Raw genomic sequence first — 57,671 nt, 5'->3', positions numbered from 1 at the left:
AAAGCATGAAAACGAAGATTACATGCTCTATGCACTTATTAACGGAGGTGCACCATATTTTGACAGAAATGGTGCTTACGATGGAACAGACGGTGCATTTGGAGTAGGCAGCGATTTCACAGAAGAAGAACAAAAGAAACGCTGCGATCAGGTAGCATCACTTCATGAACACGTAGCCTATAGTGAGTTAGTCAGCCACCGCATTCTCGACAAAACAGGTCTTCGCCAGCAGAGTACATTCGCAGATGGTACATGCGTAGAAGTCGATTTCTCAAAGGGAACGTATAAAATTACAGTTAACGGATAAACCAATACTTAAATCTAAGTTACAGTTAACGGGGTATTTTACGAAAGCTCTCCGGTGCAATGGTTTTCAAGTGTGAATATTGAATTTGACAGAAAATCATGGTATTATGGTAACTATTCAGAGCCATGCAAAATTGCTTTCTGTGAATGCTTGCATTCAGACAGAATAGCAATTTTATATGGCGAGGTAACCACATGAGCAAAATAGAAGCATCGAAGATGCGATTTTGCGAATGGGGTTCTGAATAGTTACGTATTATGATTTGTGTGACAGTCTGTATATCCTTTTTGCTGCTGCATACAATGCAACATGTAAAAATAAAATGATGCAGAATGCGTATAAAAATGTTGAAAGGAGCAGGTATGGGGGCAAAAAGGAAAATTGAGATACGAAAAGTGAGCCGCTTTGGGATTTGGATTACACTGTTTTTGGCACTGGCATTTGTCTTTCTTATAATACAGGGCGAGAATGAGTTTTTTGCAATGAATGAGTCAACAGAGCAGTACATTCAAGGCGAAAAAGCAGCGCAGCAGCTTGAAAAAGGCGCTGATTATCTTACCGAACAGGTAAGAATGTATGTCATGACAGGCGACACATCATATATGGACGCATATTTTGTTGAGGCCAATCAGGTTAAGAGCCGGGAAAATGCACTTGATACATTTAAAACATATTTTGACAAAACTGCATCCTTTTCATCATTAAAAGCTGCGCTTGACACTTCACTAGAACTCATGACGACAGAGTACTATGCCATGCGTCTTGTCTGTGAGGCAAATGATGTCTTGCAAAGCAGCTGGCCGGACGAAATCAAGGCAGTAGAACTTTCCAAAGAGGATGAAGAATTGTCTGACGATGAGAAAATAAAAAAGGCACAGTATCTTGTCACTGAGGAATCGTATCAGGAAATGAAAGATATAATCGCCGAGGAAGTGACAAACTGTGAAGCAAAATTGATTCGCCAGACAAGACATTATCAGGGAAAAACTATGACGATTTTTTCCAGCATGTATTCAAAATTACAAATCGGAATTGTTTTAATGGTGATTCTTATGATAGGCTCATATGTAATGACTCACCTGCTGATTGTAAAGCCGCTTATCAGTTACGATGAAAGCATCAAGCTTGGTGAAATCTTGCCGGTAATAGGGGCTGTTGAACTGCAAAATCTTGCTGTCACGTATAATGAAATTTATGTAGCGAATAAGGAGACAGAAAAGCTGATTCGCCATGAGGCAGAGCATGATCCGCTGACAGATCTGTTAAACAGAGGTTCCTTTGACAAGCTTATTCATATTTACGAAACAGGTGAGAGTCCATTTGCGCTGATTCTTGTAGATGTGGATGTATTCAAAGAGGTAAATGATACTTTTGGTCATGGAATAGGTGACCAGATTTTAAGAAAGGTAGCATCTATCTTAAAAAAACAATTTCGAAATATTGATTACGTATGCAGAATCGGCGGAGATGAATTTGCAGTAATCATGGTCAATTCAGCAAGTGATAAACGCTGCACGATCCAAAAGAAGATTGAGGAAGCAAACGAGGAATTGAGCAATCCAACAGATAGTCTTCCAGCAGTGTCTTTAAGTGTTGGTGTGGCATTCTCAGACAGAAAAAATCCAAAGGGTTCAATTTCTAATGATGCAGATGCGGCACTGTACTACATAAAAGAACACGGAAGACATAACTGCGGTTTTTACTGATAGCTTAAACTAGCATCAGATGGTGATGGAAAAGACATTTGAGGTATTGCTGTACAAAAAAAGGTTAGATGAGGAGAACACAATAAGATGGAACTTTGGGATATCTACGATTCAGACAAAAAACAAACCGGACGCACAATGAAGAGAAATGACTGGAATTTAAAAAACGGTGAGTATCATCTGACCGTGCTCGGTGTCATTCATCGCCCAGACGGACGCTTTTTAATTACAAGAAGAGTCATGACAAAGGCTTGGGCCCCAGGCTGGTGGGAGGTTTCAGGCGGTGCTGTACAGGCAGGCGAGGATTCCAAAGTGGCAGTTGCAAGAGAAATCCGTGAAGAGACAGGTCTTGATGTGTCCAATTGCCCTGATGGCTATCGTTTTACATATCGCCGTGACAACCCGGACGAAGGCGATAATTATTTTGTCGATGTGTACCGTTTTGAACTTGATTTTAACGAGAGCGATTTAAAGCTTCAGGAAGAAGAGACAATGGGGTACCGCTTAGCGACACTAGATGAGATCAAGGAACTAGACAAACAGGGAATTTTTTTGCATTATAGCAGTATAAAGAAAGTGTTTGAATAAGTGTTTGAATAATCAAGAGCTTGAAATATAATTGATCTTGCAGACGAAATTAAGTTTTAATAGTTAACCTAAACAAATAAAAGGCGGCAGTTAGCAAGAAACTGCTGCTTTTTATTTGTTTAAGAGTAAGTGATGAACAAGGCTACGTTCACGAATTTTCCTGTTGTTTTTTTGAGGAGAGTAAGATAAGATTAAGAAAAGAATATAAGATAAGCAGCAGGCTTGCAAAAATGAAGAAAGAGGAGATCATGAGAGAGGAAGAAACCGTTAGTTCGATAAATCAAAAGATTACGAATCAAATATTTGATATGCAGGAAACTGAAATTCCACATAATCCATATGATCATGAACAGAGGAAGCTATCTAGTATTGAAAAGGGAGATATCGGTAAACTGCGTAACTGTCAGAAGGAAAAGTTTGAAGGGCAACTTGGGCGAGTAGCAAGCGATGATCTTAGGAATGCAAAGAATATGGCAATCATTGTAATTACATTGGCTTCAAGGGCGGCAATTCGTGGTGGATTAAATCCAGAATTAGCGTTTACTATGGCGGATAATTATATTTGTGAAATTGAAAATTATGTTGATGAAAGGATTATTCGGAAAAAAATTGGTGAATATGAAGAAGAATTTGCACGACAAGTATCTTTATTGAAAAAAACACTTCATAAGAATCGTTACGTAGAAAATGCGAAGGACTATATTTATAAGCATCTTCATAATGTAAAAATGTTCGAAGTATATGAGGCTGTAGGTGTAAATGGAGATTATCTTTGCAGGTTATTTAAACAATATGAGGGGTGTTCTTTAGAGATTTATATTCGCAGGGAGAGAATACGGCAGGCAAAAGAACTTTTGCAGTATTCAAATTATAAATTGCAGGAAATATCAGAATATCTATCATTTTCAAACCAAAGTTTTTTTACTAAATGTTTCAAAGAAGAAACAGGAATGACGCCAAAAGAATTTCGTGAGAGTCACTTTGGCTGACAAGATTGTATTAGAGCAAATGTGGCAGCTAAAGTGACTCTTTCTATGTTTAAAATTTAAAATCAATTACATTGATAGAATGTGCAGGCAATACTGCTTCATAGGTTCCTTGAATTTCTTTTGCAGGAAGTGTTTCAATCATGACTTCATTGTGATTGATATCGTTATAGGAGTCTACATCTGTTCCGGTAATTCGATGTTCCTGTACTTGGCAGAACGACAGATTCATTTCATCGAAACAGATTGAGAGTGTTTGGGCATGTTCAGGATCTTTGTTTACAATAGAGACTGAGATCATTCCATTTTCAGAATGCTGTGTAGCGACAATATCAAGAAGCTCGGTTGTCACTTGTTTTCCGTTTTTTGCGGTTACGGTAAGCTTTGGGTGTTCGCCTTCTTGCCAGTCATCTAAAACAAGATCTCCCATATAGTTTACATATAAGTCGAATACATGGTAAGTGCTTCTTAGCACAATGCCGTCTTTGTAGCTGTAAATGCAGCCTCTGGTGTTTAAAATGGGAGCAAAATTTGCCATACCGACAATATCGCAATTTCGGTTCATCGCATTTAAAAAGCATGCTGTGAAAACTGCATCTGCCATGGTATAAGAGGAATTATCGTCATTTTTATTTCTAGGTGTTACATAGCTGTCTTTGTCGATTCCTTGCTGAATTGTATGCACATTTGGATGATGCCAGCTTCGCAAGTTCCACTCATCGAATGCAATTTTAATATTTTTTTCTAGATGAAGAGCGGTGAGCAGTCCTCGAACATCTTTTACAGCACGGTCTACCTGATCTGTGTAAGCCATACATTGAGTATAATTTGCCAGTTCATTTTTTTCAGGAACCATATCCCAATAGCCATGGAGTGATACCCATTTTAAGTAAGAACCACAGTTTTTGAGTAAATTTAGTGTCCAATCAATATCAGAAAGTGCTGCTGCTGATAATTCGACAGTCGGAGATACATGAAGAATCATTTTTGCTGCTTCTTTGACCAAACGCCACCATTCATCGGAACTTTTAGCACCAATTTCCCAATTTCCATAGTTTTCGTTTCCGATACTCCAATATTTGACGTTATAAGGTTTTTCATGACCATTTGCGATTCGCCATTTTGCGTATTTTCCTTCTGTTTCCAGATTGCAGTATTCTACCCAGTCGCTCATCTCCTCCGCTGTTCCAGTGCCTGCATTTGTGCAAATATATGGTTCGCAACCAATCTTTCTGCACATTTTAATATATTCATCTGTCCCAAAAGTGTTGGGATCTTCGACACGCCATGCTTTATCGAAAAATGGCTGTCTGTTTTTTCCTACAGCGTCCTTCCAATGATATGAAGATACAAAACAGCCACCTGGCCATCGAAGAATCGGAACTTTGATCTTTTTCATTGCGTCGATAATATCAGTTCGAAAGCCATCCTCATCGGATAATGAATTTTCTGGATCATAAATACCATCGTAAATTTGACGATGAAAATGCTCAATAAAATGACCATACAGCATTGGATTGCGTTGTCCTACAAGTCTCTTTGGATTTACGTGAAGTTTCAAATTTGAGTACCTCCTAATTTCAATTATTGTGATTGCCTAAAAGCTTTTATTGCTTTTGAGTATACGCAAGTTTGAATTGTTTTTATACTATTTTAACGATATTTTTGATACTGTGCCGTCAGATTAGAAAGTATATATCACTTGACAAAGAATTAACAATTTGCTATACTACGATACAAGTAAAGGGGAGTAGCTGGTACCCGGGTATAATATCAGGCGTCAGGACGATCAGAAGATCCGCAGATATGAATAGCAAGACTTTTACTGCATGTGTGTATTTGCCATGCAGTAAGGGTCTTTTTTTATTACCAAACCCTTTATGTCATACATACCAAGGTCCAGAAGAAAAGGAGAAAACAATATGAGCAAAAAGAAAAAAGGAGCGATTGCAGGGGTGGCAGCGGCAGTTGTCATTGTCTGTGCAGCTGGTGCAGGAAATGCGACTTATACGATTAATGAACAGGAGCAGGCAGTTGTGACGACATTTGGTGTCAGCCATGCAGTTACTGATCCGGGACTTCATTTTAAGATTCCATTTGTGCAGCATGTAACGAAGGTGAACACGACGATTCAGAGTCTGCGTATCGGTTACGACAATAACAATGATGTGGTTGCAGATGAATCTATTATGATTACATCTGATTTTAATTTCGTTGATGTGGACTTTTATCTTGAGTATCGTGTATCTGATCCGGTAAAGGCCGTATATGCATCGAAAGATCCAGATCTTATTTTGCAGAACATTGCGCAAAGCTGTATTCGCGCCGCAATCAGCAATTATGATGTAGATTCTGTTTTGACAACAGGAAAGGGCGAGATTCAGTCAAGAATTAAGGAAATGATTACTGAGCAGCTTGACCTTTATAATGTTGGTCTGCAGCTTGTGAATATTTCCATTCAGGATTCAGAGCCGCCGACAGCAGAAGTCATGGAGGCATTTAAGGCAGTTGAGACGGCAAAGCAGGGAAAAGAAACAAGCATAAACAATGCAAATAAGTATCGAAATGAAAAGCTGCCAATAGCGGAGGCCGATGCCGATCAGATTTTACAGGAAGCAGAAGCAACAAAGCAGGAGCGAATCAATGAGGCAAATGCGCAGGTAGCTATGTTTAATGCTAAGTTTGAGGAATATGAGAAAAATCCAGAAGTTACTAAAAAGAGAATGTTCTACGAGGCAATGGAGGGTATCCTGCCGCAGCTTCGCGTGATTATTGATGGAACAGATTCCACGACAACAATGCTTCATGAGCAATTAAATTCTGTGAGCGAACAAAACGTACAGAGCAGTGCGTCTCCAGCAGACAGCAGCTCAACAAGTAAGTAAAAAAGAGAGGAAACGTTACATGAAAAAGACAACAAAACGAATTGTAATAGGAGTCGCAGCTTTTGTGGCAGTCATTTGCGGGCTGTCATCACTTGTAGTGACAAAGGAAAATGAATATACATTAATTATGAGATTTGGAAAAATTAACAGTATTAAAACAGAGGCTGGATTAAGCTTCAAGGTTCCGTTTTTAGACAGCGAACAGACACTTCCAAAGGAAATTCTTTTGTATGATATGGCAGCGTCGGATGTCATCACAAAGGATAAGAAAACAATGATTGCAGACAGCTATGTATTATGGCAGATCAGTGATCCTATATTGTTTTCAAAGACATTAAATCGTTCTGTAAGTAACGCTGAAGGCCGTATTGATGCTGCTGTATTTAACGCAACAAAAAATGCAATCAGCACCCTGACGCAAAATGAAGTCATTGCTGCAAGAGACGGCGAATTAAAGGAACTTATTATGAGCAAGGTCGGAAATTCAATGGACTCCTATGGCGTAAAGATTTTAATGGCAGAGATCAAACAGCTTGATCTGCCAGAGGACAACAAGGCAGCCGTATACGAGCGTATGATTTCAGAGCGTAATCAGATCGCTGCAAGCTATCAGGCAGAAGGTGATTCAGAGGCAAAGAAAATCAGAAACAGCACAGACAAAGAGATTTCAATTATGCTTTCAGATGCAAAGGCAGAGGCAGCAAACACAATAGCAGAGGGCGAAAGCGAGTACATGCGTATTTTAGGAGATGCGTATAACACGCCAGAGCGAGCAGAGTTTTATGAATTTGACCGTGCATTAGAGGCAGCAAAGACAGCCATGAGCGGAAGCGATAAGACATTGATTCTTCCAAAGGATTCACCACTTGCATCAATCTTTATGGGAGAGGAAAATTAAAATTGAGAAAGTAAAAAGATAAAATTCGGGCGGCGTAAAGCTGCCCGTTTTTGTATTGCCGAGTTATTCAAAATTTGATAAAATAAAATTACATGGCAAAATATGATAAAAAAACAAAAGAGCATAGCTGTAAGATCGAGCTTTACAGTAAGTGGAGAAATCAATGAAAACAACAACTAAGGATTTAACAAAAGGAACAATATGGAAGCAGCTAATTGCATTTGCAATACCGCTGATATGGGGAAATTTATTTCAGCTGACATACAACATGGTAGATTCGATTGTGGTGGGGCAGTTTGCCGGGCAGGATGCTCTTGCGGCGGTAGGTACCTCAGACCCAGTCATGAATTTACTGATTCTTGGTGTCACAGGACTATGTATTGGTGCATCCGTAATTATGAGTAATTGCTTTGGTGCAGGAAAAACGGAAGAATTAAAGCACGAGGTAGGAATGACACTTCTTCTTGTGATGGGGTTGTCAGCAATCATTCTTTTGGGAGGCTTGATTGCCTCAGAGGGAATCTTAAAACTGATGCAGACACCGACTGATATATTACCGCTTGCAGAAAGTTATCTTCATATTATCTTTATTGGAATGCCATTTACTTGTCTTTATAATATTTATGCGGCATCGCTTCGAAGTGTCGGAGATGCAAAAACGCCAGTCTATTTTCTGGTACTTGCCTCTGTCTTAAACGGTGCTTTAGATGTGCTGTTTGTAGCAGGGCTTCATATGGGTGTGGCTGGTGCAGGTATGGCAACGGTGATTGCAGAGGCAGTGTCAGCTGTGCTTTGCGTAGTTTATGTTTATTTTCGCGTACCGATTCTTCATCTAAAGAGAGAACATTTTAAGCCAAACAAACGATTGATATGGATGACAGTACAATATGGTGGTATGTCATCACTTCAGCAGTGCAGTCAGCCACTTGGAAAGCTTTTGATTCAGGGCGCGATCAATACGCTTGGTGTTGGTGCAATGGCAGCATTTAATGCAGTCGGCAAGATAGAAGATTTTGCACTTGTACCAGGAAGAAGTATTTCAAATGCAATGATGACATTTACAGCACAAAATGATGGCGCAAAAAAGCCAAAGCGAATTAAGGATGGTTTTCGAAGCGGTATTATGCTAGAGATTTGTTATGCTGTATTTATATGTGCAGTGCTTCTTTTATTTGACAAGCAACTGATTGGATTGTTTGGAGATTCTAAACAGATGCTTTTAGAGGGAAGCCGCTACTTCGCAGTAATGGCATTTTTCTATTGGCTGCCAGGTGTTACAAACGCCCATCAGGGATTTTTGCGCGGTGTCGGAAAAATGAAGATGACGCTTTATGGAACACTCACACAGATTACATTTCGCGTCATTTTTACATTTTTACTTGTACCGAGAATTGGTCTTGTAGGTGTCGGCTTTGCGTGTGTTGCAGGATGGATTGTTATGCTTGGATGGCAGGCACCGTATTGTATTTATATTAGAAAGAAAATGATACATACAGTCAACAAAATGAATGCAAATCAATGAGATTCTGCTTTTTGTGATACACGATATTCTCTTGGCGACTGCATACAATATCGCCTAAAGATTTTTTCAAAATAGCTGACATTTTCAAACCCAACCATTAATGCAATTTCGGTGATGGGAAGCAGGCTAGAGCGAAGAAATTCCTGTGCCTTTTGGACTCGCTGAATATGCAAGTATTCACGGATTGTAAAGCCTGTAACCTGCTTAAAAATGCGCGTTAAATAAAATTTATTTGTAAAAAAGCGTGATGCAAGCTCATCAAGTGAGCTGCTTTCTTGATAATGATCCGCCAGATAACCGGCAACACGGTTGACTGTGCGGATCTTTTCAGTTTCTGAACCGATTAGGTTTTTGGCAGAAATATGTGCAGCATTGCCTTCAGATTTAATGCGGAAAGAAAATAATAAAATTTCACGAAGCAGATATTCAATCATTTCCTCGAAGGCTTCCCTTTTTTGGAAAGCTTCCTGTTTTATTGCGTCGAGCTTTGCGTTTAAGAAAACTTGTTGTGTAGCAGTTAGTGTAATAATACTCATCTCATCTGTAAAGAGTGAGCATAGGCGTCCGCCTGCCATTTCTGTAAACCATTGCTCCATGACTGTCTCTTCAATCTCAATTAAGAAACGGCGATGGAAATGCTGTTCTGCAGGAGAGGTTTTGTGAATCCTGTTTTTGGCAATGAAGACAAGACTTCCAGGCTGAACAAAGAAAATATTGCGGTCAATGAAATGATAGCGGTTGCCTTCTAAAAGATAGTAAATTTCATAAGTGGAATGGTAGTGGCGGTATTTCATATCGAAAGAGCCGCTGCGCGTTGCCTCCTCAAGCTGAAAACGGTCTGTTTTTAAGTCAAAGCAAATTCCGTAGGGAGATGGAGGAAGGACAGTAACGGTATCAGATGCATTCTGTTTTTCAGACATAATAAAAGATCCTTTCTGATTCTATTTGTTGTAAGTTACGTATTAGGTCAATATTGTTGTATTTTGACAATAAAAAGCCAAAAAACAGCAAGAAAAAAATCAAAGATATTCTTATAATAGCAAGTACAACAAGAGTTGACAAGAGAAAAAAAGAAAGGCAGGAAAAACTATGACTTACAAGGATAATGCGGTAAAGGATCTGCGCATCGCCTATATTGGAGGCGGCTCACGAGGATGGGCATGGACATTTATGCGCGATTTGGCATTAGAACCAGCACTTGGCGGAACAATCGTTTTGTACGATATTGACAAGGAAGCGGCAAAGGCAAATGAGATTATCGGAAATGGCATATCCGAAAGAGAAGAGGCAGTAGGCAAGTGGAAGTATATTGTGGCGGATACACTAAAAGAGGCACTGACAGGCAGTGATTTTGTTGTGATTTCAATTCTTCCAGGTACATTTGATGAGATGGAGTCTGATGTGCATGAGCCAGAAAAATATGGTATCTATCAGTCTGTCGGTGATACAGCAGGTCCTGGCGGAATGGTACGTGCACTGCGAACAATACCTATGTTTGTTACAATCGCAGAGGCAATTCGCGATTATGCGCCACAGGCATGGGTTATCAATTATACTAACCCGATGTCATTATGTGTAAAGACATTATACCACGTATTTCCGCAGATCAAAGCATTTGGTTGCTGCCATGAAGTATTTGGAACACAAAAACTTCTGGCACAAATTGCAGAGCGTGAGCTTGGCATTGCTGATATCAAACGAGATGAAGTTATAGTAAATGTACTTGGCCTTAATCATTTTACATGGTTTGATAGTGCATCCTATAAAGGAATTGATTTGTTCCCAGTATATCGCAGCTTTATAGAAAAGCACTTTGAGGAAGGTTTTGAGGAGAAAGATAAAAATTGGATGAACTCAACATTTTCCTGTGCACATCGCGTAAAATTTGATTTGTTCAAGAAATATGGCTGGATTGCAGCAGCAGGAGATCGTCATCTGGCAGAGTTTGTGCCTCCGATTTATTTAAAAGATCCAGAAACTGTCGCTTCATGGAAGTTTGGTTTGACAACTGTTGCATGGAGAAAAGAAGATTTAAAGAAGCGTCTTGAAAAAAGTAAAAAGCTTGTATCTGGTGAGGAAAAGGTTGAATTAATTCCATCAGGCGAGGAAGGTATTTTATTAATCAAGGCACTGTGCGGACTGACACGCATGATCAGCAATGTCAATATTCCAAATACTGCAGGTCAAATTCCAAATCTTCCAGCATCTGCAGTAGTAGAGACAAATGCCGTATTTTCAAGAGATAGCATCGCACCTATATTTGCAGGAAATCTGACAGAAGATATCAGACAGCTGATGCTTCCGCACGTTATGAACCACGAGGATGTCTTAAAGGCTGCACTTACATGTGATTACGATATTATGCTTCGTGCATTTCGCCGTGATCCGCTTGTTACCTGCAGCAAAGATGATGCTGACAAGCTGCTTCGCACGATGATTGCAAACACAAAGAAATATCTGCCGGATGGCTGGAATTAACGTTACAGTTTACGGATAAGCCAATATTGAGGCAAGCCCGAAGGTGAATGGCTAAAATTTGTGATTGACTTTCCTTCGGTGTATATGGTATAGTATTCTGCGTTAACAAATTAGTTAGCAAAAAAACAAAATAATATTCCGTGAGGGAGTAGTTCGCGATAATCGTGGTTTGTCAACAACCCCGGCTTTTGCCTGGCAAATCTTAAAGAATGAGACTCATGTATGCGTTTTTTTAGTGTACGCATACATGGGTCTTTTTTAATTGTTAATAGTGGATCCTGCGGAATAAAAAAGGAGGAAATGATGGGTGATTTCATCAACAGTGCACCGCTTTTCGTTGTAATTCTGCTTCTTGTAGTAGGATTTGCACTTTTGGTAAAAGGAGCGGATTTTTTTGTGGAGGGAAGCTCAAGCGTAGCAAAGAAGCTAGCAGTGCCGTCCATTATTATCGGATTAACAATTGTAGCAATGGGAACATCACTTCCTGAAACAGCTGTCAGTGTAACTGCATCTTTAGTAGATAACAATACACTTGCCATCAGTAATGTAGTCGGATCAAATATTTTCAATTTGATGTTTGTTATCGGTGTCTGTTCTATTCTTTCTACAATTTATGTGCAAAGAGAGACAGTAACGCGCGATATTCCGTTTTCAATTATCTGTGCATTATTGCTGCTTGGTCTTGGAATGATTGCAGTCGGTGATGCATCTGGCATGACACTTGGCCATTTTGATGGAATCCTTTTTCTTATCCTTTTCGCAGGCTATATTGGACTGATGATAAAAAGTGCGATGAAGGCAAGAGCAGAGGGAAAAGAAGTCGAAGCAAATGACGAATTTGACGCAGAAGAGTTAAAGGTAATGTCATATCCTAAGAGCATCATTTATATCGTTGGCGGTGCAATTGCAATTGCAATTGGCGGAGATTTGACTGTAGATACGGCAAGCCGCATTGCAATTGATCTTGGAATGAGTCAGACGCTTGTAGGACTTACTATTGTTTCTATTGGAACATCACTTCCAGAGCTGGTTACATCTGTTGTAGCAGCGCGCAAAAACGAGGTTGATATGGCAGTAGGAAATGCAGTCGGATCAAATATATTTAATATTTTAATGGTCCTTGGAATTGCATCGGCAATCAATCCAGTCAGCCTGATTCGCGAAAATGTGATTGATATTATCATTTTAGTAGTATTCTCAGTTGTTGTATGGATTTTTGCAGCGACAAAGAAAAAGATCAGCAGAAAAGAAGGAATCGCAATGGTAGCAATGTATTTAGTTTATGCGGTTTATATCATTCTTCGATAAATGTAAAAGACAGAGCCGGTATCAATCTATGATTGTCGGTTCTGTCTTTTTCTTGTGCAATAGGTAAAAAAAGAAATGAATCATGAACAGTATCGGAAAGTGCGGTCAGTAAAAATTCTTGCAAAAATTAATCCGAGAGGAAGAGCAATTATAATCATAATCGCTGCAGCACCCCATGAAAATGCATCGACTAGAGACATGGTTCCCAAATTGTAAAAAGCACGATATAAGTAAAGCCCAGGAACCATGATGACAATGGAAGGAACGGTCAGTGATATACGAGGATAACCATTGTAGTTTTTGATAAGAGAAGCAAGCAGCCCGGCTGTTAAAGCACCTATGAAAGCGGCAGCGGTAGTTGGCATGCCAGTCAGATCAACAAGTTCAAGACGAAGAGTGTTAGAGAGTGCACCCATTACAGCAGCGATAGCAGCCATTTTAACGGGGCTGTTAAACATTATGGAAAACCCAAAAACACCGCAAAAGCTTGTGAGTAATCGTAAAATTAAAAGAAGTATTGGGTCAAGATTAAGAGATGTAAAATTTAACGGCTGCAGGTGCAGCAGCAATGCCATAATCCATGCAGTCATCGTAGCAACTAGTACAATGATAATCGAATAGCTTAGTCGTTCAAGACCAGAGCGCAAATCTAATTTTGAAAGGTCAATTCCACTTGTAATAAACGGAAAACCTGGAATGATAAATAAAATTGAGCAAATATAACCGGCTTCATGGAGTGCAGAGACGTGGAAAAGAATCTCCGCAAGCTTTAACAGTATACTGTAAAGCAGACAAGAGCAGGAAATGGATACAGCTATATTTAAGAAAAGTGTGAAGTTATGTTTAATCAACTTTGTTCGGATCACATTTCCAATGCCTGCACAGAGAAAGGCGAGAATCATTTCCACAGGTCCACCGCCAAGAAGAAAAGTGAATGCGCAGCATGCAAGAGCTGCTGCCAGTCCGAGCTTAACTGGAGAGTAGATTGCATGAATTCGTTCAATTTCATCAAGACGCTTGTGAATTTCTTCGCCAGTTAAGTGAACCTCTTCTTTTGGAAAGCTGTCAACGAATTGTTCCATTCGATAAAGCTTTGAAGTATTGACACCTGTGTTGGCAATGCTTAAAGACTGCGATACACAATCCTTTCCATCAAAGCAGTTAAATTCAATCGACATTAATCCGACATCGACCGTACAAGTTACACCAAGACTTTTTGAAAGCCTGTTCATGGAAGTACGAACGCGCCAAGCACCAGTTCCGCAGGATAGCATAATTAGTCCAACGCGGCCAATGACAGATGCCTTTTCAATAAGTCCGGCTTGGTTGATCAAAATATTGCCATTATTTTGCGTGTAATCATGCCATGGAATTTCCATGTGGTTTTTTTCCATGATATCAGTAAAATTAGTTTGCTGCATAAATGATTTCCTCGGCTCTTTGAACGTGTTTTTCCAGATGCTTTAAGAAGTGTGAATTTGGAAGGAAAATACCAAGTTCATCATAGCGTTTGTCATGTTCAGTAAGCGTGTCCTGTCCATAAAAGACAAATGCCATTGGGAGTTCTTTTTCCAGATCAGTCATTAAATCCCAGACAGCACAGTAAGCCTGAGCTTCTGTTTCCTGCTGCTTTACAGTGTCAGGAAGCTCACGAATTAAAAGAATGCCTGTATGCTCTTGAAGAACAATCTGCGTTGATGCGCTTATTTCCGGGTCATACGAATGTGTGTAGCAGTAAGCTTTTGCCAGATAGAGATTTTTCTTATTTGGGAGAGTGTTATAAACTTCACGAAAATGTTCATATTCTTTTTGGTGGAATGCTTTTTTATATTCAGGGAGCAGGTTGCCATTGTCATCTGTCATTATTACTGGATTTTGTTTGCCATCTGCGTTAAAGCGAAATGGGATTAAATAGGAATTCCTTAAAAGGTCAAACAGTGAATGCTGACAAATTGCCATTAGAAAAGCTGACAGATCTCTGTTGTCATATGCGTTGAATAATGCTTGCGTAAAATCGTGTGCAGAGAGTGGTGTAGCCTCATCTTCACTGCAAAAAAGGTATTTACAGAAAGTTTCCTGAAGCTTTTCACAGGCCCAGGGATCTGATAAAATCTTTTTAAATAATGCTTCTGATTTTTCTTCTCTTGGAAAAATTGTTTTTTCTGCCATTTCTGATACAGTCCTTTCTTTTTTATTTCGGCTACATTATACTCTTAGAAAAATAGAAAGTAAAGATTAAAAACTGTACAATATTTATAATTAAAAAGTATAAAAATAATGTTAAATAATGAGAAAAGTCAAAAAAGAACCATGATAAAATTGCCTTGATCAATCATGGTTCTTTCAAAAAATTAATAAACAACTGTTCCAAATGGCATCAGAGCAAGCTTTGCCATTTTAAAATGCTGCAGACCAAACGGAATACCGATTATGGTGATACACATGATGCAGCCCCATAACAGAGAGTGCAGTGCAATCGGGATACCAAAGAAAATGGCCCAGATGATATTTAGTAAAAAGCTTCCAAGTCCACCACCGTATGTAACATCCTTTCCAAACGGAAAAAGTGCCAGTCCAGCTAACTTAAAGCATTGCATGCCAACCGGGATTCCCACAATGGTGATGCACCAGATACATCCGGCAATTAAATATCCTAGTGCACTGACAAGACCTCCGCAGAGCATCCATATAATATTTCCAAGGCAACCCATAAAATTTTCCTTCCTTTCTTACACTAATTTAAGAAGAGAATACACATTTTTTGTGAGAAAGTCAAGATTATCTGCTGTTAGAGGCACCACTTACAATATGATAATATGCATTTGATGTGATGCGGTACACAATTGTGTAGAAGAGCGCAAATGCTCCAAAGCTGATTAACGTAACGATTGTATATAGATGCAGATTTGTTAAATTAAACAGCAGCAGTATTTTTCTAATCATCGGGAAGGCAAAAATCAGATGAATGCCGGCACCGACAAGTGGAAGGAAAAATACAGTCAAAAGCTGGGAGTTGATACTCTTTTTAATTTCGCGCTTTGTCATGCCTACTTTTTGCATAATATCAAAACGTGCCTGATCTTCATAGCCTTCTGAAATCTGCTTGTAATAGATAATCAAAACAGCGGCAATTAAGAAAACAATGCTTAAAACGATTGCCAGATAAAATAAGCTTCCAAAGTCTGCTAAAAACTCTTCATAATTAGCAGCACGGCTTTCAAACTGGCAGCGCATAATTCCTGTGTTTTGTTTATAGCTTTGTGTGAAAAAATCAGAGATAGTGGATGAAAGATCATTTGCCAGCAAAATCTGATCATCACGATTTAAGTTGGTATCAAAGTTATAGTGCCAATAAAAGTAAACAGACTTTTCATTACCAGGCAATGCTGCAATGGCATCAACTGCCGCATGAATGTCTGGAACGATTAAGACAAATATAGTAGAAATATTTGCCATTGAGTTGCCGTCAGGTCTAAATTTGTCAATTTGCTTTTTGATTGTGTATGTCATGCCATGCTCAAAGGAAATAGTGCTTTCATTATAAGCAGAGTCCCGAGTTGAAAAAAGCAGCGCTTCATCAGATGCAAGAGTTTCATTTGTGCCCATCATTTTGTTGTAATCCGAAAGAGGAACGAAGTAAAACATTGTGCCTTCAAGGTAATTTGCTGTTTCAGAATGGCTGTCAAACTTGGCATCGCATACAAAGTCATTATCAATTAAATAGCCGTAAAAACAGGCAGACCGATAATCGGAAACATTGGATTGTGTGCATTCATATTTATCCATCGCATCAGATGCAAGCTTGAGAATTGATGCTGTATTTTCATCAGACATCATATCGAAGGAATCATAAGAAACAGTCGTATTAAATTGATACGGATAGCGATTAGATAATACATCATCCATACCAAAGTATAAGCTTACAGTAGTGGACAGCATAACAAGAACCATTGTAGCAAGGATACAGATGGAAGCCAGTCCAGCGCCATTTCTTTTCATTCTGTAAGCCATAGAAGAAATTGACACAAAATGATTTGCCTTGTAATAGTAGCGCTTATTTTTTTGAAGCAGCCTGCAGAATAAAACAGAGCTAGCGATCATGATAAGGTAGGTGCCAACGATTACGAGAATAACTGCTATAAAAAACATGCCAAGTGCTGATACAGGATCTGCAACTGTTACAGCAAGATAATAGGCAGCAGCTAAACAAATCATACCTAGAAGACCTAAAAGGATATTTCCCTTTGGCGGTTTTTCACCGACAGATTCACTTTTGACAAGTGTAATAGCATTTGAAAAATGAACCTGACGAAGTGTATTAAAAAACAGTAAAATAAAAATGCAGCCAAATACAGTTAGTGTAAATAAAATGGAGTCTGGTGAAATATGCATGGAATAAATAATCTGAGCGTGTGTCAGACGAGCCATGGCAAGTTCAGCGAGCTTCGAAAATAAAATGCCAAAACCTATGCCGAGAACAAGAGAAATCACTGCTGTCAAAAGTGTTTCCCAAAATAAAATGCGTGCAATATTTAGTTTTCCCATGCCAAGAATGTGATACAGACCAAATTCCTTTTTTCGTCTTCGGATTAAAAAGGAGTTTGTGTAAAACAGAAAAATACAGGAAAAAATACCTACTACAATGCTGCCCAAATTAAGCGTAGAGCGCATGATCTGGCCGCCATTCATAGATGCAATTGTATCACTGTAGTGCAGATAAGAAATGATATAAAACATCATCACCATTCCAATACAGGTGCAAATAAATGGAACATACATCCTGCGATTTTTCCGGATGCCATCGAAGGCAAGCTTCGGATAAAATCCTGTTTTCATCGGCGATCACCTCCTGTTGCAAGAAGTGTCAGTGTATCAGAAATTTTTTGATACAGCTGTTCATCAGTATCATTTCCACGGTAAATTTGGTGGAAAACCTCACCGTCTCGGATAAATAAAACACGTCCGGCAGTGCTGGCTGCCTTGACAGAATGCGTTACCATTACAATTGTTTGCCCGGTGCGGTTAATCTCTGAAAATAAACTAAGCAGCTCATCAGATGCCTTTGAATCGAGTGCACCAGTTGGTTCATCAGCCAAAATAAGCTTAGGATTTGTAATTAATGCGCGAGCAGCTGCGGCACGCTGTTTTTGCCCGCCTGAAACCTCATATGGATATTTTTTAAGTAATGCGCTGATACCAAGACGCTCTGCGATTGGCACCAAACGATCATGCATTTTTTTGTAAGGCATTCCGGCAAGTACAAGTGGAAGATAAATATTGTCCTCAAGTGTGAAGGTGTCTAACAGATTAAAATCCTGAAATACAAAGCCGAGATTGTCACGGCGAAATGCTGAGATTTGAGATTCCTTCAATTTTGACAGATTATTGCCATCTAAAATTACATTGCCTTCAGTTGGTTTATCTAAAGCAGCAAGGATATTTAAAAGTGTTGTTTTGCCTGAACCAGATTCGCCCATAATAGCAACATACTCGCCCTGCTCTACACTGAAATTTACATTCTTCAGTGCCTCAACCTTATTGCCGCCGAAGCGGGTGGAATATATTTTTTTCAATCCATTTACTTCAAGTATTGTCATGGTATTAAGTACCTCCTGTAATTCTTTCTTACAAGGCATAGTATAACAAAACGGAAAATGCATTGCCATTGAATTGGCTTACATTTTCCGCCCCAAAACTTACAGTAGTGTAAGAAATAAAGATTTTTGCTTTATTCAGCTTTTAGTGGATACTGATCAAGAGAAAGATATACGCAGGTTCCATTGTCTACCTCAGAGGTGATAGAAATGCCGATACCAAGATTTTTACAAATTCGTTTGCATAAGTAGAGTCCCAGACCACTTGCCTTTTTGTCAGTGCGTCCATTGCAGCCCGTATATCCTTTTTCAAAAACGCGTGGAAGATCCTGAGGTGCAATGCCGATACCAGTATCTTTTATGCACAGCACCTTTGGCTGCGAAAAGAAGATCGAAATCGTTCCAGCTCGTGTGTATTTGAGCGCATTTGAAAGAAGTTGTTCAATGACAAAACAAAACCATTTGTCATCAGTAATCATTTGTAGTGTTCCGTTTTCATCACTTGGAGGTGTGTACGAAAGGCTAAGCTTTCTATTAATAAATTCAGATGAAAAGCGTCGAATTGATTGACGAAGCAGTGGATCAAGCTCGTGCATCTTAAATACATAATCACTTGAATCCGAATCAAGACGAAGAAATGCTAACACCATCTCTACATACTGTTCAATGTGCGACAAGTCACAGGAAAGCTTGCGCGCTAGCGGTGAATCCTCATTTTGAAGCGTCAGGCGCATGGAAGAGATTGGTGTCTTGATCTGATGAACCCACACCGTGTAATAATCAATCATATCGGTAAGGCGAGTGGACTGTGCTGTTTTCAGCTCCAATATTTGCTCGGCAAGACCAGATAGCAAGAGCTGATAATCTGTGTTTTCAATCGAGTCTGATAGTGGAAGCGCACGAATCATATCAACTGAAAGCTCCGTTAGATTGGAAAGTTCCATCAGCCTTGTGTGTAATGTCTTTGTCTTTGAAAAATCCCATATGAAAAAGAAAAGCCCAAAACAGACACACAGAAGTGTTGGATAAGTCAACGCTTCCAATGGAAAGTTATAAAAGAAAAAGGTGATGGCAAAGGTAATGGAAAACAGCAAAAATAGCAGAATGTATTTAAGTTGCTGCTTTAAATAAGAAAAAAATAGTGACATCGTAAATTCCTCAACTTTCAATCAGGTATCCGACACCAAATTTTGTAGTGATAAAATGTGTCAGTCCTGCACTATCTAGCTTTTTTCGAAGACGATTTATATTAACTGTCAGCGTATTTTCATCCACAAATTGATCTGTCTCCCAGAGGCGTTCCATTAACTTTTCACGGCTGATAACTTTTCCTTTTTGTTCCATCAGACAGGACAAAATGCGATATTCATTTTTAGTTAAAGGGATATCTTCGCCGTTAAAACTTAGCGTGTGATCATTTAAATCTAACAGTGCGCCGCGGTGTGCAAGCACATTGGAGGTTGGCGCAAAATCATAGCTTCTGCGAAGAAGTGCCTGTATTTTTGCAAGTAAAACATTTAAATCAAATGGCTTTGCAACAAAATCATCGGCACCGAGATTCATAGCCATAATGATATTCATGTTGTCGGCGGCAGAAGAGATAAAAATAATTGGCACACGTGAAAATTTTCTAATCTCGCTGCACCAGTGGTAGCCATTAAAAAATGGAAGTGTGATGTCGAGCAAAATGATATGCGGAGAAAATGAAGTAACTTCACCAGTGACATCACGAAAATTTTCAACGATGCGAACATCAAAATTCCACATAGATGCCTGAGTCTGAATAGCCTGTGCGATGCCTAAATCATCCTCGACAATTAATAGCTTGTATACTGGATTATCCATTGAATTATTTTGTCCTTTCTTAGTTTTATTTTAATTTTTATTCTATCATTCGCTTTAAGCTTTGGCAAGAACCTTGCCAGAACCTTAAAAATTTGCTATGATGACACTACACAAAGTGGGAAAAAGAACGACAAATGTTAGCAAAAAGTCTGTTTAAAATAAAGAAAGAGAGGCATTAAAATATGGAAGCAGCAATGAGAAGCGAGGAAGAGATGATGCATCTGATTTTGCAGGTTGCTAAAGATGATGAGCGTGTGCGTGCCGTTTATCTGAATGGTTCAAGAACTAATCCTAATGCACCGAAGGATCGTTTTCAGGATTATGATGTGGTATATGTTGTGACTGATACGAAGCCCTATTATGAAAATCATGATTGGATCAATCATTTTGGAAATGTTCTTTATATGCAAATGCCAGAATACATGGATTTGCTGTTAGAAAAAGAGTATACACCGCAGGATACATTCGGCTGGCTTGCTATCTTTACAGATGGAAATCGTCTTGACATTCATGTGAGTTCATTTGACTATGCTGATAAGGATATTCGTGCTGACAGGTTGTGTCGTGTGCTGTTAGATAAGGATGGACGATATTGTGATATTCCAGAGGAGACGGATGCTGATCATTACGTAAAAAAGCCAACCGCAGATAAATATAGCTGTGAATGCAATGAGTTTTATTGGTGCTTAAATAATATCGGAAAAGGTCTTGCTCGCGGTGAGCTAACTTATGCGATGGACATGCTTTATGATGTTGTGCGTCCGTGCCTTAGTGTAATGCTTGGCTGGAAGATTGGTGCAGAGAACGATTGGTCTGTCAGCGTAGGAAAATCAGATAAATATATGAATCGTTACTTGACACCTGAAATTTGGCATCGCTATTTGGAAACAGTACCATCCTGCGAGTACGAGGCAATAAAGCAAGCAACAGAAACGATGATTGATTTATTCGAGGAGACAGCAAAGGTAGTTGCCGAATATTTGGGAACAACATATAATCAAACAGAAGCCGATGCCGCAAAGGAATATTTTACGTGGGTGTTGGCACAACAAAATTAAGTAAGGATAAAGCAGAATATAATGGAACCATTTTACTATCAACATTTAGAAAAGTCGGAACAGACTGTGTATCATGCAATCAAAACAGGATTAACGGCACTTGAGGATCATTTCCTCGTGCCGTACGCCGATCCTGCGCGAATTAGCATGATCTTCTTTCTGGTACGTCTCGACTGTCCGGAGATTTTTTATGCCGTCACAGTTAAGCTGCGTAAGTGGCCGCAGTCCGACAATCTTGAAATTTTGCCAGAGTATTTATTTGACAAAAAGACAATTCGCCAGCAGCAAAAGGCGATGAGTGCGCGAGTAGAAAAGCTTGCGAGAGCCGTAAGTACAAAGACAGAACTCGAAAAAGAATTATATATTCACGATTTTATCTGTGAAAATATACACTACGATAAACTAAAAAAGCCATATTCGCATGAAATTATTGGTCCACTCGGTCACGGTGTGGGTGTTTGCGAGGGCATTGCAAAGTCGGTTAAAGTTTTGTGCGATGCGCTTGGCGTTTGGTGCATTATCGTAATTTCCGAGGCCAATCCGGAAAAGAAAATTAAATATCGTCATGCGTGGAATATCGTAAAGATCGGAAAGACGTACTATCATCTGGATGCAACCTTTGATTTATCTTTGAGCAAAACGCTGACTCGCCATGATTATTTTAATTTGAGTGATGATGCCATTTTCCGTGATCATGAGCCAATCATGACAGATTATGTTCCATGCACGGATGGCAGTCACTTCTATTACTTAGAAAAGAAACTTTCTTTTACCAAACAGGAAGAAGTCAAAAAGAGAGCAGCGCAGGCCGCCAAAAAGAAAAAGCCATTTTTATTTCATTGGCGTGGCGGTTATCTGACAAGAGAGATTTTGAAGGAACTTCTAATTGGTATAGAAGAGGCAGCAAAGGAAAAGGGCAAACAGGCAAAAGTAAGCTTAAACTGGATGCAGGCAGTGATTTATGCTGAGTTTGAGGATATGGATGCAGCAGTAGTATCTATGCAAAACTCGGAGAATGTGGATGATGTTAATAATGTTGAGATAGAGCAGGCAAATGAAGGAGAATTACTATAAGCTGATGGGTAAATTTTTATAAATTGTCATACAATGATGTCGAATCTTGTCGAAGTATTTCACTTGCCTTTTTGAGGTGATGTATTATACTAGGTATTAGAAAGACATTAAAACAAACTTTTGATTAGAATGCTTTCATGTATTCCCCGCGCAAGCGGGGATGATCCTACGTTTTTGGGACGTATATGCTTTTCTGGTGAGTATTCCCCGCATAAGCGGGGCTTTTTTATTGTTTCAGATAGACAAAACTGCCGCACCTTGTTATACTCAAAATAGCAAATAGATTTTTATTTTTATATGAAAACGCAGGAGGAAAAAAATAATGGGCAACGGAATAAAACCGACTGTCTACAGCCACTTTACACTTGGCGATATGGCGGCATACTACATGCTGGAAAAGGAAGATAGCCAAATCGAGTTGATGCTAGTTCCAGTAAAAAAAGAAAAAGAATTAACAGAAAATCTTGACGCAATGCTCGAAAGCAAATGCTTACACGGAGATAGCCTGATTCAGGTAAAGCTGCTAGATGACATTTATCCGGGTGCATACGGACCGGGTACAAGTATGCGAAACAGCGGGACAGTAGACGAATGCCGCTTTGAAAAGCAGGTACATAAAACCGAAGGTACAAAAGAAATTATCGAGACTTGGCTTGAGGATGGCAGAGGTCATCACTTTGTTCACATACTGACATGGACAAAGGGCGAGTATGCGCTGGGCAGCACAACCACTATAATCAATAATGACGATGCTCCAACTACTCTCGAACTGCTGACAAGCTTTTCTCTTGGCTTAATCTCTCCATTCGAGGAAGCCGATGCATTCGAGTGTCTAAAGCTTCACCGCATTCGCAGCAAGTGGAGTCAGGAAGGCCGCCTTGTTACCGAGTCTGCAGAGGATTTGCAGCTTGAGCCATCATGGGCATACTGGCAGGTAAATTCAGCGCGTTACGGCCAGATCGGTTCCATGCCAGTCAAAGGATATTTTCCATTTGGTGCCGTAGAAGACACAAAGGCAGGCGTTGTATGGGCAGCGCAGTTAGCGATAGAGTGTTCTTGGCAGATGGAGTTTTACCGCAGAGATGATGGCATGGCATTTTCAGGCGGCCTGGCAGACCGTGAGTTTGGACAGTGGATGAAGACCATCCAGCCGGGTGAATCTTTTACTACACCGAAGGCAATTCTTACTGTTTGCTGCAGCGATGAGCGCGCAGGAAGCACAGTAGATTATGCATGTCAGCGACTGACTCAGTATGCACAGAAGTATGTAAATGCAGCACCGGAAAGTGAGCAGCATCTTCCAATATTGTTTAATGAGTATTGCACCACATGGGGATTGCCGTCCCACGAAAATATTAAGGGAATCCTTGAAGCTGTTAAAGGAAAGGGTCTTGAATATTTTGTTGTTGACTGTGGTTGGTTTGTTGAGGAAGGCGTACACTGGAGCCGCAGCATGGGTGACTATGTTCCTTCAGATCGCTTGTTCCCAGAAGGTCTTGGTGCAGTAAGTGAGGATATCCGTAAGGCAGGTATGAAACCAGGTATTTGGTTTGAAATTGATAACGCAGGTTCAAAATCCCACGTTTATTCCGAGCGTGAGGATCTGATGCTTCACCGTGACGGAAAGGTGCTTACGACAAAGGAACGCCGTTTCTTTGATATGAATAACCCGGACGCGATTGCCTACTTAACAGACAAGGTAATAGGTCAGCTCAAAAAATATGATTTTGAGTATATGAAGATGGACTATAACGATACGATTGGCATTGGATGTGATGGTGCGGAATCACTCGGAGAGGGTCTTCGCCGGGACCGTGAGGCATCTGTTAACTTTGTGCGTAAAGTAAAGGAAGAGATTCCGGGAATTATTCTGGAAAACTGTGCATCTGGCGGTCATAAGTTAGAGCCATTGATGATGAGTGAGTGCAGCATGGCATCCTTCTCTGATGCGCACGAGTGCGAGGAAATTCCAGTTATTGCGGCATCCCTTCACAGAAGCATTTTGCCGAGACAGAGCCAGATCTGGGCCGTTATCAGAAAGACTGATTCTGTGAAGCGTATCGGCTACACCGTTGCGAGTACGTTTCTTGGCCGCATGTGCTTCTCTGGTGATGTGACTGAACTGAGCGCAGAGCAGTGGAAGGCAATCGAAGATGGAATGGCATTCTATAAAAAGGCAGCACCAGCAATTCGCGATGGTTATAGTTATATTTACAGCCATAAGGGAAGCAGTGATCGCCATCTGACTGGCTGGCAGGCAGTGATCCGCGTGCAGAGTGAGGAAGGAAAGCTCTATGAAGGAAAGCATGAAAGTGCATTTGTTACAGCGCATATTTTCCATGGCGAAGTTCCAGAAAAGCTTGTGATTGATCTGCCAGAGGGCTGCCCAAACACGATCGCAGAAGTTTATGCACCAACCGCTATTACCGCAAAGGTAGAGGGCAGACAGCTAATCATCACACCATCAGAGGAGATGGAAGCAATTAGTGTGCTGTTAAAATAATTTCAACTATTGATTTGCAAAAGCAAAAAATGATGTGTATAATAAGCTGTAGTAAACAACAGGAGGATAAGAGATCATGAAAGATCAGAATTGCGCATATTGCATGGAGGGTGAGCTAGTTGCTGCTTTCGGAATTAAAATTTGTGAGTTAGAGACTTCAAAGGTATATCTGTTCAAGGAGCAGAGTCATCCAGGAAGAGTCATCGTGGCACATAAAAAGCATGTGAGCGAGATTGTTGAACTGACACCAGAGGAGCGCGCTGCTTACATGGAAGATATTGCAAAGGTGGCACAGGCAATGCATGAGCTGTTCCATCCAGACAAGGTAAATTATGGTGCATACGGTGATACAGGTCATCATCTGCATTTCCATCTTGTTCCAAAATATAAGGATCAGTACGAGTGGGGCGGCGTATTTGCTATGAACCCGGGCGAGAAGAAGCTGACTGATGAAGAGTATGATGAGATGGTAAAGCGTTATCAGGAAAAGCTTGTAGGCGGAGTTAACAATTGATGATGGATGCATTTGAAATGCTGCAGGAGCTTCTGGCACAGGGTCAGTTTGAACTGATCCTGCCAGAAGCTTTTGAAACAGCAAAATTAATGGATAAGCTTCGTCTTGTATATCTGATGAATGATGCAGTGGAAAGTTTTCTTGTCTTTCATCAGGTTAAAATGACTGGAAGCTATCAAAGTGATTATGAGGGTGAATTGGACGCATCCTTGCAGAAAGACGGTGATGGATATGTATTATCCGTATGGCAGGGAGAATGTGTCGTCACGCTCTTTTTTAAACGGCTTGAACTAGAAGTTCATCTGTATGAATATAGTGGAATCGGTCATTTCTGGATGAAAGGCGATGAGGATCTTCGTGTATTAGAATACCAGATTGCAATTCTGCGTGATAAATATCATTATCTTGGTGAGGAGTACTGTACTGAAAAAGAAAGGCAGCTTGCAAGTCTTGCTGATTTTCCACCGCTGAATGCGTGCAGCTATCCGGCAGTGCCAAAGCAGTATCGTGTGGGATCAGAAGATCTAAAAGAAGTTGCACCAGAGGCGATAAAGCTGATGGAAGCCTTTGCTGTGCAGACCCAAGATCGCGAATTGATTCAGCTGCTTAGGCTATATGAATGCTTTCCAAAGCCAGTGATCGCAAAGCAAATTGCGAAGCTCTTAAAAAAGAAAAAACATAAAAAAATCACTCAGCTGATTTCTGAATGTCTAAAGGAAGAAAATAAAAAATATCCGCGCCGAACTTTTTCTAAGGAAGCAGATAAAAATCTGAATCAGCTGCTTAAAAAGGCAGAGGCAGAGAGGCTTGAACTTAATAAAAAAGGCATCCGCGCAGAGGTATTTCGTGAAGAACCGTTTACCATGGCGCAGGATGACCTTGATTTTCATGTTTATTTACTGATTTGGCAAAATGGATGGCACAAAAAGCGAGTGACAGTAGAGGAAATCAAATAGGCTTAATTAATTTTCATCCGTATTATCTTCGTTGGCAAAAAATTGATGCCATTCAGGAATTGGCTCATTTTTTTCAATGGCATTTTCCACAGCGGCATAATAGCGCACTTTTTCACGGATATGAACAAGATCATTTTGAAGTTCCTCAATTTGATTTAAAATATCTTGCTCGTGGTCAATCATCATCTGGCTGATGTCGTGTGCATGATCTTCCATATGCTCTTCATAGAGGTAAAACTGGCGGATTTTAGCAATTGAAAGGCCAGTTCGCTTAAAACACATAATTCCGCCCAAACGGTCAATATGCGACTGATTGTAAATGCGAGCACCAGAAGCGGTGTGGACAACATCTGTCAGAAGACCAAGATCTTCGTAGTAACGAAGCGTCGAAGCAGGCAGCTTGTATAGATTTGAAATCTGTCGGATTGTATAAGTTGGTTGGTCAGTCTTTTTTGCCTCATTTATTATATCATTTGAGTTTGATGAATGCGTCATAAAATGCCTCCTGAGTAATTTATAAAAACACTTGACTTCAAGTTAACTTGAAGTGATAAAGTAAGTGTATCAGAAGATTCAAAAAGAATCAATGCAGAAAGGGAGAAGAAGTATGTATATTGCAGAAAAAACAAGATATGAAAACATGAAGTATAATCGCTGCGGAGCAAGTGGTTTAAAGCTTCCGGCAGTGTCACTTGGCTTATGGCACAATTTTGGTACAAACGGAAATTTTGATACCATGATGGCTATGTGTGAAACTGCATTTGATAATGGTATCACACATTTTGATCTGGCAAATAATTATGGCCCAGTTCCAGGGGCAGCAGAGGAAAATTTCGGACGTATTTTAAAGAAGAGCCTTGGTGCATACCGTGACGAGTTAGTTATTTCAACAAAGGCTGGTTATGATATGTGGGAGGGCCCTTACGGAAACTGGGGCAGCAAGAAATATTTAGTTGCCAGTCTTGATCAGAGCTTAAAGAGAATGGGACTTGACTATGTGGACATTTATTATCATCACAGACCAGATCCAGAGACACCACTTGAAGAGACAGCAAGAGCCCTTGATGGCATTGTAAGAAGCGGAAAAGCTCTTTATGTTGGAATTTCCAATTATAATAAGGAACAGACTATTGAGATTGCAAAGCTCTTTAAAGAGATGGGTACTCCATTTATTATCAATCAGCGCAAGTACTCTATGTTTGATCGTACTATTGAAACTGATGGTTTAAAGGATTATGCATCAAAGAATGGAATCGGAATTATCACATTCTGCCCATTGGCACAGGGTCTTCTGACTGATCGTTATCTACATGGTATTCCGCAGGACAGCCGTATTCGTACTGATGGAAGATTCTTAAAAGAGAACGCAATCACCGAGGAGACATTGGCAAAGATCAACGCATTAAATGAGATTGCAAAGAAACGTGGTGAAAGCCTTGCACAGATGGCACTTGCATGGATTCTTCGCGATGGCGATATCACAAGCGTTCTTATTGGTGCATCAAAGCCAGCTCAGATTTTAGACAACATCGGAATGCTGAATGCTCCTGTATTTACAGAAGAAGAGAGAGCAAAGATCGACGAGATCTGCGGTAAATAAAAAAATAGATCATAAATGACAGCGAAAACCATCAAGACTTGATATTGATATCAACATGTCCTGATGGTTTTTGTTTCTAAATTTTATACTTGACAGAATATACTTCACTGCGGTATAGTAAAGCACAGTAGTGATAACGAGAAGAAGTCTGCTGGAAAGAGGCTGCGGCCCACCGAAGGAGTAACACTCTCAGGTACCTTTTAAGGGAGAAACTGCAGATGGATCGTATCTCTGGAGACATCCGTAAAATCGGAGGCCGAAGGTGCAATTGTGCGTCAGCGCAGGAATCTCTCAGGCAAAAGGACAGAGAAAAAGAGAATAAGTACGTGTATTCTTTTTTAGCCCGTGTTTCCAGAAAAACTGCCAAAAGAAAAAGATGGGAGAAGGAAACATGTGGAGTGCAATTCAAAGTGTTCTGAAGCAAATTGATGATTTTGTCTGGGGTGTGCCGCTAATGGTACTGATTTTGTCAGGTGGACTTTTACTGACTGTCCGTCTTGGACTTTTGCAGGTGCGAAAACTAGGGCTTGCTTTAAAATGGATGGTTCAAAATGAGGAAGAAGGTGAAGGCGAAATCAGCAGTTTCGCTGCACTTTGTACTGCATTAAGTGCAACTATTGGAACTGGAAATATTGTAGGTGTAGCAACGGCTGTATGTGCCGGAGGTCCAGGTGCTCTTTTTTGGATGATTATGGCAGCTTTTCTTGGAATGGCAACAAAATATTCCGAGGGCTTACTGGCTGTAAAATATCGTGTCGTTGATGAGAGTGGTCATAGTCTTGGAGGACCATTTTATTATATCGAAAAAGGAATGGGAAAAAACTGGAAATGGCTTGCTAAGGTATTCGCTTTCTTTGGCGCATGTGTTGGTCTTTTTGGTATCGGAACATTCAGCCAGGTTAATGGTATCTCTAGTGCAGTAGTTGGATTTTTTGATCCAGATAAATCCCTTGCTGTAACAATTCCAGGTCTTGGTACATATTCATGTGTTGTTGTTATTGCATCCCTCGTTCTGACATTTTGCGTTGCTGCTGTTATTATCGGTGGTGTAAAGCGAATCGCAAGCGTCAGCCAGATTGTTGTTCCATTCATGGCGATTATTTATTTTATTTTTGCGTTGGCACTTGTTTTGTTTAACATTAAGGAGGTACCGCAGGCAATTGTTACGATCGTTCAGGCTGCATTTAATCCAAAGGCCGTGACAGGCGGTGTTGTTGGAAGTATGCTCGTTGCGATGCAAAATGGTGTTGCAAGAGGAATTTTCTCAAACGAGGCAGGTCTTGGAAGTGCACCGATTGCAGCAGCTGCAGCACAGACAAAGGAACCAGTACGTCAGGGACTTGTAAGCATGACAGGAACCTTTATTGATACGATTGTAATTTGTACACTTACTGGACTGTCAGTAGTCATCACAGGTGCATGGCAGGTAGAAGGACTTGAGGGCGTTCAGGTAACAACTTATGCATTCCAGAATGGTCTTCCATTTTCTAATCAGTTCTGCGCAGCAGTTTTGATGATCTGTCTTGTATTCTTTGCGTTCACAACGATTCTTGGATGGGATTATTATGGCGAGCGCTGCCTTGAATATCTGACAGGAAAAGACGAAAAGAAGATTAAAATTTATCGTTGGCTGTATATCCTCGCAGTATTTATTGGACCATACATGACAGTAGCAGCTGTATGGACGATTGCAGATATTTTCAATGGCCTTATGGCACTTCCGAACATGATCGCACTTTTTGCATTAAGCGGTGTTGTTGTAAAAGAGACAAAACGTTTCTTTGAGGTCTATGCAGATCAAAAAATGGCAAAGAAAAAATCAAGTGCAAGCATCAAGGATGTAGCAGAAAATTAAAAAATAGAAAATAAAATTTTTGCAACTATTTAGAGCCATCGAGGATGTCGCAGTCTTCGATGGCTCTGTTCGTTTTTCTCATTTTTTTTATCTTTAAATTTTTTATTTTGCTGCATCGTTGTTTGTATGTTATGCAATGTGTTTTTCTTTCCTTGTAAGAATCAAAAATGCAATAACGCAGATGATTACAGACAACAGAGAACCAGTTGCAGTTGCGAGTCCCATAGGAAATAGTGTATTCGAGAACAGCTTTGACGTCAGGTATACACCAGGAACACGTACCAGTGAGATGGCGATAATATTGTGAATGAAGGAAAGAATCGACTTCTGGCATGCACAGAAATAACCGCTGAAGCTAAAGTGAATACCGGCAAACATGCAGTCCCATATGTAGCCGCGAAGATATTGACCTCCTGCGAGAATTACACCATTATCGGTAGTGAACAGACCAACCACTGGCTCTGCGATAAATTGGATGATAATAGCCACAATCAGACCAAACCCAGCCGTGATAAAGATTGCATAGCGAAGTGTAAGTTTGGCACGCTCTGGCTTTCCGGCACCGATGTTTTGAGCACCAAGTGCAGAGACAGTAGAGAGCATCGAGGATGGCACCAAAAACAAGAAGCTGATTACCTTCTCAACAATGCCGACGGCGGCGGAATCGGTCAGACCACGCTTGTTTGCAATGATGGTAATAATAATAAATGCAATCTGAATCAAACCATCCTGGCAGGCGATTGGGATTCCGATCTTTAAGATTGTGCCGCAAACATTGCGCTTCGGGCGAAAATCGGATGGCTTTAATGAGATTCCAGTTTTGCGTTTTACAATTACAAAAAGAGAAACGATAACGCTGATAGCCTGAGAGACAGTTGTACCGAGTGCCGCGCCAGCTGGACCAAAGTGGCATAGTCCAATGAAAATGTAGTCAAGAATGATGTTTGCCACACAGGCAACAGCGATGAAATACATTGGACTTTTTGAGTCACCCATTCCGCGGAAAATGGAACTGATAATGTTGTATGCTGTGATAAAAGGAATGCCGATAAAGCAGATTGTAAGGTAAGCGATAGTGCCAGAAACGGCTTCTTCTGGTACGGACATGATCATGGTAATCGGACGGATTACGCATAACAGTGCGCCAGTCAGGCAGACAGATAAGATCAAAAATAAAGTGACCGTGTTTCCGGTGGCGGTAGCGGCATCATCCTTTTTATTTGCACCGATTGCCTGTGCAATGCTGACTGTTGTGCCCATGGCAAGGCCGACGATCATGACGGTTAGCATGTGCATGACCTGACTTCCGATTGAGACAGCTGTGGTTGCGGCGACACCTTCAAACTGACCGATGATGAAAAGATCTGCCATGCCATAGAGCGTCTGCAAAAAGTAAGAGAACAAATATGGCAGCGAAAAGAAGAGAATATTTTTTAAGACGCTGCCTGTGGTAAGATTTTTTTCTATGAGAAAGCCCCCTTTGTGGTTTGCAAAATGTTTCGCTTTATTATAAACTATATATCCATTGTAGAGTCAAGAAAAATAATAAATATAAAATGATATTTTTGTGGATGCAGCAAGCAAATTTTTGGATTATAATAAAAAGACTGATAGAGCAGATTCATTGCAAATAAAACTGTCAGATTCAAATTTGATAATGAAAATTATAGCGAAACGATAGGAAGGAAACAAATATGCAGAACGAGAACAATAAGAATGAAACTTTAAAAGAATCAAAGACAAGCCCTTGGCTTGATTGGGCAGTAAAATTACAGGCCATTGCTCAGGCAGGTCTTACCTACGGAAAAGATGTTTATGACAGAGAGCGTTATGAGCAGATTCGTGATATTGCCGCAGAGATGATCAGTCTGCATTCAGGCATTTCAAAGGAAAAAGTTGTCGATCTTTTTTGCAGTGAGACAGGATACCAGACACCAAAGTTAGACACGCGCGCCGCAGTATTTCAAGATGGAAAAATTCTTCTTGTAAAAGAAAATAATGGTACATGGTCTCTTCCAGGCGGCTGGGTTGATGTGGATGTATCTGTGCATGACAATATTATTAAAGAGGTCAAAGAAGAATCTGGTCTTGATGTCACTGTCGATACTGTAATTGCTATTCAGGATCGAGAAAAGCATAACCAGCCAGTCTATGCGTGGAAAGTCTGCAAGGTATTTGCTCTTTGCAGTGTTGTAGGTGGATCCTTTGAGGAAAATATTGAAACATCCGAGAGTCGTTATTTTTCTGAAGAGGAAACTTCTAAATTAAAATTAGCAGAAGAAAAGAATAACATAGAGCAGATTCATATGTGCTTTGAGGCAGCACGCACGCCAAACTGGAAGACACAGATTGATTGAACTCCATTCTACTACTGTTTCTGATTGCAAAATATCCTGATTTCGGGTATGCTGTACATAACACAAAGTGCGCGAAATTATGTGTTAATGAATTTTAGAAAGAGGGAAAAAGGAATGGATGAAAAAAAATTAGGACCACTTTTAAGTGACGAACAATTCTTTGGTGAATGTTTGAATCTTGATTATCCGGGAATGGAAGCTGTGAAGGAGGCTGTTGCCGACGAAGATTATAGTCTTGCAAAAAAGAAAATGGCATCTTATATTCGCAAAACATTAGATGCAGATCGTTTCTTTGAGATTCCATATGAGATTCCGGAGAATATCTATAAGCTTCCGGGTGAGAGTGATGCCGAGGCAGCAGAGCGAATCTGCAATCATACGCTTGTGTCTGTTGGCGTCCCTTGTGAGTACGGAAAAGAAAATACAGTTGATTGGGAAGCAAATCCTACATACAATGGCTATAAAGAATGGACATGGCAGTTGAGCCGTCACAATGATATTAAGCTTTTGGCGCATGAATATAATAAGACAAAGAATGAAAAGCTAGCATATGCAGCAGCCGAGTTAATGGATTCATGGATGAAACAGGCAGTGTGCCCAGATGCAGACTGTGCTGGATATAAAACAAAGTGCTGGCGAACTATTGAGTGTGGTATTCGTATGGGTGCAAACTGGCCGTATATTTTATTTACATTTTATAAGACACCAGCATTTACTGATGATATTTTGATCAATTGGTATAAGTCAGTATATGAACATGGTGAGCGTCTTAGCAAAAACCATATGACTGGAAACTGGCTGATCATGGAGATGAATGGTCTGGGTCAGATTGGTATTTTATATCCGCAGTTTAAAAAGTCAGCAAAATGGCTGCAGCAGGCACTTGAAAGTCTCGAGGAGGAGCTTGATCGCCAGATTTACCCGGATGGTTTCCAGTATGAGCTGACGACAAATTATCATGATGTCGTTATCAACAACTATCAGCGTTTTATTGAAGTTGCTTACAAGTTTGGAAAAACAATTCCGGACACACTTCTTGAAAAGTTGTCAAGAGCATGTGAGCTTGATATCAAATTGATGATGCCAGATGGCAAAACACCAGACCTAAACGATGGATGCAGACGTGATGTAAAGGGTTCTTATGAGGTAAGAAAGAGAATCATTCCAAATGATAAGAGAGCAAAATGGATTACAGAAGGTGATGAGACAGGAAAGCCAGAATATACCTCAGCAGCTATGCCATGGTCAGGCTTTGCTGCACTTCGTACCGGTTGGGGACAGGATGATACCTGGGCATTAATGGATGCAGCACCATTTGGAAGAGCGCATCAGCATGAGGATAAGTTGTCAGTTCTTCTTTATACAAATGGAAAGTTTTTGCTGACAGAGGGTGGAAATTATGCTTATGATGAGTCAGAGATGAGAAACTATGTGCTGTCAACAAGATCTCACAATACTGTACGCGTAGATGGACAGGATCAGAACCGCAGAAAGACTTATGCATGGAAGGAAGAGGATATTAAAAAGAAGTCCAATTTAGAGTGGAACTTCTCCAAAAAGTGGGACTATGCAAAGAGTGCTTACGACGAAGGCTATGGTGAAGATCAGGATAAGGCACCTGTTCACGAAAGAGCAATTTATTTTTATCGTGACAAAAATCAGCCGCTTCTAATCACAGTTGACCGTTTGTCAGACACAAAGAGCAGCAGTGAGACTCACAATTGGGATATCTTATGGCATATTGACAGTGAAGTTGAAAAGCAGACAGATAAGTATATCAAGTTTGCAGATGCTGACATTGCATGGTCAAATGGAGAAACTGCAATTATTGCAGGCCAGGAAACACCAGAATGGCAGGGATTCATTGCAACAGGAACAAAGCAGGGTATGTATCGTGCAGTGCCATGTGTTGATACAAAAGTAAATGCAAATGCAGTTCGTATTGTAACAGTGCTCGCACCACATCAGGCAGGTACGCAGTGTAAGCGTCTTGTTGGCGTAAAGGCATCCTCAGACGCAGCCAATATGGATATTACACTTATTTTTGATGATGGCAGTGAATGGGCACTTAACGAAAACACATTGCGCGGCTAAATGTTTGTAACGTAAACAGTGGGTGCGGCGAAGCCCCCTTCGTAAACCTACCGGGTTGCACTCACTATGAATCTGTACACAAAAACACCTATAAAGTAAAAACAGAGTACCAAAACACCAGCAAAATGAGAGGAATCCACCCCGGGTTCCTCTCTTTTATTAAAAAAATCTAAAATAGGTAAAAAAAGGGGACGTAAAACAAAAATAAAGGTGCATAAAAGAAAATGGTATTTTGCTATACTAATTGTAACAAAACACGGAAGCAAAGAAAGGAGAATTAAATGAGCAGGAACAATACAGACAAAAGCTTGCAAAGAAATAAGCAGCCACTTGCTCAAAGAGTGAAAAAAGAGGTACAGCATAGTTGGCCAATGTATATAATGCTTCTTCCAGCAATTATTTTGGCATTGATTTTTTGCTATGCACCAATGGGCGGCTTGATTATGGCATTTCAAAATTATAAGCCGTGGCTTGGTATCACAGGTTCTGAGTTCGTAGGCTTGGATAATTTTAAGCAGATCTTTGAATTTAAAGAATCATATCAGGCAATCATAAACACATTTATTATTGCAGTATCAAAAATGGTACTTGGATTAATTTTCCCGATAATTATTGCACTTTTGTTAAATGAAGTACATAATATGGGTCTCAAAAAAGGCATCCAGACACTTGTTTACTTGCCTCATTTTCTTTCATGGGTAACAGTAGCTGGAATGCTTCGTGATATTCTTGGCATGGATGGTATTGTAAACATGTTTTTGAGCAAGGCATTTGGTATGAATCCAATTTTCTTTTTGGGAAATGCTGGAATGTTTCGCCAGATCGTTGTAATATCCGATCTGTGGAAGGGCTTTGGATTTGGAATGATTGTTTATCTGGCTGCCATTTCCAATATTGATCAGAGCTTATATGAAGCAGCACAGATTGATGGAGCAGGCCGTTGGAAACAGACACTTTATGTGACTATTCCATGTATTCTTCCGATGGTAATCGTTATGGCGACACTTAGTCTTGGAAATGTATTAAATGCTGGATTTGATCAGATTTTTAACCTGTATTCACCGCTTACATATAGTACAGGTGATATTATTGATACATATGTGTATCGCCAGTCGCTAGTTAATGGTCAGTATAGTTTTGGTACAGCAGTTGGATTATTTAAATCGGGTGTCAGCCTATTCTTAACTGCAGTTGCGTACAAGCTGGCATACAAATTTGCTGGTTACCGAATATTCTAAGAAAGGGGGAATGATCATGCGCAAGGCATCTTTAAGCAGAAAAATATTTGTTGTATTTAATACGATTCTTCTATGTACATTGGCGCTTTTATGCTTCCTCCCGCTTTTAAATTTATTTGCTATTTCGTTAAGTGGAAAGGCAGCAGCCAACAGTGGAAGAGTTACCTTCTGGCCAATCGACTTTACCGTAATGGCATACCAGAAAACCTTCCAGAATAACAACTTCGTCCGTTCACTTATGATTTCATTCGCACGTACCGCAGTGGGAACTGCAGTGAGCATGGCAGTCATCACGATGGCAGGCTACGCGCTGTCAAGAGATTTTAAAGGAAGAACAGCAATTATGTGGTTTTTCGTATTCACAATGCTATTTGGAGGAGGTTTGATTCCGTCTTATTTAATCAACTCTTCTTTAGGACTCAAAAACAGCTTTTGGGTATATATTCTTCCAGGTGCATTCAGCTGCTACAACATGATTTTAATCATGAACTTCTTCCGCACCATTCCGAAAGCGCTTGAGGAAGCAGCAAGAATTGACGGCGCAAGCTTTTTTACTGTATTTCGTAAGATTTATCTGCCGTTGTCAAAGGCAGGACTCGCAACTGTAGGATTATTTATTATGGTAGGAAACTGGAACGAGTGGTTCACCGGTATTCTTTATATGTCAGATACAAAGAACTATCCACTCGCATCATTTCTTCAAGTCATTGTTGTGCAGGGAAATCAGCAGGATTTGTCCATGGATCCAACCTCAGCAGCGATGATGTCTGAGAGAACTATTAAGGCAGCGCAGGTATTTATCGGTGCACTTCCGATTCTTCTTGTGTATCCATTTTTACAGAAATATTTTGTAAAGGGCGTTGTAATGGGAGCTGTCAAAGAATAAAGAGTCAAAAGAAATAAAATGAAATTTAAAACAATAATAAGCCTCACTGAGAGGTTGTTATAAAACGAAGATCTAACAAACATTAAAATCAAAAAAAGAAGGAGAACAAAACTATGAAGAAGAAAGCAATTGGTTCATTGGTACTGGTATCCGCAATGGCAATGGGAAACATGAGCGCATTCGCAGCAGATGCAACAAAGAATGCAGATGGAAAGTATGATCCGGAAATTACTATCACAATCGGAAAGCAGTTAGATGAGAACACTGGACGTTACGGTGACGGCGAGGACATCAACAAGAATCCGATGACTGAGTTTACAAGAGAGAGCCTTGGAATCAATATGGAGACTACACTTCTTGGTGGTGACGCATCCAACTACGAGACAAAGCTTCGTCTGGCGCTGACCAGTTCTGATGATCTGCCAGATGTATTCCCGGTTTACTCCGCACAGTTAGCAGCCGATATGATCGAGTCTGGAATGGTAAAGGATATCACAGAGGATATCGAAAACTATATGCCAGAGCGCTTAAAGGAAATCTATGACCAGTATCCAAATACTTACAGCACCGTAACAAACGACGGAAAAATTTATGGTATGGCAGTTTCACCACATCTGACTGAAGGCGAGGTTATGATCATCCGTCAGGACTGGCTGGACAAATTAGGTCTGAAAGCTCCGACAACAATTGATGAATTTGAGGAAGTAATTCGCGCATTTACTGAGGATGACCCGGACGGAAATGGACAGAAGGATACATATGGTTTTATATATGAGGGAGATAGCATCTACAACAATGGTTGGTGTGCTGATCCAGTAACCATCTTCTCTGTATTTTCTGGAGATATGCTTCCAGGACAGTGGCAGGAGGACGAGGACGGAAAGCTCGTATATGGTTCTCTTGACGAGGGCAACAAGCAGGCACTTGAGCGTATGGCAAAGTGGCATGCAAACGGCTGGACTTTCCAGGAAGCAGCTGCAACAGGTGCATGGGATGCGATGACCCAGTTTACAGAAGGTAAGGCAGGTATTTTTATTGGCCGTCCATGGTGTATTGATTCAGTAAAGGATGTAACAAGTGTTGCACCAGAAGCAGTTGTAAAGGCATATCCGAATATTCTTCAGGAAAATGGAGAAATGACATATCAGGATGCTGAGCTTAATGATGGTTGGTTAATGTTTAAGAAAGATTTCGATAACATGGAAGCATTCTTCGAGTACTATGATTGGATGTACAATCAGGCATTCGGAACAAATGGATTCGAGTATGGTTATCTGGAAGGTTATGATTACCAGGTACAGGGCGATAAGGTTGTGTTTGATTCCAACCTGTTCGATCCGCCGGTAGCAGATCCATTTATGCCAGGAAAATCTACCGTATTTAAAAAAACTCCTGAATTTAGTGCAATGGATGCTTATGCAAAAGTCTATGCAGGTGAAGAGCCAGAGACGGGTGCGGAGATTCGTGCAAAGGCTCATTTTGAAACTTCCTACAACTGTGCAGAAGGTTTTGCAATTGCAAACGATTACAAAGAGTATCAGAATCCGAGCAAGTTTAAGGCAGCTCCAACAGCAAGCATGTCCAAGTATTGGGAGCAGTTACAGACCATGGAGAAGCAGGTTTACACAAACATCATCTACGGAAATGAGTCCATCGATGCATTTGATAAGTTTGTAGAAGATTGGTATTCTCAGGGCGGCGACAAGATCACTGAGGAAGTAAACGAGTGGTATCAGAGCGTAAAATAATCAAAAACGCATGCAGTGAAAAGTAATATATTAATAAATACAAGGGGCAGAGAAATCTGTCCCTTGTAGACTTTAAGGAAAATTTGAGCTATACTCATCGTAAAAAAGGTCATTTTGTAAAAAGCCACAGGAGGAAAAATTAAATGAAGCGTATCAATTCGATTTACCGAATATTTGTGCTTTTTCTAATCATTATTGTCGGGAGTTTTTTGATTTTATATTGGTATAGCTCAGCAAATCTTAAAGTTTCACTGCAAAGAGTTGCTAAAATTCAGATGGAGTATTCATTTGATCAGCTAGACCAGAAGGTTAAGGAAATCGAGCTAGAAGCGAGTGCAGTCCTTGCAAGTGAAGATATGAAGCTGCTGCAGGTGGCTATTGTAGATCAAGAAGATATTTACAGCTATGTGATGAAAGTAAAAACGATGCAGCAGATTTTTCAGGAAAAACAGAAAACAAATTCCGGAATGGCGGAGTTTGTCCTTTACTGGCCAGATGAAAAAAGAATTGTTTCTAGTTCAACAATATCAGGCATAAAAGATAAATCAGTTTTGAGTGAGTTAGAGGACAATAGATGGATTATTAGTGAAGGAGAAATTTATTTTTGTCGATGCTATAAAACAACATGGGCATCAGATGATGATGAACCTTACTTACTCATACGCATGGAGCGTGATTGGTTATATCGCATCAAAAATATGGCTTCTGGATTTGACGGGGGAGGTACACTTTGTTTGTATGACGATAAGCAGAGTTTGTTTCCAGTTAATTCTGAAAGTGCACAGATTCAGGGTAAGATGAAGGAGCTTGATAATGAGCCTGGTATGCAGGAACTGAGTATTGAAAATGGTCGCTATCAGGTCGTAACTTCTGATATTGCCAAGAATGGACTGACGCTAGTGACCTATTACCCATTAAGCAAGATGCTTCTTCCAGTCAACAATATAACGTATATCACAGGCGCAGTATTGTCAGTAGCTCTTTTGCTTGGAGCATTGTATTTACTGATGTATAACAGAAATATTCTAATGCAGTTAAATATGCTGACATATAAATTAAAGCGTGTGGAGGATGGAGATTGGACAACGCAGATAACACAGCTTCCAGATAATGAGTTTTATTATGTATTTGATCAGTTCAACCATATGATTGTTCACATGAATGAGCTGTTGGATGAGACCTTAAAGGAGCAGGAGCTTCGTATGCAGGCAGAATTAGAGCAGCTGCAGCTTCAAATCAATCCTCATTTTCTTTATAACAGCCTTTCTTACATCGTGACTGTGGCGGAAGAGCCAGATGCGGTGCGCAGCATGGCAGTACATTTGTCGCGCTATTATCGCTATTGCACACAGAAAAAGATGATTACAACAATAAAAGAAGAAGTATCATACGCAAGGTCATATCTGGAAATCATGGCAATGCGAAAGCGCATCCGCTATAGCATTGATATGTCGCAGGATATTGGAGAGCTGCCTATTATTCCTCTTATTTTGGAACCACTGATTGAAAACGCGATAGAGCATGGCTTAGAGGGATGCGAGAGTGCCAAGCAGATCGAGATCGTGATTGGATGGGCACCAAGCCGTGCCGTTACCTTTGCGATTTCAGATGACGGAGAGGGTATGACGAAGGAACAAATCGCGGCACTCAAGGAGCGCATCTCCAGAAAAGAGCGAAAGGAAGAGGAAAGTGTGGGATTGTGGAACGTGAACCAGCGTCTGATCAATTATTATTCAAAATCAGCGGCACTCGGATTTCGCCGAAGTCGCTGGGGTGGTCTGACGGTTTATTTTACGATCCAGCCAGAACGAAAAGCAGAAATCAAGGAGGGGAAATAGAAAACAATGCAGGTATTAATTGTAGATGATGAGCCATATATGGTAGATTATTTGAGAAAGCTAGTCGATTGGGAACAATATGGCTTTGAACATGTATACACGGCAGGCGGTGGTTCTATGGCAAGAGATATGCTTGATAAATATCAGCCGGAATTATTGATTACAGATATTCGTATGCCTAAAATTTCAGGGCTTGACCTTTGCAGACATATATTTGAGAAGAAATATCCAACCAAGGTTATGATTTTATCTGGATATGGTGAGTTTGAGTATGCGAAGCAAGCCATTCAGTATGGTGTTTCTGAATATCTGTTAAAGCCAATTTTAAAAGATGAATTTGAAGAAATTCTTGAAAAAATGTTAGAGCGTCATTTTGCCACGCAGAAAGAGCGGCAGGAAAAAGAAAAGACAGGCGATGTGATCTTTGAGGTAGAAAACTATATCAAAGAAAATATTGAGAGCGACCTGTCACTTGAGCTGCTTGCAAGTGTAGTGCATTTAAATCCGTCCTATTTATCTCGCTATTTTAAGGAGAGCACTGGAGAAAATTTGTCAAATTACGTGACACGCTGCAAGATGGAAAAAGCGGCCTGGTTGTTAGACAATACCGAGCAGAAAATAAATGAGATTATGCTGCAGCTTGGTTATCAGAAGAGCCAACACTTTGCAAAAATCTTTCGTGAGCAATATGGTGTTTCGCCAAAGGAATACAAGAAGGGAATAAGAGGATAAATAAAAAAGAGAATAAACAAAAGGAAAATAGAAGGGAAATACGAACGCAAAAGGTTTCATAGGGGTTTTGCCCCCTACGAAGCCTATTTGATTTTGTTAACCTACGTGTCTTTCAAAGCGAGTAAAATCAAGAATCTTTTCAATATCAGCAAGTGCATCTGCTGGAATCACAAATCCACTTGCAGCAAGATTGGATTCTAATTGTGTTTTCTTGCTTGCACCGGTGATTACGCTGCTTACAATATCTTTTCTGAGAATCCATGACAGTGCAAGAACTGACATTGTCACACCAAGTTCGTCCGCAATTTTTTCGAGAGCCTCTACTTTATTGAGATTTTCATCGGTGAGCAAATTGTTGATCTGCTTGTCGGCCTGATGTGTTGCTCTTGAACCTTCTGGATATGGCTGGTTTTTCTTATATTTTCCAGTCAAAAGACCCTGCGCAAGCGGAGAAAATGGTGTGATGCCGATTCCGTATTTTTCACAAATTCCCATAATTTCATGCTCAATATAGCGATCCATCATGTGATACTGAGGCTGAATAACAGTCATCGGGTGTAAACGATAGTCACTTATAATTCGCTGTGCCTCTTCGAGTCTTGCACCGCCCCATTCTTCACTGACACCATAGTACAGAATCTTTCCCTGATCAACTAATCCGCTAAGGGTGCGAAGTGTTTCTTCCATAGGCGTTGATTCATCGTAGCGGTGGCAATAGTATAAATCAAGATAATCCATCTGCATATTTTTTAAAGAACGATCAAGGTTCTCAATAATGTGCTTTCTGGAAAGACCACGTTCATTTGCTTTGTCTCCAGTCGGGAAATATACCTTACTAGAAACAACAAGGCTGCTTCTTCTATAATCCTTTAAAACACGACCAAGGAATTTTTCAGCCTCTCCACCGCTGTAAGCATCGGCACAGTCAAAAAAATTAACACCATTCTCATAAGCGTAGCGAATGGTCTCCTCTGCTGTCTGTACTTTATCTGTACCTGCCAGATCTGTCATCCAGCTTCCAACTGCGATTTCGCTTACTTTTAATCCAGATTTTCCTACGTTACGATATTTCATTTTGTTTTCCTCCAATTTTTGTTTTTTAGGATATCTTAGATTCACTATAAAACTTCAAGTGCACTTGAAGTCAAGAGGGTTAAAAAAATTACTATTGCATTTTGAAATGAATGGTGCTATATATGGTAATATCACTAATATGATTAACGAAAATAAATTACAAATACAGCGGAGGTAAAATAATGGTTGATAAAGCAATATATGAACAGGTTCATCAATGGATGGAAGCTCATAAAGAAAATATGATTAATGATATTCAGAGAATAGTGAGAATTCCTAGTATTTCAAATACGTTAGAAGAGGTGAAACCGTTTGGTGCTGCGTGCAGACAGGCTATGGATGAAATGCTGCAGATTGGCAGAGAGCATGGATTTTACACGGAAAATTATGAGTACTATGTTGGAAGCATTGGAGAAAAGGAAAAAAAGTGGGATGATATGATTGGCTTTTGGAATCATCTTGATGTGGTACCAGTAGGGGAAGGATGGGATTTTGATCCGTTTGGTGCAGAACTAAAAGGTGATTTATTGATTGGCAGAGGCAGTCAGGATAATAAAGGTCCAGCAATCGGAATGCTGTATGTGATGGAATGTATTCGCGATCTGAAGCTGCCAGTAGGTCATCAGTTGTGCTTATTTGTAGGTTCAGATGAAGAGAGAGGAATGGCGGATCTTGAATATTATACCAAAAACTATCCGACACCTGCCCTTTCAATGATTGCGGACTGTGGTTTTCCAGTTTGCTATGGTGAGAAAGGAATCATAGAAGGAAAGACAGTTAGTCTGGGGACAATGAGTGAGAGTGTGTTGGAATTTTACGGAGGAAGTGCTGGAAACATTATCCCAGATAAAGCAGTTTTAGTAGTCAAAAAGGACAGTATTACTGAAAAACAGTTGGAAGAACTGAAAGGTTTAAAACAGCCGTCAACAGAGGAGTCTTTAATAAGAGTGGAAAAGAAAGAAGATCAGATTGTAATAACTGCTAAAGGAAGTGGAGGACATAGTGCATTTCCAGAGGGAAGTACAAATGCAATTCAGGTATTATGCAAGGCAGTGCTTTCAACGAAAATATTAGGAGAGAATGACAGAAAAATAGTGGAGGCTGTATGTGAAGGTACTTCGGATAATTATGGAAAAGCATTTGGTATCCAGTATGAAGATATTGAATCAGGGCGTTTGACTTGTGTGGGTACTGTGCTGCGATTAAAGGAGAATCATGCAGAGCTGACATTTAATATTCGTTACAGCATCACAGCAAAGGGTTGTGAGATTACAGAAAAATTGATTAATTATTGGAATGGTAAGGGATTTAAATGGAAGACTGATAGAGATTCAGCGCCAAGCTTTTTTGATCCATCTCATCCGGCGATAGGTGCGCTTACTGAAACATATAATGAATTGACAGACAGAAGCTTAAAGCCATATACAATGGGCGGAGGCACGTATGCAAGAAAACTGCCAAGAGCATTTGGATTTGGAATTGGCAATATGCCTAAAGTAAAGAAAGAAGAAAGCAGCTGTTTACGACCTGGACATGGCAATGCGCATGGTGCAGATGAAGTATTGGACTGTGAACGTTTATCGAAGGCATTGGAAATTTACGTAATGGGATTGCTGGCATTAAAGGACGTAAAGCTGTTGGCAGAAAAGTAAAAAAGACTTGCCCTTTATTAGAAAATAGTGTATATATAAAGTATATATCATATCACTGATATGATTAGCGGAAATATCAAGATACAGAAACCATGGAAGGAGATCAAAATGGATAAGAGAACAAGAGTGCTTGCAGCAATGAATGGAGAAAAGGTGGATCATGTTCCAGTTGGATTTTGGTTCCATTTTGGCGGAGATGAAGCTATTGGAGAGGCGTGTGTGAATGCACATTTAAAGTATTACAGAGAGACTGATCTTGATTTTGTAAAGATCATGTGTGATGGCTATTTTCCATTTCCGCTTCCGCTGATTCGCAAAGCAGAGGATTGGAATCGCGTAAAGCCATTAGAGGCTGATGATCCGTTTATAACAGAGCAGGTAGATCGTGCAAAGGCAATTGTAAAAGAAATTGGAAGCGAGCGTTGTGTATTCTATAATGTATTCGCACCATTTTCTTCTCTCCGTTTTGGAGCAGGTGCAGTTGGACTGAGCGAGGAGCAGGTAATGGAGCATGTACGCAGTAATCCAAATGCAGTAATGCGTGCACTTGATGCAATAGCACAGAGCAACGCATTGTTAGCAGAGAAGCTGATTATTGAGGCTGGATGCGATGGTGTTTATTATTGTGTTCAGAGTGGTGAGCCGAACCGCTTTAAGCCAGAAGAGTATCACAAGATTGTTAGACCAAGTGATCTGTATGTATTAGAGCATGCAAACCGCTTTTCGGAAAACAACATTATGCATATGTGTGGATGGTCTGGAGAACCGAATCAGATTAAGCTGTGGCAGGATTACCCGGTAAAGGTTGTAAACTGGGCTGTATTTGTAGAAAATATGACACTGGAACAGGGCCGTAAGTTCTTTGGCGGAAGAACATGTCTTGGTGGATATGAGACTCATTGGGATGGTCGTATTCAGCAGGGTATTATTTATCATGGAACAAAGGAAGAACTTCAGGAGTACACCAGAGAACTGATTCTGAATCATGGAAAGTTAGGTTTAATGCTGGGCGGTGACTGTACAATTGATGCTAAGATCGATTGGGAAAGACTTCGCTGGATTGTAGAAGCTGCAAGAAGCCTTTGAAAAAATGAAAACTCTTTTGCAGCAAAAGAATGTCTTGTCTAAAAATGAAAGTTAGGTTAAAATAGACATCAGATATTATATTAACTGCAATGGAGAAGTAAAATATGGCGGAAAACAAAAATGTATTTTCAAAAAGTAAGAAGCAGCTTTTATCAGAAAAAATTCATGATGAAATTTTGGAAATGATAATAAAGAATGCAACAGATGAGGATATGGTTTTAAACGAAGGACGCTTGATGGAAGTCTTTCAGGTTAGCAAAGCACCTGTAAGAGAAGCCCTTATAAAACTGTGTGCGGAAGGTGTGTTGCAGAGTGTGCCTCGATATGGCTATTTGGTGATCCGACAGCAGGAAAAGGACAAGCGAGAAGTAAGCAGAATGCGCGTTCTTCTGGAACTGGAAGCACTCAAAGAAGGGTATGAGGAGATTATTCAGTATCATTTGCCAGAACTTTTGCAGCAGATTGAGGGCATTAACGGTGCAAAGCAGATCGATGATGTCTGGGCAATTTGGGAGGATAACTGTGAATTTCATTTGCAGCTGGCATCGTATTCGAAGAATCGTCTTTTGCTTCGCTATTTGCAGGAAACGATGGATCGCCAGAAAAGAATATATGCTCAGCAGGCATGGGAATCTCAGAAAACATTGAAGGCAATATTTAATGATAATTCTCATAAGCGTATTTGGAAAGAATTGTCGAACCACAATCTGGAACAGGCTTTGCAGTGTCTTGAAAAAGATATTTCTCAACAATCTGATGAAGGAATTATGCAAATGTAAAAATTTAAACATGAAAGGCAGAGTATTATGATTTCAAGAAGTGAATATCGCGGCTGCGTAAAAGCAAATGTTTTAAAGGAAGACTGGGACACCACACTCGCCCAGACAAAGACACTTGTGCAGGAACAAAAGGAGCAGAACAAGGTACTGACTGTATGTTTGTATCAGCATAAAAATATGTTATTTCTGTATATGGAAACATTACAGGAAGGTATTTGCCCAGAGACACTTTTTGCACCATTAGCACCTTATATGGAGCAGTGGCCAGAGGAAAACGGATTAACACCATGGGCACCTATGTATCATATTTATCATCACAGTATTCCAGGTGATGTTTCTGAGTGGGTAAAAGAGCGTGCTGCAAATGAGAATCGCATTGGTCGTATTGCATTTTTAAAACCAGAAAAGCTGTTTTCTTACACTTATTGGCATTATGCAATTGTTCAGGAAGGATTGCTTAAGGGAGATAAATATCAGTATATATCACTGCATGAAAATGTTCTGTTTTCGTATTTTGAGGAGCCGCGTCACAACGTAAATATTACAGGAAAAGAGGAAGAATCAAAAGTAATAGAGGGTTGGATGGCAGTCGACCCGGAGAGTCATTTTGATCGTGAAAAAGCTTGCGGAAACAACTTCCTTGTAATTGATCCGATTATGATTGTGTAATTACAAAAAAATCTAAAGCCCATACTGGCTCGCTTTAACGAAACGGATCAGTATGGGCTAAAATTATGTGTGAAAATTATGGAAAGTATTTGTGCTTTTACTTGCTCTTACACTTTTTCGCGTTTTCTTTTCAGTAAAAGAACAGAAAGAACTAAGACAGCTGGGAAAACACAGCCGGCAAGTACACCAATTTTTAAATTATCATTTGCGGCTTGTGTAACAAGTCCAACGATGCCAGGTCCAACAGCGCCTCCTAGATCACCTGCCATAGCAAGAAATGCGAACATAGCAGTTCCGCCAAGTGGAATTTTTTTGGAAGCAATGCTGATTGTGCCGGGCCACATGATGCCGACAGAAAAACCGCATAAACTGCATCCGACAAGGTTTAAGAATGGAAGCGGTGCAAGTGCTGCAAGCAGATAGCATATAAGACAAAGTATGCCAGAGGCGATCATAAACTTCATCAGATCAAGTTTTTCACCATATTTTCCATAGAAAAAACGGCTGATGCCCATCATAATGGCGAACAGGCAAGGACCTATTATATCGCCAATATTTTTTGAAATACCAAGAGCGGATTCTACATAAGCTGAGGCCCACTGAGCCATAGAAATCTCACTTGCACCGGCACAGACCATAAGAATGAGCGCAATCCAGAAAATTGGAATATGGAAAAGCTGGCGTATGCTGAAGCCTTCACCTTCCTCTGTCAGAGATTCAATTGGACAGGAGATGAAGTTGAAAGTATTGCACAGTGGAATCAAAGCCCAGATGCAGGATAAAATGCGCCAGTTTTCAATGCCAAAGATGGCAAAAAAGATCGTTGACAGTAAGATAACACCAACGGATCCCCAACAATAAAAGGAGTGCAGAAGACTCATAACGCTGTCTTTATTATCAAATGGACATGCTTCTACAATAGGACTGACAAGAACTTCGATGAGACCACTTCCCATTGCGTAAATGATTACACTGATCAAAATGCCAACATAAGGATCTGGAAGAAGACTTGGCAAAAATGCAAGTCCGATTAGTCCGGCAGCGGATAAAATCTCAGACGCGACAACACTTTTTCGGTATCCGATTTTGTCTACGTATTTTGCACAGAACAAATCAATAAGCAGCTGCGTAAAGAAAAATGCCGTTGAAATAAAAGCTATCTTTCCAAGTGAAATCTGATACGTCCGATGAAAGGTCAAAAACAACAACGGTGCAAAATTTGCTGTAATTGCCTGAGTGATAAAGCCAAGATAGCAGGCAATCATCGTTTTTTGATACTTGTTTTTCATAGAGAAAAAATCCTTCCTATTAAACTTTTAGGTATCGTAGTCGTTTCCTTAAAAGAACAAATACGATAACGTCTTGCTGTATGATAGCGCAAAATGGTTTTATTTTCACTGGAATATATCTGATTTTTATTGTATAATATCGTATATTTGTGTTGATTTGGGAGGAATTCGAAAGAATGAATTTTAACACATTTTATAATAAAATTTTGACAGACGAAAATATGATGGAAACCATTCGGCACAGCACAAGTGCGTATCCGTTTCGGTTTTACTATGATAATTTAGCATTGTTTGATTTCCATTGCATTGAATGGCATTGGCATGTTGAATTTGAATTTGTATATGTGGAAAAGGGAACTGCTATGTTTTGGGTGGGCGAAAAGCAAGTTACACTTGAAACAGGACAAGGTTTATTTGTAAACTCTAAGATATTGCACCGCTTTTATTCAAAAGAGGGGGCAGTGATCCCTAATTTTGTTTTTATAGCGACATTTATCGCACCACAGAGTAGCTTAATCTACAAAAAATATGTGGAACCAATCGAACATTCCACGCTGGAAGGCTTGATTTTTTTGCCAGAAATACCGTGGCAGGCGGACGTCTTACATGTCATGGAAAAGATTGTGAAAGTACAGAAAGAGGAAAAGGATGCAGAATTGAAAACATCCTTTTTAATTCAGGAACTTTGGTATTTGATATATTTGCATGTTGAAGAAACAAAGCTAGAGGAAAAAAAGGAAGACTTTACATCTTCTCAGGCCAGGCTGCAATTAATGATGCAATATATTCACAAACATTTTGGAGAAAAAATTTCGTTGGAGGATATTGCAGAGCAGGCAGTTGTGAGTAAAAGCACGGCATTAAATTTATTTCGAAGATACCTGCATGACACACCAGTACATTACCTGTTAAAATATCGTTTGCAGGAATCAGCCAGTCTATTGGTTACAACTCAGAAAAAAGTAATAGTGATCGCTCAAAATGTTGGTTTTGAAAATGTTGATTACTTTTGCAAAATGTTTAAAAAATATTATAAAATGACACCGACAGAATATAGAGAAAAACATATCATGAAGGTTTTGGATTGATCAGTAGCAGCTTTCTTTCAAAGTAGGCAGAGTACAACGTCAATAGGAGTTACGCACCGCATGGGCGTGGGTGAATGCCTTTGCTGCTTATTGATTTTTAATATATTCTTGTACTAGCTGCAAACTATTTTCGTTTACAATTGTAGTAAAATAGCTGTTGCTCCAAAACAAGGAATCCTGACAGGATTCTTTCAGAATGGTATCACCATACTGTTTTCTTGCATAACGGCTTGTTTTCGTTTTAATGACATTTACCAGTGTACCCGGTGCAGTGAATGGATCTGCTTCGAACAAAATGTGGATATGATCCGCTTCCCCATTCATTTCTAAGATTACCAAATCTTTCTCGTCGAAGATATCCTGTATTACTTGATAGACCAGTTCTTTAACAGCCCCGGTTAAAACAGGACGACGGTACTTTGTTACCAGTACGATATGATACTGTAATAAAAAACAACTGTGTCGATTGGTATAATACGTTTGCCCTAACTTTTTCTTGTACATATGTTCTATTTCCTCTTTACATCCATTTGTTTTTATGGTATAATAATAGCATAGAAATAAATTGTTGTAAAGAGGTACATCCATTATGAAGAAGGCAGTTCCGATGATCTTATCAGAAGATAATTTCAAACAGATCTTTGCTTTTGCAGAGCAGTATTCAAAACTTGCAAAAGCACTATATAATGCTGCCCTTTTTCGTATCCGTCAGGTCTTTACAGGGTGGGACAAGGGAGATAATCGTACTCCATTAGAGCAGTCTGTCTTTGATGAAATTGAGTGTGCGAAAGAGGCTTATGGCAATTTCTCCTGTCGTCGCGTTCTTTCCTATCCGTCGTTAGACAAGATTTTGCGTGCAAATAGTAATCCCGACTTTTTTGCAGGTCTGCCCATGCAAACAGCACAGAGTATTGTAAGACAGGCAGTTACTGACTTTAAAGCCTGGCTTGAAGCATTAAAGGCCTATAAGAAAGATCCTTCTTCCTTTACGGGAAAACCGAAAATGCCCGGCTATTGTAAGGCGGATAAAAAGACTTTTAAGGTGACAAATCAGGATGCGGCTCTTTATCCGACAAAAGATGGAAAGGGGTGTCTTTTAAAATTACCTAAGATGGATCATAACAGGATACCGTTTTCTTATCTGAAGGATACTTCTAATCTTCGTGAGATTGTGTTTAAGCCTTACTATGGAAAGTATATCATGACATTTATCATTGAAGATATGGCACCACCTTTTTACCCGGATCTGCCGAATATGGCAGGAATGGATCTCGGAACGGATAACATCGCAGCTATCGCATGCACAGACGGCTCGTCTGTTGTATACAAGGGCGGTGCTATTCTGTCCGCAAATCAGTTCTTTGCCAAGCAAAAGGCATCTGCTGTATCCATCCTCACAAAAGGAAAGAAACACCGCCATGTGTCCTCTGCATTTTTGAACGATCTTTCGTTGAAGCATGATTGTTTTCTCAAAGATCAAATGCACAAACTCAGTACAGCCATTGTCCGGTACTGTATTGCTCATCGAATCGGTATTCTTGTTGTTGGAACCAATCGCTTGTGGAAGCAACACGCATCCATGAGTAAGGAGAATAATCAGAAGTTTGTCTCCATCCCTCACGAAAGGCTTCGTTGGATGATCTCCTACAAAGCATTGGTTGCCGGCATTGAAGTAATCTGGCAGGAAGAAAGCTATACTTCAAAGGCAGACTGTACTGCAGGTGACTTGATTCCGGTATACGGAAAGGAAAGGACACATCCGGTATTCTCAGGCCGTCGTATTGAGCGAGGATTGTATCTGTGCAAAGCAGGATATTGCATCAATGCGGACTGTAATGGGGCTGCCAATATCCTTCGAAAAGCGTTTCCGCATGCATGGGATGCATGCAAAGATTTCCAATTTTTGTCAACACCTGCTTCTGTCGGATTTGAAAGCTTAAATCCAAGCTCAGTTCCTAATAGACAGAAACAACGTGCTGCAAATAAAAAGAAATAAGTAGTAGAACTGCGTCATCCGGACGCGCCCTGCAAGGCAGGTTGAAAAGATCCGGATCTAAGTATTCCAAAGGTTTCATTCGCCAATGGATAGAGGACTTCGTGAACAGTCCTTTGCATGCACGGCTAGCGATAGGCTCATTTGTCTGCGTTCGAGAGACGTAAGTAGCACGGCATCAAAAACTTTACAAACATCGGTCATAGCTTTTAGTGTGTATTTTCAGAGCGAAGCTCCTCTTTTGATACCACGTCCATAGGAGCTATGCACCGCATGGGCGTGGAGACTTCATTGCACCAGATATAATGCCATTTGTTAAAGTACAGGCAGAACAAATGGAAGGGAAGCATGTTGTTGAAATTCATGTAACAACAGGAACAAACCGTCCATATTATCTTAGAGAAAAGGGCTTGAAGCCAAGTGGTGTATATGTGCGCAAAGGAAGTTCAACTCAACCGATGACGGAAGAAGGGATTCGCGAAATGATTATTGAGAATAGTGGAAGATCTTTTGAATCGTGCAGAAGTATGAATCAGGAATTAACATTTAAAGAATTTACAGCACAAATGGAGGCACGATCAATTGCGATAGGTTCTGCTCAAATGAAAACATTAAAATTAATAGGAGAAGATGGGTTATATACCAATTTGGCATTGCTGCTTTCAGATCAGTGTGAAACAACAATAAAAGTGGCATTGTTTCAAGGAATTGATAAAGAAATTTTTCGAGATCGGAAAGAATTTTCAGGATCAATTTTAAAGCAGTTGGAAGATGTATATGAATTTATAGATCTTGTTAATAGGACGAAAGCCAGTTTTTCAGGACTTAATCGAACTGATAAGAGGGATTATCCAGAAGAAGCGGTAAGAGAAGCGCTATTAAATAGTGTTGTACATCGGGATTATTCGTTTAGTGCAAGTAATTTGATCAACATTTATGAAGATCGGATGGAATTTGTTTCGCTAGGAGGATTGGTTTCTGGTCTTGAATTAGAATCAATTTTTCTTGGCGTTTCGCAGTCAAGAAATCCAAATTTGGCAGCTTGTTTTTATAGAATGAGATTGATTGAAAGCTATGGAACAGGAATTGGAAAGATCCAAAGAGCATATAAAAGCGAGCCACTGCAGCCAGAATTTGAAACTGCTAAAGGTGTCTTCCGTGTAACTCTTCCAAATCGAAATGAGACAGAAAAGTCGGGTAGAGAGTTTACTCAGGCAGAGTCTTTGAAGACGAAAAAAAATCCAGGAAAACAGCAACAAAAGGTGCTTGATTTTGTCAGTAAGAATGGAAAAATAACTAGAAAGCAAGTTGAAGAACTAATTGGTTCTGGTTCAACAAAAGCATTTAAATTGATTAAAGAGCTATGCGAAAAAGGACAAATGAAGGCTCAGGGAGCTGGAAAACATAGCTATTACGTATTAGTGTAAAAACAAAAATGATAACCAGCAAATGGCAGAAAGGAAAAAGTATCATGAGTAACGATAAATATGAACTTCTTGCACAGCAGCTTCAGGCATTAATCGAGGGAGAACCTGATCTGATTGCAAATTTGTCGAATGCGTCCGCTGCGATAAATGAGGCGTTAGAAAATATTAACTGGGCTGGATTTTATCTTGTGAAGGAAAATATGCTTGTACTAGGACCATTTCAGGGAAAGCCTGCCTGCATACGCATTTCATTTGGAAAAGGTGTATGCGGAACCGCAGCACAGAAGAACCAGACGCAGCTTGTCAAAGATGTGCATGAATTTCCAGGGCATATTGCGTGTGACAGTGCATCTCGCTCGGAGATTGTAATTCCAATTCATAACAAGAGCGGTGTAGTGGCAGCAGTACTTGATATCGACAGTCCAGATCTGGCTCGCTTTGATGAGACGGATCAGAGTGGACTGGAACTGTGTGTGAACGTACTTGAAAAATATTTGCTCTTTTAACACGCTAGCATATTTAAATTACTTTATTGGGATTAGAAAAATATGAAGGAGTAAGAAAGCATGAAATGCCTTTTAGTGGCCATCAATTCAAAATATATTCATTCAAACCCGGCAGTTTACCTGCTTCGCGAGTGCGCACTGCGCGATCTAAAGCAAAAGCAGATTTTTGGGGTAGAGGTGGAACTGGCTGAGTACACAATAAACCATCACGCATCAGAGATTTTTGATGATATCTATCTTCATCATGCCGATCTTGTCTGCTTTTCCTGCTATATATGGAATATCGAGTATGTAAGACAGCTAGTGCGAAACTTAAAAAATCTCTGTCCAAGTGTCAAAATCTGGGTTGGTGGACCGGAAGTTTCCTATGACTGTGAGAGTTTTTTGAGGTCACTTTTGCAGGTGGATGGAGTTTTATACGGAGAGGGAGAGAAGAGCTTTCCAGCGCTGATAGAGTATTACGCAGCGCGTGAAAAAGATGCAAATCCATTATCCAAAACATTTCCAGATGGGGCGGCATGGCTGGATGAAAACGGAATCTTCCACCAGACAAGTCCGCAGCCGCTCACACCGATGGAAGATCTTCCATTTATTTATGATGAGGCAGGACGGATGGATGGTTTTAAGAATAGAATTATTTATTATGAGACAAGCAGAGGCTGTCCATTTTCTTGCAGCTATTGTCTTTCATCAATAGATAAGAAACTGCGTTTTCGCCCACTCGATACAGTAAAAAAGGAACTCGCCTTCTTTTTAGAGCAGCGCGTGCCGCAGGTTAAATTTGTAGACCGCACCTTTAACTGTAAAAAATCACATGCAATGGCAATTTGGCAGTTTATTTGCGACCATGACAATGGCGTGACTAACTTTCATTTCGAGATTGCAGCAGATATTCTTGATGAGGAAGAAATTGCACTTTTAAAGACAATGCGTCCGGGACTTGTGCAGTTAGAGATCGGCGTGCAGACAGCAAACCATGATACGATTCACTCAATCAACAGAAAGATGGATTTGGCACGTGTGGCACAAGTTACAGAGAAAATTCGTCAGTTCCATAACATTCATCAGCATCTCGATCTGATTGCAGGTCTGCCATTAGAGGATTATGAGAGTTTTGGTCATTCCTTTGATGTGGTGTATCAGATGAAGCCAAGCCAACTGCAGTTAGGCTTTTTAAAGGTATTAAAGGGTTCCCCGATGCAGGCACAGGCAAGCCAGTATGGAATATTGTCACAGGCAGAGCCGCCATATGAAGTATTAAAAACACCATGGCTTTCCTATGATGACATTATTAGGCTTAAAGGCTTAGAGGAGATGGTTGAGACATACTACAACAGCGGACAGTTTTCCAACACCGTTAAAGTTTTGTGCAAACAATTTGACCGTCCATTTTTATTGTACGAGGCTCTTTCAGATGAATACCGTGCTCGAAAAATGCATGAAAAAAAGCACAGCAGAGAAGCACAGTATCAGTTTATCCGTGACTTCGCTGCAGCGCGTACAACGCTTGATGATATACTTGTACGGCAAGTTCTGACGCTTGACTATTATCTGCGTGATTATGCGAGAAAGCGCCCATCATTTGCGCTTGAGCAGGATTCTTATAAGGAAGAGATACGTGCAGTATGCCTGAAAGCATTTCCAGAGAGTTCCTATAAGGATGTGATTCGTGATTATCACATTGAAGTTTTTGTGCCACCATTTACAGATGAAAAGCAGTTTGTTTTATTTGATTATCAGCATCGCGATCCGCTTGATCAGAATGCAGAGATTCGTAAAATTTAGGAATCGTGTATTGAGAGAAAAAAGGATAATAATTATGTGAAAGTGAGGCGATGAGTGTGCTAATGAATACTCAGGAGTATCTCTCCATTATTGGAAAGATCTTCGCTGCTATGTAGTCATTGAATTGAAAACAGGTGATTTTAAGCCGGAATATGCCGGTCATTCCTAGATGTGCAGGTGAACAGATATGAAAAATATCCATAGCATTGAATTTTATACTGGAAGCAAGGAAGAATTGCTTCCAGGTTTTGAAAAAGATTTTCCCTATATCGCTTCGAGGGCAGAACTTGACAAGTATATAGGGTGTTATGTACCGTGGCACTGGCACAGGACAGTGGAGCTTTTTTATATGGAAAGCGGCAGCATTGAATATGATACGCCAGGAGGAAAAATATTGTTTCCGGCTGGAAGCGGAGGCATGATAAATCCCAATGTACTCCATATGACAAAAGCAATATCGCAGCGAGAAAAGAATATACAGCTACTTCATATTTTCGATGTTTCCTTACTTGCAGGAGAACATGGAAGTAGGATTGAACAAAAATATATTGCGCCTGTCATAACAGCCCCACAGATTGAGATAATTCCGCTTTTTCCAGGCAATGCAGAAGAAGAAAGAATTTTGAAACTGCTTGCTGACTCATTTCGTTTATCCAGTGATGAATTTGGATATGAAATAAAACTGCGGGAAGCCCTAACGGAAATATGGCTCATGCTTTTTGAATTCTCTCGTTCTATGCGTGAAAAGAAAGGGGAACATAACAAAAGCAACGATAAAATAAAGCTGATGATGATATACATTCATGGACATTACAGAGAAAAAATATCTATTCCAGAACTTGCTGCGGCAGCATATCTAAGCGAAAGGGAGTGTTATAGAGTGTTCCATGACTGTCTGCATGTGACACCCGTAGAGTATATAACAACTTACCGTCTACAAGTTGCCTGTCAGATGTTGGCAAAGGGGCAGGAATCTGTTACTGTTATCAGCCATGAGTGCGGTTTAGGGAGTAGCAGTTATTTTGGAAAGGTTTTTCGGGAATACGCACATTGTTCACCTATAGAATATAGAAAAAAATGGCAGAATAGTGATAGGTAATGGCAGAAAAGAAATATTTTTTCTATGCCTTTTGCATTATAATGATACCTGTAAAGAAAATCAGCAATTTACAGGAGGTGAGCACAGGGTGGTAAAACTGAACATTCAGACCGCAGAACTGGCATTAAGGGAAGCGTCAGAAGCCAATCCGGGAGCATGGGCAGACCATTCCCGGTTTGTAGCCAAAGCCTGTAAAAACATCGCATCACACTGTAAAGATTTATCTTCTGAACAGGCATATATTTTCGGGCTGTTGCATGATATTGGACGCTATGCCGGAGTGAGTTCGGAAAGGCATCTGATAGACGGCTATCGGTACTGTATGGAACGCGGATGGGAAAAAGCTGCACAGATATGTATATCCCACGCATTTATGATTCAGGATATTGCTACATCTATCGGTGAGTTTGATGTCAGTGATGAGGATTATCTGTTTATGAAAGAATTTGTTGCAAATGCGGTATATGATGATTATGACCGTCTTGTACAGTTATGTGATGCATTGGCTATGCCGACGGGGTTCTGTCTTTTGGAAAAGAGATTTGTAGACGTGACAATACGGTACGGTGTTCACACAGCGACAATAGACAGGTGGAAAAAGATTTTCGAGATTAAAGAACAGTTTGAAAGTCAGATTGGCTGTTCTATCTACTCTTTGCTTCCGGGTATTGTGGAAAACAGTTTTCGTTAAGGAGGGATATCGTGTATTACGAATCCAGTGATTTTGATACAGGCAGGGAAAGGTGGCAGCATGAAGTATAAGCATATTGTTTTTGATATTGACGGTACTCTGATTGATACGGAATATGCTGTATTACATTCCCTACAGGAAACTATAAAGGGATTGTCTGGGAGAGAGATACCATGCTCTGAACTAAGATTTGCGTTAGGGATTACAGGGACAGACGCTTTGAAAAAACTTGAGATAAAAGACACTTCCTATGCGATAGAATTATGGGATAAAAATATGCGTAACTATACAAATACCATTAAAGTATTTGACGGAATCGTTGAATTATTGAAAAATCTTATAAGCCTGGATTATGAAATAGGGATTGTCACATCAAAGACAAGGGAAGAATTTACACATGATTTTTGTCCGTTTGGTATCAATCATTATTTCAAAATAATCATATGTGCAGACGATACACAGGAACATAAACCCAATGCCGCACCGATTTTGAAATATATGGAATTATCAAAAACAGACCATAGTAAAGTGCTTTATATCGGAGACAGCAAATATGACAGTAAATGTGCGGAAAATGCGGGAATTGATTTTGCTTTGGCAGTATGGGGCAGTCATAATAAGCACATAAAAGCAGATTATTTTTTTGAAAGGCCTGCCGACCTGTTATCTGCTATAACTTCATCTTCATCATAAAATATTTTAAATATATAAATATGGATTAAGTAGCTTGTGTGAGAAATAAAGCATACAGACCACGTCTCAATCGGAATTTGAAGGAGAAATTTATGCTAGGAAAGAAGTGCTCGGATGAAATCAACTATACAGTGGAAGCCATCTGGGACAGATAATGGACCACCGTACCTGTCCCTAGTGGCCACAGATGAAAAGCAGTTTGTTTTGTTTAATTATCAGCACCGCGATCCGCTTGATCAGAATGCAGAGATTCGCGTGCTGACATGGTAATAAAGGACAGAATCAAAAAAAGGTATTGCGTATGCGTTGGTTTAGGAATAAAGAATAAAATAAGTGAGACTGGATATTGCTTTATAGGAAGTAGTATCCAGCTTTTTATTAATATTTTTATTGGCAAAAATAATAAAAGCAAATAAGAGTGTGTGGACTTATTGCCGATAATGTAGTATACTAACCATAGTAAGTGCAATTTTTGAATTATGACAATGAAAAGCCCATAGAATGTGGTTTTGATCGTGTGAAAGGAGGATGGCAGATGCGATACTTTTCAGTTGCTGAAATGGCAAAAAAATGGGATGTATCTGAACGTAGTGTAAGAAATTATTGTGCTCACGGGCGTGTACCGGGAGCATTTATTACCGGAAAGACATGGAACATTCCGGAAAATGCAAAAAAGCCAGAGCGTTCTAATAAGAAGAAAGAAAAAAAGACGACGCTATTGGATATTTTGCTGGATGAGAAGGCAAATAAATACTCTGGAGGTATTTATCATAAGACACAGATTGATTTAACATATAATTCAAACCATATGGAAGGCAGTCGATTGACCCACGATCAGACCCGATATATATTCGAGACGAATACTATTGGTATAGAAAAAGAAGTGCTTAATGTAGATGATGTGATTGAAACAGCAAACCATTTTCGGTGTATTGATATGATTATTGACTATGCAAAAGCAACATTGACGGAAAATTTTATCAAGAAGCTGCATCTGGTTCTGAAAAATGGCACCAGTGATTCCAGAAAGGATTGGTTTGTTGTCGGCGATTACAAGAAAATGCCAAATGAAGTTGGCGGTATGGAGACTGCACTTCCAGAAGAAGTTGCAGATAGAATGAAGAAATTACTGTCAGAGTATAATAATCAGGAAGAAAAGGCACTTGAAGATATTCTGAATTTTCATGTAAAGTTTGAATGTATCCATCCATTTCAGGATGGAAAGGTAACATTGAGATACCAGCAAAATGTGGCATAACGGCGGCAAACT

The 57,671-nt window shown here is 40.0% G+C and carries 50 protein-coding genes, 1 pseudogene and 1 riboswitch (1 of these 52 running past the window's edge); of the genes and pseudogenes, 37 read left to right on the top strand and 14 right to left on the bottom strand.

Annotation, left to right across the window (positions count from 1 at the left end; genetic code table 11):
* The 4 genes from WJP93_RS03095 to WJP93_RS03080 all read left to right on the top strand — a co-directional run.
* Positions 1–307 carry the final stretch of a DUF5696 domain-containing protein gene (locus WJP93_RS03095; RefSeq protein WP_337546840.1) on the top strand. The gene continues 1,577 nt to the left of window position 1, outside the view, so 307 of the gene's 1,884 nt are visible here — the last part of the coding sequence; its start codon lies beyond the left edge, outside the window; it ends in the stop codon at positions 305–307.
* Positions 308–669: 362 nt separating this feature from the next.
* Positions 670–2,013 carry a GGDEF domain-containing protein gene (locus tag WJP93_RS03090; protein WP_337546839.1) on the top strand — a complete coding sequence of 448 codons (1,344 nt, stop codon included), beginning with the start codon at positions 670–672 and terminating at the stop codon, positions 2,011–2,013.
* 87 nt (positions 2,014–2,100) lie between these two features.
* A complete protein-coding gene (locus WJP93_RS03085) occupies positions 2,101–2,601 on the top strand; it encodes an NUDIX hydrolase (RefSeq protein ID WP_337546838.1) in 501 nt (166 codons plus the stop codon).
* A gap of 248 nt (positions 2,602–2,849) precedes the next feature.
* Positions 2,850–3,590 (top strand): helix-turn-helix transcriptional regulator, encoded by a 741-nt coding sequence (locus tag WJP93_RS03080; RefSeq protein ID WP_337546837.1) that lies wholly within the window; start codon positions 2,850–2,852, stop codon positions 3,588–3,590.
* 49 nt (positions 3,591–3,639) lie between these two features.
* On the opposite strand, the gene WJP93_RS03075 is transcribed toward WJP93_RS03080, so the two are convergent.
* Positions 3,640–5,148: an alpha-L-arabinofuranosidase C-terminal domain-containing protein gene (locus tag WJP93_RS03075; RefSeq protein WP_337546836.1), complete on the bottom strand. Its 1,509-nt coding sequence runs from the start codon at positions 5,146–5,148 to the stop codon at positions 3,640–3,642.
* Between the two features lie 361 nt (positions 5,149–5,509).
* Between WJP93_RS03075 and hflK the strand changes: the two genes are divergently transcribed.
* From hflK to WJP93_RS03060, 3 genes are all read left to right on the top strand, one after another.
* Entirely contained in the window at positions 5,510–6,472 is a 963-nt protein-coding gene (gene hflK / locus WJP93_RS03070) for an FtsH protease activity modulator HflK (RefSeq protein ID WP_337546835.1), read from the top strand.
* 19 nt (positions 6,473–6,491) lie between these two features.
* Positions 6,492–7,370 (top strand): protease modulator HflC, encoded by an 879-nt coding sequence (locus WJP93_RS03065; protein ID WP_118612772.1) that lies wholly within the window; start codon positions 6,492–6,494, stop codon positions 7,368–7,370.
* Between the two features lie 163 nt (positions 7,371–7,533).
* Entirely contained in the window at positions 7,534–8,892 is a 1,359-nt protein-coding gene (locus WJP93_RS03060) for an MATE family efflux transporter (RefSeq protein WP_337546834.1), read from the top strand.
* On the opposite strand, the gene WJP93_RS03055 is transcribed toward WJP93_RS03060, so the two are convergent.
* Positions 8,886–9,812 carry an AraC family transcriptional regulator gene (locus WJP93_RS03055; protein WP_337546833.1) on the bottom strand — a complete coding sequence of 309 codons (927 nt, stop codon included), beginning with the start codon at positions 9,810–9,812 and terminating at the stop codon, positions 8,886–8,888. The two genes, WJP93_RS03060 and WJP93_RS03055, sit on opposite strands and share 7 nt — an antisense overlap.
* A 169-nt stretch (positions 9,813–9,981) precedes the next feature.
* Here WJP93_RS03055 and WJP93_RS03050 point away from each other — a divergent pair, with 169 nt between their 5' ends.
* Together WJP93_RS03050 and WJP93_RS03045 are read left to right on the top strand one after the other, a co-directional pair.
* Positions 9,982–11,370, top strand: coding sequence for an alpha-glucosidase/alpha-galactosidase (locus tag WJP93_RS03050; protein WP_337546832.1), 1,389 nt, complete (start codon positions 9,982–9,984; stop codon positions 11,368–11,370).
* 303 nt (positions 11,371–11,673) lie between these two features.
* Positions 11,674–12,678, top strand: a complete 1,005-nt coding sequence (locus tag WJP93_RS03045) for a calcium/sodium antiporter (protein WP_262538781.1) — start codon at positions 11,674–11,676, stop codon at positions 12,676–12,678.
* A gap of 80 nt (positions 12,679–12,758) precedes the next feature.
* Here the strand turns inward: WJP93_RS03045 and WJP93_RS03040 are convergent, their stop codons facing one another.
* The 7 genes from WJP93_RS03040 to WJP93_RS03010 form a co-directional block, all read right to left on the bottom strand.
* Positions 12,759–14,099, bottom strand: a complete 1,341-nt coding sequence (locus WJP93_RS03040) for a threonine/serine exporter family protein (RefSeq protein ID WP_337546830.1) — start codon at positions 14,097–14,099, stop codon at positions 12,759–12,761.
* Entirely contained in the window at positions 14,086–14,847 is a 762-nt protein-coding gene (locus tag WJP93_RS03035; protein ID WP_337546829.1) for a DUF4866 domain-containing protein, read from the bottom strand. Before WJP93_RS03035 ends, WJP93_RS03040 begins: the two co-directional genes overlap by 14 nt.
* Positions 14,848–15,029: 182 nt before the next feature.
* Entirely contained in the window at positions 15,030–15,389 is a 360-nt protein-coding gene (locus WJP93_RS03030) for a YccF domain-containing protein (protein ID WP_118612766.1), read from the bottom strand.
* A 67-nt stretch (positions 15,390–15,456) separates the two neighbouring features.
* On the bottom strand, positions 15,457–17,514 hold the full coding sequence (locus WJP93_RS03025; protein ID WP_337546828.1) for an ABC transporter permease: 2,058 nt from the start codon (positions 17,512–17,514) through the stop codon (positions 15,457–15,459).
* The gene (locus WJP93_RS03020) at positions 17,511–18,275 is read right to left on the bottom strand and encodes an ABC transporter ATP-binding protein (RefSeq protein ID WP_337546827.1); all 765 of its coding nucleotides are present in this window, start codon (positions 18,273–18,275) and stop codon (positions 17,511–17,513) included. Before WJP93_RS03020 ends, WJP93_RS03025 begins: the two co-directional genes overlap by 4 nt.
* A 131-nt stretch (positions 18,276–18,406) precedes the next feature.
* Positions 18,407–19,216: a sensor histidine kinase gene (locus WJP93_RS03015; protein ID WP_337546826.1), complete on the bottom strand. Its 810-nt coding sequence runs from the start codon at positions 19,214–19,216 to the stop codon at positions 18,407–18,409.
* 214 nt (positions 19,217–19,430) lie between these two features.
* Positions 19,431–20,117 (bottom strand): response regulator transcription factor, encoded by a 687-nt coding sequence (locus WJP93_RS03010; RefSeq protein WP_337546824.1) that lies wholly within the window; start codon positions 20,115–20,117, stop codon positions 19,431–19,433.
* Between the two features lie 182 nt (positions 20,118–20,299).
* Between WJP93_RS03010 and WJP93_RS03005 the strand changes: the two genes are divergently transcribed.
* The 5 genes from WJP93_RS03005 to WJP93_RS02985 all read left to right on the top strand — a co-directional run bounded on the left by WJP93_RS03005 (position 20,300) and on the right by WJP93_RS02985 (position 26,222).
* The gene (locus WJP93_RS03005) at positions 20,300–21,175 is read left to right on the top strand and encodes an aminoglycoside 6-adenylyltransferase (protein ID WP_337546822.1); all 876 of its coding nucleotides are present in this window, start codon (positions 20,300–20,302) and stop codon (positions 21,173–21,175) included.
* Between the two features lie 21 nt (positions 21,176–21,196).
* A complete protein-coding gene (locus WJP93_RS03000; RefSeq protein ID WP_337546821.1) occupies positions 21,197–22,249 on the top strand; it encodes a transglutaminase domain-containing protein in 1,053 nt (350 codons plus the stop codon).
* A 322-nt stretch (positions 22,250–22,571) separates the two neighbouring features.
* Positions 22,572–24,752, top strand: a complete 2,181-nt coding sequence (locus tag WJP93_RS02995) for a glycoside hydrolase family 36 protein (protein WP_337546819.1) — start codon at positions 22,572–22,574, stop codon at positions 24,750–24,752.
* A gap of 76 nt (positions 24,753–24,828) precedes the next feature.
* Positions 24,829–25,266, top strand: coding sequence for an HIT family protein (locus tag WJP93_RS02990; protein WP_227101869.1), 438 nt, complete (start codon positions 24,829–24,831; stop codon positions 25,264–25,266).
* Entirely contained in the window at positions 25,266–26,222 is a 957-nt protein-coding gene (locus WJP93_RS02985; RefSeq protein ID WP_337546817.1) for a DUF3878 family protein, read from the top strand. Before WJP93_RS02990 ends, WJP93_RS02985 begins: the two co-directional genes overlap by 1 nt.
* A gap of 6 nt (positions 26,223–26,228) precedes the next feature.
* On the opposite strand, the gene WJP93_RS02980 is transcribed toward WJP93_RS02985, so the two are convergent.
* Positions 26,229–26,717, bottom strand: coding sequence for a MerR family transcriptional regulator (locus WJP93_RS02980; protein WP_118612751.1), 489 nt, complete (start codon positions 26,715–26,717; stop codon positions 26,229–26,231).
* A gap of 112 nt (positions 26,718–26,829) precedes the next feature.
* On the opposite strand from WJP93_RS02980, the gene WJP93_RS02975 reads away from it, so the two are divergent.
* On the top strand, positions 26,830–27,822 hold the full coding sequence (locus WJP93_RS02975) for an aldo/keto reductase (protein ID WP_262538774.1): 993 nt from the start codon (positions 26,830–26,832) through the stop codon (positions 27,820–27,822).
* A 221-nt stretch (positions 27,823–28,043) separates the two neighbouring features.
* A riboswitch (glycine riboswitch) is annotated at positions 28,044–28,139 on the top strand.
* Between the two features lie 74 nt (positions 28,140–28,213).
* A complete protein-coding gene (locus tag WJP93_RS02970; protein WP_337546866.1) occupies positions 28,214–29,677 on the top strand; it encodes an alanine/glycine:cation symporter family protein in 1,464 nt (487 codons plus the stop codon).
* Positions 29,678–29,806: 129 nt separating this feature from the next.
* On the opposite strand, the gene WJP93_RS02965 is transcribed toward WJP93_RS02970, so the two are convergent.
* Positions 29,807–31,090, bottom strand: a complete 1,284-nt coding sequence (locus WJP93_RS02965) for an MATE family efflux transporter (RefSeq protein ID WP_337546865.1) — start codon at positions 31,088–31,090, stop codon at positions 29,807–29,809.
* 281 nt (positions 31,091–31,371) lie between these two features.
* On the opposite strand from WJP93_RS02965, the gene WJP93_RS02960 reads away from it, so the two are divergent.
* From WJP93_RS02960 to WJP93_RS02930, 7 genes are all read left to right on the top strand, one after another.
* Complete coding sequence (locus WJP93_RS02960) at positions 31,372–32,034, top strand: NUDIX hydrolase N-terminal domain-containing protein (RefSeq protein WP_066559239.1); 663 nt, start codon at positions 31,372–31,374, stop codon at positions 32,032–32,034.
* A 114-nt stretch (positions 32,035–32,148) separates the two neighbouring features.
* Positions 32,149–34,128: an alginate lyase family protein gene (locus WJP93_RS02955; protein ID WP_337546813.1), complete on the top strand. Its 1,980-nt coding sequence runs from the start codon at positions 32,149–32,151 to the stop codon at positions 34,126–34,128.
* A gap of 281 nt (positions 34,129–34,409) precedes the next feature.
* Positions 34,410–35,366, top strand: a complete 957-nt coding sequence (locus WJP93_RS02950; protein WP_337546812.1) for an ABC transporter permease subunit — start codon at positions 34,410–34,412, stop codon at positions 35,364–35,366.
* A 16-nt stretch (positions 35,367–35,382) separates the two neighbouring features.
* On the top strand, positions 35,383–36,252 hold the full coding sequence (locus WJP93_RS02945; protein WP_337546810.1) for a carbohydrate ABC transporter permease: 870 nt from the start codon (positions 35,383–35,385) through the stop codon (positions 36,250–36,252).
* 113 nt (positions 36,253–36,365) lie between these two features.
* Positions 36,366–38,000 (top strand): hypothetical protein, encoded by a 1,635-nt coding sequence (locus WJP93_RS02940; protein WP_337546808.1) that lies wholly within the window; start codon positions 36,366–36,368, stop codon positions 37,998–38,000.
* Between the two features lie 143 nt (positions 38,001–38,143).
* The gene (locus WJP93_RS02935) at positions 38,144–39,838 is read left to right on the top strand and encodes a histidine kinase (RefSeq protein ID WP_337546807.1); all 1,695 of its coding nucleotides are present in this window, start codon (positions 38,144–38,146) and stop codon (positions 39,836–39,838) included.
* Positions 39,839–39,844: 6 nt separating this feature from the next.
* Positions 39,845–40,570, top strand: coding sequence for a response regulator (locus WJP93_RS02930; RefSeq protein ID WP_337546806.1), 726 nt, complete (start codon positions 39,845–39,847; stop codon positions 40,568–40,570).
* Between the two features lie 96 nt (positions 40,571–40,666).
* Here the strand turns inward: WJP93_RS02930 and WJP93_RS02925 are convergent, their stop codons facing one another.
* Positions 40,667–41,644 carry an aldo/keto reductase family protein gene (locus WJP93_RS02925; protein WP_337546805.1) on the bottom strand — a complete coding sequence of 326 codons (978 nt, stop codon included), beginning with the start codon at positions 41,642–41,644 and terminating at the stop codon, positions 40,667–40,669.
* A gap of 182 nt (positions 41,645–41,826) precedes the next feature.
* Here WJP93_RS02925 and WJP93_RS02920 point away from each other — a divergent pair, with 182 nt between their 5' ends.
* From WJP93_RS02920 to WJP93_RS02905, 4 genes are all read left to right on the top strand, one after another.
* On the top strand, positions 41,827–43,296 hold the full coding sequence (locus tag WJP93_RS02920; RefSeq protein WP_337546804.1) for a Sapep family Mn(2+)-dependent dipeptidase: 1,470 nt from the start codon (positions 41,827–41,829) through the stop codon (positions 43,294–43,296).
* A gap of 108 nt (positions 43,297–43,404) precedes the next feature.
* Positions 43,405–44,382 (top strand): uroporphyrinogen decarboxylase family protein, encoded by a 978-nt coding sequence (locus WJP93_RS02915; protein WP_337546803.1) that lies wholly within the window; start codon positions 43,405–43,407, stop codon positions 44,380–44,382.
* Positions 44,383–44,486: 104 nt separating this feature from the next.
* Entirely contained in the window at positions 44,487–45,161 is a 675-nt protein-coding gene (locus WJP93_RS02910; protein ID WP_337546802.1) for a GntR family transcriptional regulator, read from the top strand.
* A gap of 27 nt (positions 45,162–45,188) precedes the next feature.
* Positions 45,189–45,830, top strand: coding sequence for a hypothetical protein (locus tag WJP93_RS02905; RefSeq protein ID WP_227101881.1), 642 nt, complete (start codon positions 45,189–45,191; stop codon positions 45,828–45,830).
* 107 nt (positions 45,831–45,937) lie between these two features.
* Here the strand turns inward: WJP93_RS02905 and WJP93_RS02900 are convergent, their stop codons facing one another.
* Positions 45,938–47,119, bottom strand: a complete 1,182-nt coding sequence (locus WJP93_RS02900) for an MFS transporter (RefSeq protein ID WP_227101882.1) — start codon at positions 47,117–47,119, stop codon at positions 45,938–45,940.
* Positions 47,120–47,340: 221 nt separating this feature from the next.
* Here WJP93_RS02900 and WJP93_RS02895 point away from each other — a divergent pair, with 221 nt between their 5' ends.
* Positions 47,341–48,207: an AraC family transcriptional regulator gene (locus WJP93_RS02895; RefSeq protein ID WP_337546801.1), complete on the top strand. Its 867-nt coding sequence runs from the start codon at positions 47,341–47,343 to the stop codon at positions 48,205–48,207.
* Between the two features lie 87 nt (positions 48,208–48,294).
* On the opposite strand, the gene tnpA is transcribed toward WJP93_RS02895, so the two are convergent.
* Positions 48,295–48,711, bottom strand: a complete 417-nt coding sequence (gene tnpA / locus WJP93_RS02890; RefSeq protein WP_337546800.1) for an IS200/IS605 family transposase — start codon at positions 48,709–48,711, stop codon at positions 48,295–48,297.
* Positions 48,712–48,796: 85 nt separating this feature from the next.
* Between tnpA and WJP93_RS02885 the strand changes: the two genes are divergently transcribed.
* From WJP93_RS02885 to WJP93_RS02845, 9 genes and pseudogenes are all read left to right on the top strand, one after another.
* On the top strand, positions 48,797–50,203 hold the full coding sequence (locus tag WJP93_RS02885; RefSeq protein WP_337546799.1) for a transposase: 1,407 nt from the start codon (positions 48,797–48,799) through the stop codon (positions 50,201–50,203).
* Between the two features lie 332 nt (positions 50,204–50,535).
* Positions 50,536–51,627 carry an ATP-binding protein gene (locus WJP93_RS02880; RefSeq protein WP_227102628.1) on the top strand — a complete coding sequence of 364 codons (1,092 nt, stop codon included), beginning with the start codon at positions 50,536–50,538 and terminating at the stop codon, positions 51,625–51,627.
* 44 nt (positions 51,628–51,671) lie between these two features.
* Positions 51,672–52,133, top strand: a complete 462-nt coding sequence (locus tag WJP93_RS02875) for a GAF domain-containing protein (RefSeq protein ID WP_227102627.1) — start codon at positions 51,672–51,674, stop codon at positions 52,131–52,133.
* 60 nt (positions 52,134–52,193) lie between these two features.
* The gene (locus tag WJP93_RS02870; RefSeq protein WP_227100292.1) at positions 52,194–53,918 is read left to right on the top strand and encodes a B12-binding domain-containing radical SAM protein; all 1,725 of its coding nucleotides are present in this window, start codon (positions 52,194–52,196) and stop codon (positions 53,916–53,918) included.
* Positions 53,919–54,105: 187 nt separating this feature from the next.
* Entirely contained in the window at positions 54,106–55,017 is a 912-nt protein-coding gene (locus tag WJP93_RS02865) for an AraC family transcriptional regulator (RefSeq protein ID WP_337546795.1), read from the top strand.
* 88 nt (positions 55,018–55,105) lie between these two features.
* Entirely contained in the window at positions 55,106–55,708 is a 603-nt protein-coding gene (locus WJP93_RS02860) for an HD domain-containing protein (protein WP_227100217.1), read from the top strand.
* Positions 55,709–55,768: 60 nt separating this feature from the next.
* Positions 55,769–56,401 (top strand): HAD family hydrolase, encoded by a 633-nt coding sequence (locus WJP93_RS02855; RefSeq protein ID WP_118612739.1) that lies wholly within the window; start codon positions 55,769–55,771, stop codon positions 56,399–56,401.
* Between the two features lie 114 nt (positions 56,402–56,515).
* Positions 56,516–56,671 (top strand): hypothetical protein, encoded by a 156-nt coding sequence (locus tag WJP93_RS02850; RefSeq protein ID WP_337546790.1) that lies wholly within the window; start codon positions 56,516–56,518, stop codon positions 56,669–56,671.
* A gap of 265 nt (positions 56,672–56,936) precedes the next feature.
* A pseudogene (locus tag WJP93_RS02845) lies at positions 56,937–57,623 on the top strand (Fic family protein); the annotation flags it as partial.
* Positions 57,624–57,671 lie beyond the last annotated feature (48 nt).

The organism is Anthropogastromicrobium sp. (assembly GCF_037349415.1).
Lineage (GTDB): Bacteria > Bacillota > Clostridia > Lachnospirales > Lachnospiraceae > Anthropogastromicrobium > Anthropogastromicrobium aceti.
Note: the sequence above shows the minus strand (reverse complement) of the source record. Positions and strands in the feature narration are given on the sequence as shown.

Bases quoted from the DNA above. Each gene is read 5' to 3' on its own strand.
- WJP93_RS03065 (WP_118612772.1), top strand. From the start codon at position 6,492: ATGAAAAAGACAACAAAACGAATTGTAATAGGAGTCGCAGCTTTTGTG.
- WJP93_RS02915 (WP_337546803.1), top strand. From the start codon at position 43,405: ATGGATAAGAGAACAAGAGTGCTTGCAGCAATGAATGGAGAAAAGGTG.
- WJP93_RS02980 (WP_118612751.1), bottom strand. From the start codon at position 26,717: ATGACGCATTCATCAAACTCAAATGATATAATAAATGAGGCAAAAAAG.
- WJP93_RS03085 (WP_337546838.1), top strand. From the start codon at position 2,101: ATGGAACTTTGGGATATCTACGATTCAGACAAAAAACAAACCGGACGC.
- WJP93_RS02925 (WP_337546805.1), bottom strand. From the start codon at position 41,644: ATGAAATATCGTAACGTAGGAAAATCTGGATTAAAAGTAAGCGAAATC.
- WJP93_RS03030 (WP_118612766.1), bottom strand. From the start codon at position 15,389: ATGGGTTGCCTTGGAAATATTATATGGATGCTCTGCGGAGGTCTTGTC.
- WJP93_RS03080 (WP_337546837.1), top strand. From the start codon at position 2,850: ATGAGAGAGGAAGAAACCGTTAGTTCGATAAATCAAAAGATTACGAAT.
- WJP93_RS02920 (WP_337546804.1), top strand. From the start codon at position 41,827: ATGGTTGATAAAGCAATATATGAACAGGTTCATCAATGGATGGAAGCT.
- WJP93_RS02960 (WP_066559239.1), top strand. From the start codon at position 31,372: ATGCAGAACGAGAACAATAAGAATGAAACTTTAAAAGAATCAAAGACA.
- WJP93_RS02895 (WP_337546801.1), top strand. From the start codon at position 47,341: ATGATGGAAACCATTCGGCACAGCACAAGTGCGTATCCGTTTCGGTTT.
- WJP93_RS02985 (WP_337546817.1), top strand. From the start codon at position 25,266: ATGATGGATGCATTTGAAATGCTGCAGGAGCTTCTGGCACAGGGTCAG.
- WJP93_RS02940 (WP_337546808.1), top strand. From the start codon at position 36,366: ATGAAGAAGAAAGCAATTGGTTCATTGGTACTGGTATCCGCAATGGCA.
- WJP93_RS02970 (WP_337546866.1), top strand. From the start codon at position 28,214: ATGTGGAGTGCAATTCAAAGTGTTCTGAAGCAAATTGATGATTTTGTC.
- WJP93_RS03020 (WP_337546827.1), bottom strand. From the start codon at position 18,275: ATGACAATACTTGAAGTAAATGGATTGAAAAAAATATATTCCACCCGC.
- WJP93_RS02870 (WP_227100292.1), top strand. From the start codon at position 52,194: ATGAAATGCCTTTTAGTGGCCATCAATTCAAAATATATTCATTCAAAC.
- WJP93_RS02990 (WP_227101869.1), top strand. From the start codon at position 24,829: ATGAAAGATCAGAATTGCGCATATTGCATGGAGGGTGAGCTAGTTGCT.
- tnpA (WP_337546800.1), bottom strand. From the start codon at position 48,711: ATGTACAAGAAAAAGTTAGGGCAAACGTATTATACCAATCGACACAGT.
- WJP93_RS02855 (WP_118612739.1), top strand. From the start codon at position 55,769: ATGAAGTATAAGCATATTGTTTTTGATATTGACGGTACTCTGATTGAT.
- WJP93_RS02955 (WP_337546813.1), top strand. From the start codon at position 32,149: ATGGATGAAAAAAAATTAGGACCACTTTTAAGTGACGAACAATTCTTT.
- WJP93_RS02850 (WP_337546790.1), top strand. From the start codon at position 56,516: ATGAAATCAACTATACAGTGGAAGCCATCTGGGACAGATAATGGACCA.
- WJP93_RS02900 (WP_227101882.1), bottom strand. From the start codon at position 47,119: ATGAAAAACAAGTATCAAAAAACGATGATTGCCTGCTATCTTGGCTTT.
- WJP93_RS03025 (WP_337546828.1), bottom strand. From the start codon at position 17,514: ATGAAAACAGGATTTTATCCGAAGCTTGCCTTCGATGGCATCCGGAAA.
- WJP93_RS02950 (WP_337546812.1), top strand. From the start codon at position 34,410: ATGAGCAGGAACAATACAGACAAAAGCTTGCAAAGAAATAAGCAGCCA.
- WJP93_RS02995 (WP_337546819.1), top strand. From the start codon at position 22,572: ATGGGCAACGGAATAAAACCGACTGTCTACAGCCACTTTACACTTGGC.
- WJP93_RS03035 (WP_337546829.1), bottom strand. From the start codon at position 14,847: ATGGCAGAAAAAACAATTTTTCCAAGAGAAGAAAAATCAGAAGCATTA.
- hflK (WP_337546835.1), top strand. From the start codon at position 5,510: ATGAGCAAAAAGAAAAAAGGAGCGATTGCAGGGGTGGCAGCGGCAGTT.
- WJP93_RS02880 (WP_227102628.1), top strand. From the start codon at position 50,536: ATGGAAGGGAAGCATGTTGTTGAAATTCATGTAACAACAGGAACAAAC.
- WJP93_RS02975 (WP_262538774.1), top strand. From the start codon at position 26,830: ATGTATATTGCAGAAAAAACAAGATATGAAAACATGAAGTATAATCGC.
- WJP93_RS03055 (WP_337546833.1), bottom strand. From the start codon at position 9,812: ATGTCTGAAAAACAGAATGCATCTGATACCGTTACTGTCCTTCCTCCA.
- WJP93_RS03005 (WP_337546822.1), top strand. From the start codon at position 20,300: ATGGAAGCAGCAATGAGAAGCGAGGAAGAGATGATGCATCTGATTTTG.
- WJP93_RS03040 (WP_337546830.1), bottom strand. From the start codon at position 14,099: ATGCAGCAAACTAATTTTACTGATATCATGGAAAAAAACCACATGGAA.
- WJP93_RS02885 (WP_337546799.1), top strand. From the start codon at position 48,797: ATGAAGAAGGCAGTTCCGATGATCTTATCAGAAGATAATTTCAAACAG.
- WJP93_RS03060 (WP_337546834.1), top strand. From the start codon at position 7,534: ATGAAAACAACAACTAAGGATTTAACAAAAGGAACAATATGGAAGCAG.
- WJP93_RS02865 (WP_337546795.1), top strand. From the start codon at position 54,106: ATGAAAAATATCCATAGCATTGAATTTTATACTGGAAGCAAGGAAGAA.
- WJP93_RS03090 (WP_337546839.1), top strand. From the start codon at position 670: ATGGGGGCAAAAAGGAAAATTGAGATACGAAAAGTGAGCCGCTTTGGG.
- WJP93_RS03045 (WP_262538781.1), top strand. From the start codon at position 11,674: ATGGGTGATTTCATCAACAGTGCACCGCTTTTCGTTGTAATTCTGCTT.
- WJP93_RS03010 (WP_337546824.1), bottom strand. From the start codon at position 20,117: ATGGATAATCCAGTATACAAGCTATTAATTGTCGAGGATGATTTAGGC.
- WJP93_RS03000 (WP_337546821.1), top strand. From the start codon at position 21,197: ATGGAACCATTTTACTATCAACATTTAGAAAAGTCGGAACAGACTGTG.
- WJP93_RS02905 (WP_227101881.1), top strand. From the start codon at position 45,189: ATGATTTCAAGAAGTGAATATCGCGGCTGCGTAAAAGCAAATGTTTTA.
- WJP93_RS03015 (WP_337546826.1), bottom strand. From the start codon at position 19,216: ATGGAACTTTCCAATCTAACGGAGCTTTCAGTTGATATGATTCGTGCG.
- WJP93_RS02945 (WP_337546810.1), top strand. From the start codon at position 35,383: ATGCGCAAGGCATCTTTAAGCAGAAAAATATTTGTTGTATTTAATACG.
- WJP93_RS02935 (WP_337546807.1), top strand. From the start codon at position 38,144: ATGAAGCGTATCAATTCGATTTACCGAATATTTGTGCTTTTTCTAATC.
- WJP93_RS02910 (WP_337546802.1), top strand. From the start codon at position 44,487: ATGGCGGAAAACAAAAATGTATTTTCAAAAAGTAAGAAGCAGCTTTTA.
- WJP93_RS02930 (WP_337546806.1), top strand. From the start codon at position 39,845: ATGCAGGTATTAATTGTAGATGATGAGCCATATATGGTAGATTATTTG.
- WJP93_RS03050 (WP_337546832.1), top strand. From the start codon at position 9,982: ATGACTTACAAGGATAATGCGGTAAAGGATCTGCGCATCGCCTATATT.
- WJP93_RS02875 (WP_227102627.1), top strand. From the start codon at position 51,672: ATGAGTAACGATAAATATGAACTTCTTGCACAGCAGCTTCAGGCATTA.